59 protein-coding genes and 3 pseudogenes (1 of these 62 cut by a window edge) are annotated in these 55,989 nt (G+C 68.3%); 33 read left to right on the top strand and 29 right to left on the bottom strand.

The genetic code is table 11. The annotated features are described in order from the left end of the window. Positions 1-242: 242 nt before the first annotated feature. The 7 genes from ABGB08_RS11195 to ABGB08_RS11165 form a co-directional block, all read right to left on the bottom strand. The gene (locus ABGB08_RS11195) at positions 243-1,136 is read right to left on the bottom strand and encodes a PHB depolymerase family esterase (protein ID WP_347589113.1); all 894 of its coding nucleotides are present in this window, start codon (positions 1,134-1,136) and stop codon (positions 243-245) included. Positions 1,137-1,401: 265 nt separating this feature from the next. Next, a complete protein-coding gene (locus ABGB08_RS11190) occupies positions 1,402-2,418 on the bottom strand; it encodes an LLM class flavin-dependent oxidoreductase (RefSeq protein ID WP_347589111.1) in 1,017 nt (338 codons plus the stop codon). Further along, entirely contained in the window at positions 2,415-3,782 is a 1,368-nt protein-coding gene (locus tag ABGB08_RS11185) for a hypothetical protein (RefSeq protein WP_347589109.1), read from the bottom strand. Before ABGB08_RS11185 ends, ABGB08_RS11190 begins: the two co-directional genes overlap by 4 nt. A 28-nt stretch (positions 3,783-3,810) precedes the next feature. After that, on the bottom strand, positions 3,811-4,749 hold the full coding sequence (locus ABGB08_RS11180; protein ID WP_347589107.1) for a fumarylacetoacetate hydrolase family protein: 939 nt from the start codon (positions 4,747-4,749) through the stop codon (positions 3,811-3,813). A 7-nt stretch (positions 4,750-4,756) separates the two neighbouring features. Next, positions 4,757-5,773, bottom strand: a complete 1,017-nt coding sequence (locus ABGB08_RS11175) for an amidohydrolase family protein (protein WP_347589105.1) — start codon at positions 5,771-5,773, stop codon at positions 4,757-4,759. After that, complete coding sequence (locus ABGB08_RS11170) at positions 5,770-6,798, bottom strand: fumarylacetoacetate hydrolase family protein (protein ID WP_347589103.1); 1,029 nt, start codon at positions 6,796-6,798, stop codon at positions 5,770-5,772. Before ABGB08_RS11170 ends, ABGB08_RS11175 begins: the two co-directional genes overlap by 4 nt. Beyond that, the gene (locus ABGB08_RS11165) at positions 6,795-7,310 is read right to left on the bottom strand and encodes a MarR family transcriptional regulator (protein WP_347589101.1); all 516 of its coding nucleotides are present in this window, start codon (positions 7,308-7,310) and stop codon (positions 6,795-6,797) included. The genes ABGB08_RS11170 and ABGB08_RS11165 overlap by 4 nt, the downstream gene beginning before the upstream one ends. Before the next feature lie 195 nt (positions 7,311-7,505). Here ABGB08_RS11165 and ABGB08_RS11160 point away from each other — a divergent pair, with 195 nt between their 5' ends. The 10 genes from ABGB08_RS11160 to ABGB08_RS11115 all read left to right on the top strand — a co-directional run bounded on the left by ABGB08_RS11160 (position 7,506) and on the right by ABGB08_RS11115 (position 18,176). Beyond that, positions 7,506-8,534 carry a VOC family protein gene (locus ABGB08_RS11160; protein WP_347589099.1) on the top strand — a complete coding sequence of 343 codons (1,029 nt, stop codon included), beginning with the start codon at positions 7,506-7,508 and terminating at the stop codon, positions 8,532-8,534. 10 nt (positions 8,535-8,544) lie between these two features. Next, positions 8,545-9,474, top strand: coding sequence for an MBL fold metallo-hydrolase (locus ABGB08_RS11155; protein ID WP_347589097.1), 930 nt, complete (start codon positions 8,545-8,547; stop codon positions 9,472-9,474). Further along, positions 9,471-10,607: an FAD-dependent monooxygenase gene (locus ABGB08_RS11150; protein ID WP_347589095.1), complete on the top strand. Its 1,137-nt coding sequence runs from the start codon at positions 9,471-9,473 to the stop codon at positions 10,605-10,607. Before ABGB08_RS11155 ends, ABGB08_RS11150 begins: the two co-directional genes overlap by 4 nt. Before the next feature lie 20 nt (positions 10,608-10,627). Then, on the top strand, positions 10,628-11,608 hold the full coding sequence (locus ABGB08_RS11145) for an ornithine cyclodeaminase family protein (protein ID WP_347589093.1): 981 nt from the start codon (positions 10,628-10,630) through the stop codon (positions 11,606-11,608). A 16-nt stretch (positions 11,609-11,624) separates the two neighbouring features. After that, positions 11,625-13,091: an NAD-dependent succinate-semialdehyde dehydrogenase gene (locus ABGB08_RS11140; protein ID WP_347589091.1), complete on the top strand. Its 1,467-nt coding sequence runs from the start codon at positions 11,625-11,627 to the stop codon at positions 13,089-13,091. A 23-nt stretch (positions 13,092-13,114) separates the two neighbouring features. Continuing rightward, entirely contained in the window at positions 13,115-14,134 is a 1,020-nt protein-coding gene (locus ABGB08_RS11135) for a dihydrodipicolinate synthase family protein (RefSeq protein WP_347589089.1), read from the top strand. 103 nt (positions 14,135-14,237) lie between these two features. Then, the gene (locus ABGB08_RS11130; protein ID WP_347589087.1) at positions 14,238-14,684 is read left to right on the top strand and encodes a nuclear transport factor 2 family protein; all 447 of its coding nucleotides are present in this window, start codon (positions 14,238-14,240) and stop codon (positions 14,682-14,684) included. A 27-nt stretch (positions 14,685-14,711) separates the two neighbouring features. Beyond that, positions 14,712-15,272: a nuclear transport factor 2 family protein gene (locus ABGB08_RS11125; protein WP_347589085.1), complete on the top strand. Its 561-nt coding sequence runs from the start codon at positions 14,712-14,714 to the stop codon at positions 15,270-15,272. 172 nt (positions 15,273-15,444) lie between these two features. Next, positions 15,445-17,025 (top strand): FAD-binding oxidoreductase, encoded by a 1,581-nt coding sequence (locus tag ABGB08_RS11120; protein WP_347589195.1) that lies wholly within the window; start codon positions 15,445-15,447, stop codon positions 17,023-17,025. A 194-nt stretch (positions 17,026-17,219) separates the two neighbouring features. Next, positions 17,220-18,176 (top strand): alpha/beta hydrolase, encoded by a 957-nt coding sequence (locus ABGB08_RS11115; protein ID WP_347589083.1) that lies wholly within the window; start codon positions 17,220-17,222, stop codon positions 18,174-18,176. Positions 18,177-18,181: 5 nt separating this feature from the next. Here ABGB08_RS11115 and ABGB08_RS11110 read toward each other — a convergent pair whose 3' ends face one another. Further along, positions 18,182-19,552 carry an FAD-binding oxidoreductase gene (locus ABGB08_RS11110; protein ID WP_347589081.1) on the bottom strand — a complete coding sequence of 457 codons (1,371 nt, stop codon included), beginning with the start codon at positions 19,550-19,552 and terminating at the stop codon, positions 18,182-18,184. Positions 19,553-19,732: 180 nt separating this feature from the next. Here ABGB08_RS11110 and ABGB08_RS11105 point away from each other — a divergent pair, with 180 nt between their 5' ends. Then, on the top strand, positions 19,733-20,461 hold the full coding sequence (locus tag ABGB08_RS11105; protein WP_347589079.1) for a GntR family transcriptional regulator: 729 nt from the start codon (positions 19,733-19,735) through the stop codon (positions 20,459-20,461). 31 nt (positions 20,462-20,492) lie between these two features. Here the strand turns inward: ABGB08_RS11105 and ABGB08_RS11100 are convergent, their stop codons facing one another. Genes ABGB08_RS11100 through ABGB08_RS11090 form a run of 3 tightly spaced genes read right to left on the bottom strand, consistent with a single transcriptional unit; the run spans position 20,493 to position 22,715 of the window. Then, complete coding sequence (locus ABGB08_RS11100; RefSeq protein ID WP_347589077.1) at positions 20,493-21,407, bottom strand: amidohydrolase family protein; 915 nt, start codon at positions 21,405-21,407, stop codon at positions 20,493-20,495. Further along, positions 21,400-22,200, bottom strand: a complete 801-nt coding sequence (locus tag ABGB08_RS11095; RefSeq protein WP_347589075.1) for an SDR family NAD(P)-dependent oxidoreductase — start codon at positions 22,198-22,200, stop codon at positions 21,400-21,402. Before ABGB08_RS11095 ends, ABGB08_RS11100 begins: the two co-directional genes overlap by 8 nt. Further along, positions 22,197-22,715, bottom strand: a complete 519-nt coding sequence (locus tag ABGB08_RS11090) for a carboxymuconolactone decarboxylase family protein (protein WP_347589073.1) — start codon at positions 22,713-22,715, stop codon at positions 22,197-22,199. Before ABGB08_RS11090 ends, ABGB08_RS11095 begins: the two co-directional genes overlap by 4 nt. Positions 22,716-22,849: 134 nt before the next feature. Here ABGB08_RS11090 and ABGB08_RS11085 point away from each other — a divergent pair, with 134 nt between their 5' ends. Beyond that, the gene (locus ABGB08_RS11085; RefSeq protein ID WP_347589071.1) at positions 22,850-23,623 is read left to right on the top strand and encodes an SDR family oxidoreductase; all 774 of its coding nucleotides are present in this window, start codon (positions 22,850-22,852) and stop codon (positions 23,621-23,623) included. Positions 23,624-23,688: 65 nt separating this feature from the next. On the opposite strand, the gene ABGB08_RS11080 is transcribed toward ABGB08_RS11085, so the two are convergent. Genes ABGB08_RS11080 through ABGB08_RS11060 form a run of 5 tightly spaced genes read right to left on the bottom strand, consistent with a single transcriptional unit; the run spans position 23,689 to position 27,633 of the window. Then, positions 23,689-24,105 (bottom strand): VOC family protein, encoded by a 417-nt coding sequence (locus ABGB08_RS11080; protein WP_347589069.1) that lies wholly within the window; start codon positions 24,103-24,105, stop codon positions 23,689-23,691. A 5-nt stretch (positions 24,106-24,110) separates the two neighbouring features. Further along, the gene (locus tag ABGB08_RS11075) at positions 24,111-24,932 is read right to left on the bottom strand and encodes an ABC transporter ATP-binding protein (protein ID WP_347589067.1); all 822 of its coding nucleotides are present in this window, start codon (positions 24,930-24,932) and stop codon (positions 24,111-24,113) included. Further along, positions 24,929-25,750: an ABC transporter permease gene (locus ABGB08_RS11070; protein ID WP_347589065.1), complete on the bottom strand. Its 822-nt coding sequence runs from the start codon at positions 25,748-25,750 to the stop codon at positions 24,929-24,931. Before ABGB08_RS11070 ends, ABGB08_RS11075 begins: the two co-directional genes overlap by 4 nt. A gap of 10 nt (positions 25,751-25,760) precedes the next feature. Continuing rightward, entirely contained in the window at positions 25,761-26,597 is an 837-nt protein-coding gene (locus tag ABGB08_RS11065; RefSeq protein ID WP_347589063.1) for an ABC transporter permease subunit, read from the bottom strand. A gap of 7 nt (positions 26,598-26,604) precedes the next feature. Beyond that, a complete protein-coding gene (locus tag ABGB08_RS11060; protein WP_347589061.1) occupies positions 26,605-27,633 on the bottom strand; it encodes an ABC transporter substrate-binding protein in 1,029 nt (342 codons plus the stop codon). A 371-nt stretch (positions 27,634-28,004) separates the two neighbouring features. Here ABGB08_RS11060 and ABGB08_RS11055 point away from each other — a divergent pair. Next, positions 28,005-28,232: pseudogene (locus ABGB08_RS11055) on the top strand (3-oxoadipyl-CoA thiolase); the annotation flags it as partial. Between the two features lie 9 nt (positions 28,233-28,241). On the opposite strand, the gene ABGB08_RS11050 reads toward ABGB08_RS11055, so the two are convergent. Next, complete coding sequence (locus tag ABGB08_RS11050; RefSeq protein ID WP_347589059.1) at positions 28,242-30,530, bottom strand: LuxR C-terminal-related transcriptional regulator; 2,289 nt, start codon at positions 30,528-30,530, stop codon at positions 28,242-28,244. Positions 30,531-30,758: 228 nt separating this feature from the next. Between ABGB08_RS11050 and ABGB08_RS11045 the strand changes: the two genes are divergently transcribed. Further along, entirely contained in the window at positions 30,759-31,685 is a 927-nt protein-coding gene (locus ABGB08_RS11045; RefSeq protein WP_347589057.1) for an NAD(P)-dependent alcohol dehydrogenase, read from the top strand. A gap of 24 nt (positions 31,686-31,709) precedes the next feature. On the opposite strand, the gene ABGB08_RS11040 is transcribed toward ABGB08_RS11045, so the two are convergent. The 3 genes from ABGB08_RS11040 to ABGB08_RS11030 form a co-directional block, all read right to left on the bottom strand. After that, positions 31,710-31,892: a hypothetical protein gene (locus ABGB08_RS11040; protein WP_347589055.1), complete on the bottom strand. Its 183-nt coding sequence runs from the start codon at positions 31,890-31,892 to the stop codon at positions 31,710-31,712. A 252-nt stretch (positions 31,893-32,144) separates the two neighbouring features. Further along, on the bottom strand, positions 32,145-32,501 hold the full coding sequence (locus tag ABGB08_RS11035; RefSeq protein WP_347589053.1) for a hypothetical protein: 357 nt from the start codon (positions 32,499-32,501) through the stop codon (positions 32,145-32,147). Between the two features lie 120 nt (positions 32,502-32,621). Continuing rightward, a complete protein-coding gene (locus ABGB08_RS11030; protein ID WP_347589051.1) occupies positions 32,622-33,182 on the bottom strand; it encodes a helix-turn-helix domain-containing protein in 561 nt (186 codons plus the stop codon). Positions 33,183-33,387: 205 nt separating this feature from the next. Between ABGB08_RS11030 and ABGB08_RS11025 the strand changes: the two genes are divergently transcribed. Continuing rightward, entirely contained in the window at positions 33,388-35,316 is a 1,929-nt protein-coding gene (locus ABGB08_RS11025; protein WP_347589049.1) for a Xaa-Pro dipeptidyl-peptidase, read from the top strand. A 213-nt stretch (positions 35,317-35,529) separates the two neighbouring features. On the opposite strand, the gene ABGB08_RS11020 is transcribed toward ABGB08_RS11025, so the two are convergent. Then, positions 35,530-36,129, bottom strand: a complete 600-nt coding sequence (locus ABGB08_RS11020; protein ID WP_347589047.1) for a hypothetical protein — start codon at positions 36,127-36,129, stop codon at positions 35,530-35,532. Between the two features lie 223 nt (positions 36,130-36,352). On the opposite strand from ABGB08_RS11020, the gene ABGB08_RS11015 reads away from it, so the two are divergent. After that, a complete protein-coding gene (locus ABGB08_RS11015) occupies positions 36,353-36,763 on the top strand; it encodes a hypothetical protein (protein WP_347589045.1) in 411 nt (136 codons plus the stop codon). Positions 36,764-36,799: 36 nt separating this feature from the next. On the opposite strand, the gene ABGB08_RS11010 is transcribed toward ABGB08_RS11015, so the two are convergent. Further along, positions 36,800-37,390 (bottom strand): dihydrofolate reductase family protein, encoded by a 591-nt coding sequence (locus ABGB08_RS11010; protein ID WP_347589043.1) that lies wholly within the window; start codon positions 37,388-37,390, stop codon positions 36,800-36,802. A 587-nt stretch (positions 37,391-37,977) separates the two neighbouring features. Between ABGB08_RS11010 and ABGB08_RS11005 the strand changes: the two genes are divergently transcribed. The 8 genes and pseudogenes from ABGB08_RS11005 (at position 37,978) to ABGB08_RS10970 (ending at position 43,858) form a co-directional block, all read left to right on the top strand. Further along, entirely contained in the window at positions 37,978-39,051 is a 1,074-nt protein-coding gene (locus tag ABGB08_RS11005; RefSeq protein WP_347589041.1) for a hypothetical protein, read from the top strand. 166 nt (positions 39,052-39,217) lie between these two features. Further along, on the top strand, positions 39,218-39,550 hold the full coding sequence (locus ABGB08_RS11000; protein WP_347589039.1) for a hypothetical protein: 333 nt from the start codon (positions 39,218-39,220) through the stop codon (positions 39,548-39,550). A gap of 150 nt (positions 39,551-39,700) precedes the next feature. Further along, on the top strand, positions 39,701-40,555 hold the full coding sequence (locus ABGB08_RS10995; RefSeq protein ID WP_347589037.1) for an alpha/beta hydrolase: 855 nt from the start codon (positions 39,701-39,703) through the stop codon (positions 40,553-40,555). 48 nt (positions 40,556-40,603) lie between these two features. Continuing rightward, positions 40,604-41,104 (top strand): annotated as a pseudogene (locus ABGB08_RS10990) (O-acetyl-ADP-ribose deacetylase); the annotation flags it as partial. A 36-nt stretch (positions 41,105-41,140) separates the two neighbouring features. Continuing rightward, positions 41,141-41,542: a DUF6508 domain-containing protein gene (locus tag ABGB08_RS10985; RefSeq protein ID WP_347589193.1), complete on the top strand. Its 402-nt coding sequence runs from the start codon at positions 41,141-41,143 to the stop codon at positions 41,540-41,542. 166 nt (positions 41,543-41,708) lie between these two features. Next, a complete protein-coding gene (locus ABGB08_RS10980) occupies positions 41,709-41,978 on the top strand; it encodes a hypothetical protein (protein WP_347589035.1) in 270 nt (89 codons plus the stop codon). A 308-nt stretch (positions 41,979-42,286) separates the two neighbouring features. Further along, a complete protein-coding gene (locus ABGB08_RS10975) occupies positions 42,287-42,934 on the top strand; it encodes a dihydrofolate reductase family protein (protein ID WP_347589033.1) in 648 nt (215 codons plus the stop codon). A 432-nt stretch (positions 42,935-43,366) separates the two neighbouring features. Continuing rightward, entirely contained in the window at positions 43,367-43,858 is a 492-nt protein-coding gene (locus ABGB08_RS10970) for an Ig-like domain-containing protein (protein WP_347589031.1), read from the top strand. A gap of 109 nt (positions 43,859-43,967) precedes the next feature. On the opposite strand, the gene ABGB08_RS10965 is transcribed toward ABGB08_RS10970, so the two are convergent. Then, positions 43,968-44,714: an SDR family oxidoreductase gene (locus ABGB08_RS10965; protein ID WP_347589029.1), complete on the bottom strand. Its 747-nt coding sequence runs from the start codon at positions 44,712-44,714 to the stop codon at positions 43,968-43,970. 85 nt (positions 44,715-44,799) lie between these two features. On the opposite strand from ABGB08_RS10965, the gene ABGB08_RS10960 reads away from it, so the two are divergent. Further along, complete coding sequence (locus tag ABGB08_RS10960; protein ID WP_347589027.1) at positions 44,800-45,999, top strand: cysteine desulfurase-like protein; 1,200 nt, start codon at positions 44,800-44,802, stop codon at positions 45,997-45,999. Between the two features lie 72 nt (positions 46,000-46,071). Here ABGB08_RS10960 and ABGB08_RS10955 read toward each other — a convergent pair whose 3' ends face one another. Continuing rightward, complete coding sequence (locus ABGB08_RS10955; protein WP_347589025.1) at positions 46,072-46,410, bottom strand: Lsr2 family protein; 339 nt, start codon at positions 46,408-46,410, stop codon at positions 46,072-46,074. A gap of 231 nt (positions 46,411-46,641) precedes the next feature. Here ABGB08_RS10955 and ABGB08_RS10950 point away from each other — a divergent pair, with 231 nt between their 5' ends. After that, positions 46,642-47,649 (top strand): nitronate monooxygenase, encoded by a 1,008-nt coding sequence (locus ABGB08_RS10950; protein WP_347589023.1) that lies wholly within the window; start codon positions 46,642-46,644, stop codon positions 47,647-47,649. A gap of 66 nt (positions 47,650-47,715) precedes the next feature. On the opposite strand, the gene ABGB08_RS10945 is transcribed toward ABGB08_RS10950, so the two are convergent. Continuing rightward, entirely contained in the window at positions 47,716-48,363 is a 648-nt protein-coding gene (locus ABGB08_RS10945; RefSeq protein WP_347589021.1) for a LysE family translocator, read from the bottom strand. Positions 48,364-48,541: 178 nt separating this feature from the next. On the opposite strand from ABGB08_RS10945, the gene ABGB08_RS10940 reads away from it, so the two are divergent. Both ABGB08_RS10940 and ABGB08_RS10935 read left to right on the top strand, forming a co-directional pair. Continuing rightward, positions 48,542-49,483 (top strand): calcium-binding protein, encoded by a 942-nt coding sequence (locus tag ABGB08_RS10940; protein ID WP_347589019.1) that lies wholly within the window; start codon positions 48,542-48,544, stop codon positions 49,481-49,483. 281 nt (positions 49,484-49,764) lie between these two features. Continuing rightward, the gene (locus ABGB08_RS10935) at positions 49,765-50,085 is read left to right on the top strand and encodes a hypothetical protein (RefSeq protein WP_347589017.1); all 321 of its coding nucleotides are present in this window, start codon (positions 49,765-49,767) and stop codon (positions 50,083-50,085) included. A 49-nt stretch (positions 50,086-50,134) separates the two neighbouring features. Here the strand turns inward: ABGB08_RS10935 and ABGB08_RS10930 are convergent, their stop codons facing one another. Further along, on the bottom strand, positions 50,135-50,596 hold the full coding sequence (locus ABGB08_RS10930) for a hypothetical protein (RefSeq protein ID WP_347589015.1): 462 nt from the start codon (positions 50,594-50,596) through the stop codon (positions 50,135-50,137). Between the two features lie 153 nt (positions 50,597-50,749). On the opposite strand from ABGB08_RS10930, the gene ABGB08_RS10925 reads away from it, so the two are divergent. The 3 genes and pseudogenes from ABGB08_RS10925 to ABGB08_RS10915 all read left to right on the top strand — a co-directional run. After that, on the top strand, positions 50,750-51,334 hold the full coding sequence (locus tag ABGB08_RS10925) for a TetR/AcrR family transcriptional regulator (protein ID WP_347589013.1): 585 nt from the start codon (positions 50,750-50,752) through the stop codon (positions 51,332-51,334). A 313-nt stretch (positions 51,335-51,647) separates the two neighbouring features. Then, entirely contained in the window at positions 51,648-52,172 is a 525-nt protein-coding gene (def, locus tag ABGB08_RS10920) for a peptide deformylase (RefSeq protein ID WP_347589011.1), read from the top strand. Between the two features lie 133 nt (positions 52,173-52,305). Then, a pseudogene (locus ABGB08_RS10915) lies at positions 52,306-52,548 on the top strand (5-methyltetrahydropteroyltriglutamate--homocysteine S-methyltransferase); the annotation flags it as partial. A 69-nt stretch (positions 52,549-52,617) separates the two neighbouring features. Here the strand turns inward: ABGB08_RS10915 and ABGB08_RS10910 are convergent. The 3 genes from ABGB08_RS10910 to ABGB08_RS10900 form a co-directional block, all read right to left on the bottom strand. Beyond that, complete coding sequence (locus ABGB08_RS10910; protein ID WP_347589009.1) at positions 52,618-53,160, bottom strand: type 1 glutamine amidotransferase domain-containing protein; 543 nt, start codon at positions 53,158-53,160, stop codon at positions 52,618-52,620. An 82-nt stretch (positions 53,161-53,242) separates the two neighbouring features. Continuing rightward, positions 53,243-53,896 (bottom strand): response regulator transcription factor, encoded by a 654-nt coding sequence (locus ABGB08_RS10905; protein WP_347589007.1) that lies wholly within the window; start codon positions 53,894-53,896, stop codon positions 53,243-53,245. Further along, a complete protein-coding gene (locus ABGB08_RS10900; RefSeq protein WP_347589005.1) occupies positions 53,893-55,047 on the bottom strand; it encodes a sensor histidine kinase in 1,155 nt (384 codons plus the stop codon). Before ABGB08_RS10900 ends, ABGB08_RS10905 begins: the two co-directional genes overlap by 4 nt. Positions 55,048-55,192: 145 nt before the next feature. Here ABGB08_RS10900 and ABGB08_RS10895 point away from each other — a divergent pair, with 145 nt between their 5' ends. Together ABGB08_RS10895 and ABGB08_RS10890 are read left to right on the top strand one after the other, a co-directional pair. Next, complete coding sequence (locus tag ABGB08_RS10895; RefSeq protein WP_347589003.1) at positions 55,193-55,771, top strand: hypothetical protein; 579 nt, start codon at positions 55,193-55,195, stop codon at positions 55,769-55,771. A 72-nt stretch (positions 55,772-55,843) separates the two neighbouring features. Next, positions 55,844-55,989, top strand: partial view of a low temperature requirement protein A gene (locus ABGB08_RS10890; protein ID WP_347589001.1) — the 5' end (the start) only. It continues 1,087 nt past the right edge of the window; only the first 146 of its 1,233 coding nucleotides appear in the window; its start codon is at positions 55,844-55,846; the stop codon falls past the right edge of the window.

The raw sequence follows: 55,989 nt of genomic DNA, 5'->3' as shown, positions 1-55,989 counted from the left end.
AGAGGGGGTGGCGTCGCGGTCCAGGCTGCGGTACACGGCAGGCGTTCGGCTAACGTGTTCAATGCCACCAGGAGCGAGAGCCGGAAGGATGGGCTCTGATCGAGTTGGGTCATTTCGACTTCGATTGGCTGGACGAGCACCCCGCTCTCGGGGAGGCGTGGAGTCTCACCGAATCGCATTCGGATCGTGCTTTCGCGTCGAATGCCATTCGGTCGCGCTGCTTCGATGTCCCCGCCGAAACCTTAGGCGGCTCGGGGATGGCCGGCGAAGAAGGACCAGATGGTCGCGGTGGCGTCGAACGCGTCCGAGGGCTTGTCGAGGAGCACCCGGTCGCCGGCGCCGCCCGGCCATTGGTGGCCTGCTCCGGCCACCGTGATCAGTTCGATGGCGCGGCCGTTCGCGCAGGTGGCGGTGGAGATCGTGCTCGGACCCTCGGTGCGTACGGTGGCCGCGCCGCAGCCTCCGGCCGTACGCCAGCGGGTGATCAGGTCGGGTACGGGCGGACCGTCGATCGCGGACTGACCGATGCCGCGGCTGCCGTCGTACGGGACACGCTGGTCGGCGGTGCCGTGGATGTGGAGCAGCGAGACTGGTCTCGGCCGTGGGCACGGCCCGAGCAGGGTGCCGGCGACCGGGGCGATCGCGGCGAACAGGTCGGTGTCGCAGGCCAGGCGGTAGGCGAGCATGGCGCCGTTGGACATGCCGGCGGCGTACACGCGTGAGGGGTCGACGGGCAGGTCGCGCCGGATCCGGGTGACGACCGCGGCGACGAACGCGACGTCGTCCACGTCCTGGGTGCCGGGCCGGCCGCAGCAGCCCGCGCCGGCGTTCCAGGCGCGGCCGAACCCGTCGGGGTAGGCGACCACGAAACCCCCGGTGTCGGCCATCGTGTCCCAGCCGTAGTCCCGCTCGGCTTGCGCACCGCTGCCGAACCCGCCGTGCAGCATCACCACCAGGGGCACCGCGGCGGGCAGGCTGTCGGGGCGGTACAGGTGGAACGTGCGGGTCAAGCCGCCGACCACGATCGTGTGGTCCGACCGGCCGGCGGGGATGGCCTCTCCGGCCTCGGCGCGTACGCAGGCCGCCGCGCCGGCCAAGAGGACGAGCGCACCCAGCGTCCGCGCTAACCGGGGCATCGCATCGGGTCCCTTCGCCTGCGGTCCGCCGGAGTCACGGCGGACCTGGACACCATGATGCGCCAGGCCAACGATCCTCGCGGCATGCTGCTCCTATCCGATCCTGACGCTCGTCTGAGTCCGGCCGCGTGACATTGGTAATAAACTGTCGACACTATGTTGGGATACGCCCCATCATCAGGTCGGTCTTGCAGTCGAGGCCCGGCATAGCTCGGGCTGCGCGCTGCCATTCGCGGCCCACGTTTCGTCGCCGCTCCGACGCGGCTCATTCGGTGGACGTAACCATGGATGACGCCACGCCGACGATCTGGTCCATATCGTCGAGTACGGCTTCTGGCGGTCCCGACATCCGTGCGATCTGCAGCGCGATCTCGTCGACGCCCGCCGCGGCCAGCCGTTGCGCCAGGCCGGCCAGGCGAGCGGCGGCCTCCTCCGGAGTGCCGGTCACACTCAGGTGATCGACCAGATCCTCGGGAATGAGGCGGCCGGCCGCGGCCCATCCGGAGGCAACGGCGACGGCTTGGACGTCGCCGAGCATCGACTCCCACCTCGAACCGGCGAGCACCGCGGCGAACGACGGCAAGCTGAGATACTGCGCGAGCCTGGTTCGCGCCTCCTGAACCGCCTGTCCACGATGTTCACTGATCGACGTGACGCACCAGGCCACCGTCGCGGGGCGGCTGCCGTCCTGGCGCGTGATGGCCGGCACGACGGCAGAACGGAAGTACGGTTCGTAGACCGCGAGCGGATGCAGGGCGATGCCGTCCGCGACGGGGGCGATGGCCCGCAGCGCGTTCTTCCCGGCACCGGAACCGTAAATCTTCGGCGGCGCCACGGCGGCCGTTCGCGTCGTGAAGGTCGGCAGCTGTGACCGGTAATACGCACCCTCGAACGAGAACCCGGCATCGGCTCGGACCGCGGTCCGTACGTAGTGGATGTATTCGGCCAGGCGGTCGGCCGGGTGGTCGAACGAGGCCCCGACCCCCGACCGGATCGGCGCGGGGCCGGCGCCGATCGCGATCGTGATGCGATCGGCCGAGGCCGCGTTCGCCTCAAGCGCCGCCGATGCCATCGCGATCGGATGCCGCGTGAAGGCGTAGGCGATGCCGGTGCCAACGGCGATCCGGTCGGTGTGCGCCGCGACGTGTACCGCGCGGATGAGCGCGTCTCGTCCCGGGGTCTCGGTCAGCCAGACGCGGTCCAGACCCCCGGTCTCGGCCCGGCGCGCCGCCTCGGCCAGGGGAGCGAATGCCGGGACGGACAGGACCACTCCGATTTTCACGCGTGACCCTCCGCCGGCATGGGAGCAGTGGGCGCGCCTGCCGCCCGGCACAGGTCCTTGACTTGAGCGTCGGTGAGCAGGCTACCCTGCTTTTCGATCTCGCTCTTGATCATGCCGAGCGCGGTCTCGACGGTCTGGTGGGTGGGTGCCAAGCCGAGCCGAATCATCTTGTCCCACAAGGTGAACGGCCCGCTGACCTCGGTGATCGGAATGTCGACGGTGCTGCCCGACCAGCCTGGTGCGATGGCGTTGTGCAACAAGTCGTCGATCCCGAGTTCCTGGGTTATGAAGTCCATGCCGCCCCAGTTGTAGACGCGATCGCCGGTCACCGGGTGGTTGTACGCGGTGCGATACCCCGTCAGCCGCTCTCCGGCCTGGGCCAGGGCCTTCAGCCGCTCGGGCCTGATTCCCGTTTCGACACCGTAGAGCGCCTCGAAGGCCGCGGTCGCCACGGACAGGTCCGCGTTGCCCGGTCCGCCGCAGTAGCCGTTGACCGATACCTCGACCACATCAACTCCGTTGCGGGCGGCGGCGATCGCGGCGGCGACCGCCAGGCCGAAGGTGTTGTGCGGGTGGATCCCGACCCGGACGTCGGGGAAATGCGCCTTGGTCTGGGCGACCAGGTGTCCATACGCCTCAGGTGACATGGCACCGGGTCCGTCGAACAGCCCGATCTCGTTGGCGCCGGCGTGCACGAGTACCGAGCACGTCTCAAGCAATTCCTCGATCGACAGGAACGACACCATGAGCAGGGGGGCGGTGACCTCGAGGCCGAGGTCTCGTGCCCGCGTCACCAGGTCGGCCGCGCGGGCGACGAACCCGGCCCGGTCGGATGGCAGGCCCAGGTCCCGCCAGTCGTCGCCCCGCCATGCCGCGGCGTGCACGCCCGCCTCGTACAGGCGCGACGCCGTGCCCCACGGCGGGACCCAGATCTGGACTGCGTCGTAGCCCGCGCGTGCGGGTGCCGCGAGGTCGCGTGCGGAGAACACCAGCGGGCAGGTGACCCGCCGGTCAGGGTCTATCGACTTGACCATCTCTATGTCGCGCCGCAGCTCGTCGTCACCGCGATCGCGGACGCCGGCGGTCACGATCTCGGGGACGCCTGCCTCGACCAGTTGCCGGAGGTACTCGGACTTGGCCCGCGTGGAAACCACGACTCCGGGCAATGCCTCGATCGCCCGCAGCGTGATGTCGCGAAAGCGCACCGACGTCGGCATCCGTCCGGCGACCTCGGGGTCGCGATTGAGCGGGCTTACCGACCAGCGGCCGGACTCGTACGCTCCGGGCCGCCGCGCTCGATCGATGTCTTCCTTGATTTCCCGCAGCTCAGTCTCGGTGAACACCTGCGGTTTGCGCTCAGTCATGCTCGTCGGGCCTTCTCTCTTTGATGATCTATCGCGCTGGGCGCAACGGGACGACCGGCGGAGCCGGAAGCAATGCGCAGTCGATCGCTCCGAGGCGGTCCGCCTCCAAGCGCACGCGGTCGCCCGGCCGAAGCCACGGATAGCTGTCGAGTCCGTGGCGGGCGGACAGGTCGGCGATGCAACCCGTACCCACGGTGCCGGAGCCGATGATGTCGCCGGGGCGCAACTCGGTGCCGCGGGAGGCGTAGGCGATCATTTCCCCGAACGTCCAGTAGAGCTCGCTGAGGTTGCCCGCGGAATACGGGCGGCCGTTCACACTGGCGCGGAGGGGGAGATCCGGCCGAGCCTGCCCGTCGACCATCGGGAACTCGTCTGCCGTGACGAAGAACGGGCCGAAGCTGGTCGCCCAGTCCTTGCCTTTGGTCGGGCCGAGGCCGATGCCCCGCTCGCGTCGTTGCAGGTCGCGCGCGCTCCAGTCGTTCATGAGGATATAACCGGCGATCAGGTGCTGCGCCGCGTCAACGTCCAGGTCGCTGCCTGGTCGCCCGACAACCGCGGCGACCTCGAGCTCGAAGTCGAGTTCGACGGCCCCGGGTGCCGCGCGAACGTCCTCGAACGGGCCTTTGGCCGCGGCGGGATTGGTGAAGTAGAAGGCGGGAATCTCGTACCAGGCAGGGTCGATCGACGCTCCCCGTGCCGCCAGGATCGGCTTGAGGTGGTCCTCGAAGGCCATGAAGTCGCGGATGCTGGGGGGCAGGGGTATCGGCGCCGTCAGCGTCGCCTCGTCGATCCCCAGTACCTCGAGCGGGTCGGCCAGGATGGCCTCCGCGGCGGCGGCCAGGTCCACTCCATCGCGGAGGAGCGTCACGAGATCGGTGTGGGTTCGGCTGCCGAACAGCCGGCCGTCGTCGGTGGCGACCGCCAGGCGCAACCCTGACTCCGATGCCCGATAGCTTGACCAGCGCATGACTCTCCTAACTGTGTCGGCCGGCGGCGCGGGGGCCTAGCAGGCGAAGGGCGTTGTCCACCGCGATCGCATGTCGCTGTTCGGCGGTGAGGTGGCGCACCGCACCGATGGCGCTCGCGGGATCCGTCTCGCCCATGTCGAAGGGGTAGTCGGTGCCGACCACCACCCGGTCCGGCCCCATCGTTCGCAGGAGATTGGTCAACACCTCGGCGGAGTGCACAAGGGAGTCGACGTAGATACCGCGCAGGTACCACCTGGGCGGGTGGGCCATTGTCCGGCTGTCGGGCCGTACGCCCCAGGCGTGGTCGCCGCGGCCCAGGTAGTGCGGCAGGTAGCCACCGCCGTGCGCCGCGCAGATGCGCAAGCCGGGGTGGCGATCCAGCACGCCGGAGAAGATCAGCAGGGACAGCGCGATCGTGGTCTCCAGCGGCTGCCCGACGACGTTGTTCAAGTAGGACGGGGCGAGCCGGTCGGTGAGCTGCGGGCAGCCGAGCGGGTGGACGAAGACAGCCACGTCCAGCCGTTCGGCCGCCGACCACAAACCGTCGAACGCCGGGTCGGCCAGGTCGCGCCCACCGGCAGATGTCGAGATCTGCACGCCGACGAGGCCGTCGCGCTCGACCGCTCGCTCCAGTTGGGTGGCCGCGAGCTCAGGATGCTGCAACGACACGGTGGCGAGCCCGAGCAGCCGGTTCGGCGGTGCGGACTCGACGATGCGGGCGAGTTGGGCGTTGACGCGGCCGACCAGCTCAGCGGAATCGGCTTCCCCCATCCAGTAGTGATACTGGCCGGGATTGACCGAGACGATCTGAGTGGAGATGCCCGCGTCGTCCATGAACCGGATCCGCTCCTCCGGGTCGGTCAGCCGTCGGTCCCACTCGCTCGCCACGGACGCCATGTGCGCCGCCGTCGCGGGATCGCGGTATCGACGGGCGAGCGCCGCCTGGTTGCCCTCCCATCCGGGGCTGTTCCGAGCGATCTCTTCGGCTTCCGGGATGCCGACGTGCGCGTGGAAGTCGATCATCCGGCCGATGGCTCGTCTACTACGCCGGTGCGTTGGACACCGAGACCACTGATGCGGCCCTCCATGACGTCGCCCGCTCGCAGGAATCGGCCGTGATGCACACCGTTGCCGGCCGGTGAACCGGTAAGCAGGAGATCACCTGGCCGCATCAACGCGTAGCGCGAGGTGTGCTCGATCAGGCGCGGCAGGTCGTAGATCATGTCGGTGCTCGATTCGTCCTGCATGATCTGCCCGTTGAGCCGCAGGGTGATGGTGACATCGCCAGGTGCGACGAATGCGGCGGGCACGAGCAGCGGACCGACGGGAAGATGCGTCGGCGCGGACTTGCTCGCGAGCCAGTCTGCCCCGCGACTGCTGTCTCCGCTCGGATAGATCTGGTCGCGCATGGTGATGTCATTGGCGATGGTGTAGCCGGCGACGTAGTCCAGCGCGTCTTCCTTGCTCACGTAGCGAGCCGGAGCCTTGATCACCGCAGCGAGTTCGAGCTCCCAGTCGCATTGCTCAGTGATGTGCGGGATCACCACGTCGTCGTAGGGACCGCACAGGCTCGAGACCGCCCCGGAGAAGACCGTCGGAACGCCGGAGGCCACCCGCTCGTCCATGAGCTTCACGGCCACCGCGCGCCGGTCCGCCGACCCGAGGTCCCGGTGCTCCGGTCGTGGCGACGCGACCATCAGATCGATGACGTGGCGGCGATAGTTCGCCGCCGCCTGGTAGATATGCCCGGGACAGACAGGAGCGAGCACCTCCACCGCCTCCCGGTCGGAGCCGTCGGCGTCCGGCGACGCCGATGGGAGCCACGACGAGATCGTCCGCACGTGCGTGTCCCAGTCGGGCAGGAGCTGGTTGACGGTCGTCACATCAGACCATCGCGCGCCGAGCGCGAGCGAAACCGGGTACACCCCGCGTGCGGAGACGACTCGCAGCCGGCGTTGTCCGCTGGGCAACCGCACCGCGGCCAAGCCGAACCCGCGGTCGGAAACGTTGTCGGTCAGGTCCGGGCCGGCCGGGAATGCCGACTTCACGAGGTGCTCCGCACGGTAGGGCCGGCGGGTCGGTCGGGGGACCGAACTCGGGCGGCCGATTCCGGGCGGGCCTTGTTCGCGATCGAGGCAAGCTCGCCGGAGTCGGCGGCCAGCTGCTCCCATCCGCTGGCGTAGCGAGCCAGCAGGGACCGCAGCGTCGCGACCTCTCCGGCGGTCATGTCGCTGATAGCGCGGTCCTCGATGAGGTGCATGCGCTCGCGCAGCGTTTCGGCCAGCGCGCGGCCCTCATCGGTGAGTGCGACTGGCCGGGTGTGCGCGTTCGCGTTGACCGGCGGCCGATCCACGAACCCGCGTCGTTGCAGTTCGTTGAGGGGGTCGGTCAGCGCCTGACGCGTGACCAGCGTGCGCCGTGCGATCTCGGCAGCGCTGACCGGCCCGGTTTCGTCGAGCGTCTCCACGATCAGCGCGAGCGTTCCATTCAGGCCCAGATCGGCCAGCATCGTGCTGACCGCTTCGCCGGTGGCGATGCGGATCCGGTGGATGAAGTTCATGGTCCGATCCGAGATCTTGTCGGATCGCCGAGATGAACGGTTGGGCATTGGCCTGCTCCTTTGGGCGCCAGACGACGCGTAACGGACTCTAGGTCCGGCGAGCCTGGGCGTCAACTAGTTGACGTCAAGTGGTTGACATCATGCGCGGGATGGTGGATCGTCCTCAACGCCCGCTTCAAACTTCGGAGTCACGCCATGTCAGGATCCGTCCCCACGTCCATCGACGTTGAGCCACCACCGTTCCAGCCGCGACCGATGCCGCCGCCCGCGCCAGCCGGCCAGATCCGCGCATCCGAACTGGCCGCCCGCTCGCCGATCGCCGGCCTGCGGCACGTCGGTCTCGGAGTTCCGGATCTGCGGCAGGCGTGCGCGTTCTACGAGGGGGTCTGGGGTCTGTACCGAGTCGCCGACGACCGCGATGTCGTCTTCCTCGGCTCTGTCGGCTCACCTGAGCCGTACATCGTCCGGTTGCGTCAGGCGCACGCGAAGCGGGTCGACATCATCGCCTTCGCCGGCCGTAGCCGGGCCGCCGTCGACGCGCTCGCGGCCGACCTGGCCGTATCCGGTGTCCGCCTGGTTCGCGAGCCTGGCGAACAGGACACTCCGGGCGGGGGGTACGGTGTCCGATTCTTCGATCTGGACGGGCGCCTGATCGAGGTATCGGTGGATGTGAGGGCCAAACCGTTCCGCAGCCTGGAGGCGGGCGAATCCGTTCCCCAGAAGCTGAGTCACGTCGTGGTGAACAGCACCGACATCGCCGCGACGATGGCCTTTTACGAGCGGTTTCTCGGATTCCGCCTGTCGGACTGGCTGACCAATCGGATGGCGTTCCTGCGGTGTTCCACAGATCACCACAGCCTGGCCATCGCCCAGCGCACCAGGGTCTCGCTCAACCACGTCTCCTTCGAGATGCGCGGGATCGACGAATACCTGCGGGGAACGGGCCGGCTCATCCGGCACGGCCATGCCCCGGCGTGGGGGCCGGGCCGGCACTCGGCCGGGGACAACACCTTCTCCTACTTCGCCGATCCGCACGGCAACGTCGTCGAATACACCACCGAACTGGAGAAGATCGTCGACGAGGACGCGTGGACCCCTCGCGTCTGGCCGGGCACCCCGGACTACTACGACCAGTGGGGTACCGCGGGTGGGCTCGAGGACCTGTACGCCCTCGATTCCCAGTCCGAAGCCGACAGCGGGTTGTGGACACCCGCACCGATCTGAGGATCTGGCCATGACGCACATCGTCGACATCGCGCCATCGCGGACCGAACAGGTCGCACCGGGCGTCTATGCCCACGTGCAACCCGACGGGGGCTGGTTCCTCAACAACAGCGGGATCATCGTCGGCGCCGACACGGTGACCGTCATCGATTCGGCGGCAACTGCCTCCCGTACCCAAGACCTGCGAGCCGCGGTGGCGGAGACCACGTCGCTGCCGATCGCGACGCTGGTGAACACCCATTGGCACACCGACCACACCAACGGCAACTACCAGTTCCGGGGGGCGACCATTGTCGCGCACGAGCGGACCCGGGCCATGATGCTCGAACACGCTCCGACGATCCCGGATCCGAACGGGCCTTTCCCGGACGTCGACTGGGGGCCACTGGAGCCTGCTCCGCCCTTCCTCACCTATGCGCAAGGGCTCGCGCTGTGGGCCGGCGAAACCCGCTGCGACATCAGCTGGGTGGGTACGCCGGCGCACACCGTCGACGACTCGATCGTGTGGATCGAGGAGCATTCGGTGCTGTTCGCCGGCGACCTCGCGTTCAACGGCAGCGCTCCGCTGATGTCCGCGGGGTCGGTCGCGGGCGCGATCAAGGTCCTGACCGAACTGAGCCAACTCGGCGCGGAGCGGGTTGTGCCCGGGCACGGCGACGTATGCGGCTCGGAGATCTTCCTCCTTGAGATCGACTACCTCAAATTCGTCCAGGATGTGGCCGCAGTCGGCCATCGACTCGGACGCACTCCCCTGGAGACGGCCCGCGACGCCGCCGACAACCCGTTCGCCGGCCTGCTCGACTCGGAGCGGTTGGTCGCCAACCTCCACCGCTCCTTCGCCGAGCTCGATGGCGCCGCTCCCGGCGACCCGATCGATCTCATCGCGACCCGGCGAGACATGATCGCATTCAACGGCGGGCCGCTCCGGTGCATGGCATGACCGGCCGATCCGCGCTCGTGTCCGGCGCTGGAATCGCCGGCCTCGCCGCTGCCATCGCGCTTGGCGAGATCGGCTGGGACGTCACCGTCATCGAGATAAAGACCGAGAACACCACGGTCGGGGTCGGGCTCAACCACCCGGCCAACGCTCTCCGCGCGCTGAAGGCTCTCGGCGTCTACGACCAGGTCGTGGAACGCGGATACGTCTACCGCGGGATAAAGCGGTACACCCAAGCCGGCGACCTGATCGCCACCTTCGAACCGGCCAATCCCGATGACGTGCCCTTCCAGATCTCCATGACCCGGGCTGACCTGCACGAGATCCTGACTGACCGAGCCGTCGAGGTGGGGGCCAGAATCGAGCTGGGGCAGACCTGGGCCGCGATCGAGCAGAACGATGCCGCCGTGACCGTCACCCTCGGCGACGGCAGCACGCGGACCTACGACCTCGTCATCGGCGCTGAGGGCATTCGTTCGCCGCTACGCCGAGTCCTCTTCGGCAACGCGTACGAACCTCGCAGCACCGGGTACGTCTGCTGGCGGATGCCGGTACGACGGCCCGCGGACGTGACGCACAGCCTCTACTACAACGGCGAGCAGGTCAAAGCCACGGTCATCAACCTCAACGCGGAATCCATGTACCTGCTGGTCGTACAGCAGGCGCCGCCGGCGGCCGCGCTCGACCGCACGCGACTGGCCGACGAACTCAGCGGCCTGCTCGCGGGATTCCCGGGAATCATCAGCGACATCCGCGCGAGCATCACGCCACAGACCGACATCCACCGCGGGCCCTTGGAAGTGGTCGAACTTCCCACGACCTGGAACGACGGTCGGATAGTGCTCGTCGGCGACGCGGCGCACGCGGTCATCCCCCACCTCGCGCAAGGCGCTGGGATGGCGATGGAGGACGCCATCGTCCTTGCCGACGAACTGCGCCGCCACGAGGACGACGTGCCCAAAGCGCTCGCCGCGTTCATGCGCCGCCGGCTTCCCCGGGTGCGCTACGTCCAGGAGGAGGCGCACGCCATCCTGCTCAACGAGATGGAAGCCGACGCGGCGAAAAAGGCGATCTTCGCGGCCGGGCTAGGTGCTCGCCAGGAACGCATCACCAGGCGACTGGCCGAGCCGGCGTAGTGATTGGGACACCGACGACCATGACCAGGTTTCTCACCGAAGCCGACATACGGGCTGTCTTCGATTGGCACGGCGCGATCGCAGCCCTGCGCGCGGCATACTCCGCTCCTACCGACGACAGCCGGCTACCACCCCGGTCGATGGCACGGACGCCGGGTGGGTGGCTTCGGACACTCACCGGCGTACTGCCCGGCGGCGAAATCATGGGGGCGAAGTTGATCGCCGCCTCGACCGTGGGGCGGCGCGCCACCTATTTGATCCCGCTCTTCGATCAGCGATCCACCGAACTCCTGGCACTGCTGGACGGAAGTCTCATCACCGGTTTTCGTACCGCGGCGACGTCCGCGCTCGCGATCGACGCCATGAGCCCGGCCGGCGCTTTGCGTGCCGCGGTCATCGGGTCGGGATTCGAGGCGCAACAGCACGTCCGAGCCCTGGCGGCGGCCCGGGAGCTGGCGGCTGTCACGGTATTCAGTCCCAATCCCGCGAGCCGGCTGCGGTTCGTGGAGAGTCTCTCCGATCTCGACGTACCGATCGGTACGGCATCCGGCGCCGAGGCCGCGGTCGCCGGCGCCGATGTCGTCGTCTGCGCCGCCCGATCTCGTGACGAGCGGCCCACCCTGCACGGTGCGTGGCTGGAAGCCGGGATGACCGTGGTCTCGATCGGGTCCACGCTGCCCGAACAGCGCGAGCTCGATGAAGAGGCCATCGGACGCGCCGATCTCATCGTCGCCGACCAACCCGACGAAGTCGCGCACCAAACCGGTGACCTGATCGCCGCCCGGAATGCGGGCGCATCGATCGAGGGCAAGCTGTTCCCACTCCACGACGTGCTCAGCGGCCGCGCTCCCGGCCGGCCGTCGCCGGAGGCGATCGTCCTTTACAAGTCGGTCGGTTCGGCCCTCCAGGATCTCGCGGTCGCCGCCATGTGCCTGCAGCGCGCCCAGGAGCGGGAGCTCGGCACGATACTTCCCGTCCGCCTGAGCACAGTCGTCAAGTGATCCCGGAGAACGTGGCATGAAACGAGAGCTGACCGATCCGGCGCTGCTGCGGAACAGTGCCTACATAGACGGACGCTGGGTCGCCTCCGGTGCCGACGGCACGTTCGACGTGCGCGATCCCGCCACCGGCCGGTTGCTGGCCACGCTGCCGAAGATCAGCCGAAGCGAGACCGCCGAGGCGATCCGGGCCGCCCACCGGGCCTGGCCGCAATGGCGCGCGCTTACCGGCAAACAGCGAAGCGGTGTCCTGCGGCGCTGGTTCGAGCTGGTGCGCGCGGCTACCGATGATCTCGCCCGCCTGATCGTCCACGAAGAGGGCAAACCGTTCGCCGAGGCGGTGGGGGAGGTCCACTACGCCGCGTCCTTCCTGGAGTGGTTCGCCGAGGAAGCCAAACGGGTGACAGGCGACGTCATCGCGGCGCCGGAAGCAGGCCGTCGCATCGTGGTGCTGAAAGAACCGGTGGGCGTCTGCGCCGCCATCACGCCGTGGAACTTCCCGGCCGCGATGATCACCCGCAAGGCCGGTCCGGCCCTCGCGGCCGGCTGCACGATGGTGCTCAAGCCGGCCGAGCAGACTCCGCTCACCGCGCTCGCCCTGGCTGACCTGGCCGATCGGGCGGGGGTGCCGCCCGGCGTGTTCAACGTCGTCGTCGGCGACCCGATCGAGATCGGCGCCGAGCTCACCGGCAACCCCCTGGTGCGCAAGCTGACCTTTACCGGCTCCACCGCGGTCGGCCGGCTACTGCTGGCCCAGTCGGCCACCACAGTCAAGAAGACCTCCATGGAGCTGGGCGGCAACGCCCCGTTTCTCGTCTTCGACGATGCGGACGTCGACGCCGCCGTCGACGGCCTGATCGCCACCAAGTACCGGAACACAGGACAGGCGTGCATCAGCGCGAACCGCGTCTACGTCCAAGACGGCGCCTATGACGCCTTCGCGCGGCGGCTGGCGCGCCGAGTCGCCGATCTCGTAGTCGGTGCCGGTTTCGACGAGGGCGTACAGCAGGGTCCACTCATCGACGCCGATGCCATCGCCAAGGTCGAATCGCATGTGGCCGACGCGGTCGCCAAGGGCGCGACCGTGCTCCAGGGTGGCGCCCGTCATCCGCGTGGCGAACTGTTCTACCAACCCACGGTGCTCACCGGAGTCACCGACGACATGGTGGTGACCAAGGAGGAGACGTTCGGTCCTGTCGCCCCGCTGGTGCGATTCACCGACGAGCGGGAGGCGATCCGCCAGGCCAACGAAACCGAGTTCGGCCTGGCCGCGTACCTCTACACCCGGGATCCGGAGCGCATCTGGCGGGTGAGTGCCGCGCTCGAAACCGGCATGGTCGGCATCAACACCGGCTTGATCTCCAACGAGGTGGCTCCCTTCGGGGGTGTCAAGCAATCCGGCATCGGGCGAGAGGGATCGATCTACGGCATCGATGAGTACCTCGAACTGAAATACCTCGCCTGGCATGGCGCCGGGCCTTCCTGAATCACATCTCGAAAGGTTGCGACATGGCTCGATACAACAGAGACGAGGCCCGCGAATGGGGACGTCAGCACCTGATCGGAGTAGTCAACTGCACCATCCCGTCCTTCACCGCGGACCTGCGGAACATCAACGAAAAGGCGATTCGCCATGACACAAGACTGGCCATCGAGCACGGGTTCGTCGGCACGCTCGGCGTTTCCGAGGTGGCGATCTCTCTAACCGAGTACCACGATTTCCTGCGCGTCATCAAGGATGAGGCAGGCGACCGGCTGATCGTCGTCCACCACGCGAGCTTCGGAAACCTCGAGCAGAACATCGAGGCGTTGAAGGGAGCCGAGGACGCCGGAGCCGAACTCGTGCTGCTGTCGTATCCACCGAATTTCTACCCCGAGACCGAGCAGGAGATCTTCGACTACACCAAAGCGGTGTGCGACGCTACGAACCTCGCGGTGATGCTGTTCCCCATGTATCTGTGGGGCTTCGGCTCTCGCATCCATCCGTCCGACATTCCGGTCGCCCTCATCCGCCGGCTGCTCGATGCCTGCCCGAACATTGCGGCGATCAAGGCTGAGGGTGGCTTTCCGGGTGTGCAGAGCGTCATCGAGTGTCATCGCCACTTCGGCGACGAAGTCGTGGTCTCGATGCCGATCGAAGGCGATCTCCTTCCACTGTCGCAGATCATGCCGATCCAGCTGTCGGCGACGAGCAATCACGAGTTCTACGGCCCGACGATCCCGCACGTGTTCGATCTGCTGCGCGCCGGCGAATACGACGACGCCGCGAAGATCTACTGGCAGCTGCATCCGGCCCGCCAAGTCGCCCGCGCGCTCTCGCCCACGATTCACGGCGGCTACTTCATCAACCGCCAGGCGTGGAAGTTTCAGGGTTGGCTACAGGGCTACAACGGCGGACCCCTTCGCCAGCCCACGCAGCGCATCCACGACCAGCAAATGACCGCGTTCCGCAAGGGACTCATCGATGCCGGTCTGAACCCCAGCATGGAACCGCTGCGCGAGTTCTTCATCGGCCGCAACCCGCTCTGAGCCGGCCGCCGGTTCCGAGCATGGTGGTTCATGGGCGAGCCCACTCGGCTGAGCGGGTTCTCGAAAGTCATCACTCGGCGGCTTCCCAGTACGAAAGGCTCACATGAGCGACGGCTCGGCGCGCAAACTCGACCTGCGGGACCACCTGGAGATCCAAACTTTGATCGCCCAGGTCTGCAAGGCATTGGATTTCAGCCGCACGACGGATTTCGTCGCCGCGTTCACGACGAACGGCACCTACCAGGTGGTTTCCTCGGACGCCGACGGCCGCAAAGAGCAGTACTCACATCACGGCGCTGAGGCACTGCTCGAATTCGCGCAATGGGCCGCATCCAGGCGGCGTGGGTTGGCGCGCCATTGGACGGGAAACCCGATCATCGAGTCCGACGGCCGCGGCGGGGCGACCGCATGGTCGTACACCCTGCTGATCGAGATTGACCCGGAGACCAAGCGAAGGAACATCGTGCTCTCGGGAGTTCACGAGGACGTTTTCGTGCGGACCGAGGCTGGTTGGCGCCTGGCCAGTCGCACCGTCGTGGCCGACATTTGATCTACAGAAGCTGAGGAGACCAAGGAATTGACGACGCAGGACAAGGTCGAGACGTTTCCTCCGCAGGCGTGGGCCCACCGGCAGGGGAAGGTCTCGATGAAGACCCTTCAGCCCGCTGACTGGTCGCCGGAGGCACTTGCCGCTCGCGCCCAGATCGCCGAGGCGTTCTATCGGTTCGGCATCGGTCACGACGAGTGCAGGGCCGACGTCGCGGGGTCGTGTTTCACCGAGGACGTCGTCTACGACGTCGCGCTCGGTTCGGCCAAGCCGTTCGCGACCTACCGCGGCCGCACGATGGTGGAGGACAAGCTTTCGGCCATCTTCGACGAGACGAGGGATCAACGCCGCCACGTCATATCCAACGTGCTGGTCGAAGAACTCGACCTCGGGGCCGGCACCGCGAAGGCCCTGGCGTTCTGCGTGGTCACGGTCGCGAAAGACGGCCTGGTCCTCGGTGCCAGCGTCTTCTACAACGGCGAACTGCGGCGCCAGGCAGATGGCTGTTGGCGCTTCACCTACTTCTTCATCGGCATGGATGACTTCACCGGAAACCGTCCCGCCGCCGGCGAGAACACCGAAGGGGAATGACGCGCGCACGCATCGCGGCGCTCATTCGCAATGACACACCTCACGCCCATGACCGGTTGGACGCGACGAGCGCGGAGCAGCGATCAGGGCAGGATGCTCCGGAAATGCGACCGAGCGGGCCTGTCCGGGCTTTCGTTTTAAGAACCAGAGAGACGGAAGGGAGAGATTCGTGATGGTGTCCCTAATGGCAGGTGGGCCGTCGGAGATGTCGCGTTCGGCGGCGATTGCTCGTTTCGAAGCGATCGTCGGCGCTGAACATGTTCTGACCTCGGGCGAGGCGTTCCGTGAGTTCCGCGACCCTTTCCAGCCGGAAGGCTGGGACGCGCACACCCCGTCGGCGGTCGTGCAGCCGGAGACCGTCGAGCAGATCCAGGACATCATCCTCGTCGCGGGCGAGTACGGCGTGCCGCTGTGGACGAACAGCCAGGGCCGCAACAACGGCTACGGCGGCGCGGGACCGCGGCTGACGGGCTCTGTCACCGTCAACCTGCGTCGGATGAACCGGATCCTGGAGATCGATGACGACCTCGCGTACGCACTGGTCGAACCCGGAGTGAGTTTCCTGCAGCTCTACACCGCACTCAGGGACGGCGGGCATCCGTTGATGCTGTCCGTCCCCGACATCGGCTGGGGCAGCGTCGTGGGTAACTCTCTCGACCACGGTGTCACCTACATGGCCTACGGCCAGGACTTCATGGCTCCGTGTGGCATGGAGATCGTGACGGCCGATGGGAGGCTGTTGCGCACAGGGATGGGCGGCGTGCCGGGGAACCGCAGTTGGAACCTGTACCGGCGCGGGCTGGGGCCCTCGCTGGACCAGCTGTTCATGCAGTCCAACTTCGGGATCGTCACGAAGATGGGCGTATGGCTCCAACCCCTCCCGGAGGTGGTCATGCCCCTCACGATCACGGCGCGCAACGAGGACGATATCGTCCAGCTGGTCGACACCCTCCGAATGTTGCTCCTCGACGGCACCGTCGCGGGTGTGCCGTGCATCATGAACACGCCGACCGCGGCGTCCATGTTGTCGCAACGCTCCGACTGGTACGACGGCGACGGCCCGATGCCAGACGCCGTTCTCGACAAGGTCGGCCGGGAGCTGGGAATCGGCCGGTGGATGATGCGGCTCTCCCTGTGGGGAGACAATGCCATCGTCGACCACAAGTACGAGAAGCTGAGGGCGGCGTTCACCTCCATTCCCGGCGTCGAAGTCCGAGGCGAGAAGACAACGCCGGAGGAAGCCAGGAACCTCGAGCACCCCTCTGATCGGGTCGCCTCCGGCGTGGCCAACCTTGACCTGCTCGGAATGGCCGGATGGAACGGCGGGACCCGAGGCGGGCACATGGACTTCGCCCCCGTCGTGCCGTTGCTCGGCGCCGAGGTGCTGCGGTTCATCAAGAAGTTCCGGCCGATGGTCGAGGCGGCGGGGTTGGACTTCAAGAGTGACATCATGGCGATCAGCGCGCGCAGCGCGATCTATGTCAGCGGCAGCAACTTCACCTTCAACGACGAAGAGCAGGCTCAGCGGGTCTACGACACGCTCCAGAGTCTCGTACGCGAGGCCGGAAAGCTCGGATACGGCGCGTACCGCGCGCATCTCAGCTTCATGGACCTCGCCGCCGAGCAGTTCTCCTTCAACGATCACGCCTACCTGCGGTTCGTCGAGAAGATCAAGGATGCGGTCGATCCGGCGGGAATCCTGTCTCCGGGCAAGCAGGGCATCTGGCCCGCGGCCCTCCGCGACCGGCCCTGACCGGCGATGCCTGAGTGCGGTTCATTCACGAAACCCTGGTGAGCCGCCCGGGTTGCCGCATGCTCCTCGACATCGAGGTCACACCCGACCCACCTACGAGAGAAGTGTCGACAGAATTGCCTGAAGCGGACTATTCTGTTGCCGTTCATGCACGCTAACGGACCAATATTGTCGACAGTATTTGGGAGAAGTTTATGAGTCGGTATTTGTCCATCTCTCGTCGGCACGTCCTGGGAGGCGCCGGGCTCGCCGCGGCGGCCCTCGCTGTGCCCGCGCTGCCCGCTGCGGCGGCCGTCGCCAAGCCGGCATCCGACGACGACCTCCAACCCGTTCCAGTGCCACCGCAGGTCCCGGCGACCGAGGGACGTGTGTCCTTTGGCGGGGGTGACCTGTGGTACTGGGACACCGGTGGGAAGGGCGATCCGGTCGTTCTGGGTCATGCCGCCACCGGTAGCGGCGCATCCTGGGGCTACCAGCAGCCGGTGCTGGCCAGTGCGGGATTCCGGGTCATCGGCTACTCACGCCGTGGCCATCGCAACTCGGATCTCGGGCCCGCGGGTGACACCGGAACGTACGCGGACGACCTGCACGCGCTCGTCGAGCACCTCGGACTCGCGCGCATCCATCTCGTCGGCACCGCGGCAGGCGGGATCGCGGCGGCTGACTACGTTCTCTCCCATCCCGATCGGGTCGCGAGCGCTGCGCTCACCTGCAGTCTGGTGGCCGTCGGGGATCCCGCCTACGCCGCCCGCAGTAACGCGTTGCGCCCACCGCAGTGGGATACCCTCCCGAAGGACTTCCAGGAACTCTCCGGTTCGTACCGCGCGACCAATCCCGGCGGCGTCGCCACGTGGCTGGCCGAGGCCGCGCTCGCTCCGCCGGCCAGCAGACGCCAGCGCACCAAGGCGACGGTGACAGCCGCGGCTCTGGGCGCCGCCGGAGTCCCGATCCTGCTCGCCACCGGCGACGCCGATCTCTATACGCCACCCGCCATGCTTCGCGAGCTCGGCCGTGGCGTCCCACGCGCCAAGCAGGTGATCTTCCCCGAGTGCGGGCACAACGGTTTCTGGGAGCGCCCCGCCCTGTTCAACCGCACCATCCTCGCCTTCCTGCGGCGGAACCGGATCGGAGGTCGAGGAGCAGGGCGCTGATGATCTCACTCGGTCCGCAGCCAGGTGGCGTAGGCCGTAGTGGATTCCCCGGGGCGCATGTAGCCGTTGAATCTGCCGTTCGGGTCGTAGTGGCTGCGGATCTCCTCGACCCGCTCGGCGTTCGTCGCGCTCAGGCCGAGGTCGAACCGGTCGGCGAGGTTGTTGTCGGAGAACTGCAGGCCCTTCGAGCGGTGCTGGATCGCGGCGAGGGTCCCGTGCGCCCACTGCTCGTGCCGCAGGTCCGCGGCCGGGTCGATCCAGCCGGCGTTGGGTGAGAGGTAGAGCTTGGCCTGCGCCGACCAGCAGGCGTTGGCCCGCTCGGGGTACCCACCCCAGAGCATCCACAGCACGAAGTTGAGTCCGGGCGGGATGTCGTCGAGCATCGGTCTGGCGGCGTCGAGCACGTCCCCGCTGTCACCGTCCATCCAGATGCCGTCCAGCGCCCACCGGTAGCCCGCGGGCGTGAGCCGGTCGGCCGCGTCGTACAGCGCGGCGATGGTCGTCTCCTGGTTGACCGTCGCGCGGATCGCCTTGTCCCGCACCGGGATCGCCTCAATGGGCGCCAGGAGGTCCTCGCCCGTGTCGGGCGTGCAGAAGGCCGTGCAGGTCAACGACACCGCGGGCGCGTCGAGCCCGGGAGCGTGGCCGACCTTGGCCGAGATCTCGACGGCCGGCGACAACGTTTCCAGGATGTCGTACGACCAGCCGAGGACCTCATCGCGCAGGGCGATCGGATACGTATGGACGGTCCGCAGGATCCGCGTCGGCGCCGGGTGGACGTCGAGGTGGAACCGCGTGACCACACCGAAGAAGCCGGGCCCGCTGCCTCGGGCAGCCCACAGCAGGTCAGGGTGGCTCGCGTCGTCGGCGTGCACGAGCTCGCCGTCGGCCAGGACCACGTCGATGGCACGGATGCTCAGGCAGGCAGGCCCCCAGAACCGCGAATTCCAGCCGTAGCCACCGCCGAGGATGAAGCCGCCGATGCCGACGGTCGGCGCGTGACCGGTCGGGAAGAACAGGCCGTGCTCGCCGAGGCGCGCGTTCAACGCCGGGCCCTTGACCGCCGGGCCGACGCGAGCGATCCGGGCGCCGACGTCGAGGGCGATGCCGTCCAGCCGGGACAGGTCGAGCAACAGACCGCCGTCGCGGATGCCGTTGCCGACCCAGGAGTGGCCGCCCGACCGGATGCCGATTGTCCAGCCGTTGTCAGCGGCCAGGCGTACGCCCGCCACTACGTCGTCCTCTTGCTCGGCGAGCAGGATCGCGTCCGGGTAGCGCTCGGGCTTGCGCTCGTTCCAGACGGCGGCCCGCCGGGCGAGCTCGTAACCGTCCATGCCGCGTCGCAGCAGTCTGCCGCGAAAGATGTGATTCGCCACGGTTCCGCCTTCCAAGCCATAGTGTCGACACTAATGGGTTATCGAGTCGATAGTATCGGAAGGAACGTGGATAATCTCCGTTGAATGTCGACAAGTGTGGGTCGGGCCTGGACGTGCGCGACGATCGCGAATGCGCGAGACTGTACGGGCGAACGACCACCTCACCCCGCGAGAGGACAGATGAGCACAGCACCGGCAGCGCCCTCAGCGGACCGCTCGATCGAGCTCGTGCGGTTGCTCAAGCTGAACGAGCGCCGCGAGCCGTCCGTGGTGCAGGTCGCCACGTGGGTCGGCCTGGGCATCATCGAGGGCCGGCTCCGGCCAGGCGAGGACCTCAACAGCGTCGAGTTGTCGCACCGGTTCAACAGCAGCCGGACCCCGGTGCGGGAGGCGCTCATGCTGCTCGAGTCCGAGGGCCTGGTGGAGATCCGCGCCCGCAAGCGGCCCCGGGTCGCCGCCTTCACGCTGGAGCGGGTGCGGGAGATCTACTTCGTGCGTCAGCACCTGCTGGCGCTCGTCGGCGGGCTGGTCACCGAGAAGGCCACCGACGACGAGCTGATCGAGCTGCGGGCGCGGCTGGCCCAGATGGAGGCCGACGCCGCCGGCGGCGACGTCGACGGCTACTTCTGGGGTCACGTGGCCCTGCAGGAGCGGATGACCCAGATCGCCGGGAACGAGACGCTCAAAGGGATCCTCGACTCGCTCGCCCTGCGCACGCTGATCCTCCGCCACGCCAGCCTGGCCCAGCCGGGCCGGCTCGCCGCCAGCGTGGCCGACCAGCTGCGCATCTTCGAGGCGATCCAGGACCGCGACGGCGAGCTGGCCGCGATGCTGCTGTCCCGGGCGACGGTCGCCGCGCTGCGCGCGATCGAGGAGAGCGACTGGTCGCAACGCCAGTCGAGCGACTGACACAGCCAGGGCACGCGGCCGGGACGCGCGGTCAGAAGTCGAAGACGGCGGCGGGGTTCGCGACCAGCAACAGGTCGCGCAGCTCCGCGCTCGGCGCGATCTCGGCCAGCAGGTCGACCAGGAGCCCGTCGTCGGGCGGGTTCCCGGCGATGTTCGGGTGCGGGAAGTCGGTGCCCCACAGCACCCGCTCCGGCGCGTGCCGTACGAGCAGCGCGGCCAGTTCGACGGCATCGGCGTAGGGCGGGCCCTGCCGCGACACCCGGTCGATCCCGCTCACCTTGACGTACACGCGGCCGGTGTCGAGCAGCCGCAGCAGGCTCCGGACCGCGGGCTGGCCGAGTCCCCGCCGGATGTCGATCCGGCCCAGGTGGTCGATGACGACCGGCGTCGGCAGCGCGGCGATGAACCGTTCGTGCTCGACGACGCCCTCACCCTCCACGTGGATCTCGGTGTGCCAGCCGAGGCCGGCCACCGAGGCGGCCAGCATGGCGATCTCGGCCTCGCTCGGGGCCCGGCGCAGGTGGGGCAGGAAGTTGCAGCGGAAGCCGCGCACCCCGGCCGCGTGCAGCCGGGCGATCTCCTCCGGCGGCGTCCGCTCGTCGATGAGCCCGACCCCGCGGAGCCGGCCGCCGCCGTGGCCCAGCGCGTCGAGCAGCACGCTGTGGTCGAAGCCGTTGCACGCGGACTGGATGACCACCGCCCGGCCCAGCCCGAGGTGCTCGTGCAGGGCGGCGACCTGCTGCCGCGGCACGTCGACCGGGGTGAAGGTGCGGTCCTTGTCGTACGGGAACAGCGCGCCCGGCCCGAAGACGTGGCAGTGCGAGTCGCAACTGTCCGCCGGCAGTGCCAGGGCGGGCTTGCGGGGCGACGGATGCGGCGGCGGGTTGCCTTCTGACGGCCGATACGGGCCGTGCTCGGCGGCGGTGGAGATCAGGCTGTCAGTCACAGCGCGCCGTCATCCCGCCGTCGACGACGATCTCGGTACCGGTGACGAAGCGGGACTCGTCGCTCGCCAGGAACAGGGCCGCGTAGGCGGTGTCGTGCCCGTCACCCATGAATCCGAGCGGGATGCGCGCCTGCCGCTGGGCCAGCAGCCTCTCCACGTCGCCGCCGGCGCGCTGGCCGGCCAGGCGGGCCTCGACCATCGGCGTGTGCAGCTGGCCGGGCACCACGGTGTTGACCCGGATCCGGTCCGGCGCGTACTGGACGGCGGTGACCCGCGACAGCTGGATGACCCCGGCCTTGGCAGCCGCGTAGCCGACCTGCGCGGCGCCCGTCCACCGCAGGCCGGAGGCCGAGGCGATGTTCACGATGGAGCCGCCGCCCCGGGCGCGCATCACCGGCACGGCGTGCTTACAGGCCATGAAGACGCTGGTGAGGTTGACGTCGAGCTGCCGCTGCCAGTCTTCTGTGGACAGTTGGGCGACCCCGCCCGCCCGTGAGCCGCCGACGTTGTTGACCAGCACGTCGAGCCCGCCGAGCCGGTCGACGCACGCCGACACGAAGGCTTCGACGTCGTCCGGCTGGGTGACGTCGGCCAGGCGGGTCAGCACCGTGCCGCCCTCGGCCCTGATCTGCTTCGCGGTCACCTCGACCGACTCGGCGTCGCGGTCGACGAGCAGCACCCGCGCCCCTTCGCGAGCGAAGATCACCGCGGTGGCCCGGCCGTTGCCCCAGCCGGGACCGACGCTCCCGGCCCCGGTCACCAACGCCACCTTCCCGGCCAGCCGCCCGGTCACCGGTCCACCTCGGTCACCCCGAGCGCGACCACGAACCGCGACACCATGTTGTAGGCGGCGATCGTGCCGGTCAGCTCGACCAGCCGGGCGTCGTCGAAGTGCGCCCGGACGGCGTCGAAGACCGCCGGAGCGACGTCGACCTGAAGTGTCATCGCGTCGGTGTAGGCGAGCACCGCCCGGGTGCGCTCGTCGAACGGCGCCAGGTCACCGGCTCTGAGCGCCGTGAGCTGCGCGTCGCTCAGGCCGGCCCGGCGCGCGACCGGCTCGTGCGCGACCCACTCGTAGGACGCGCGGTTGAGGACCGCGATGCGCAGGATGACGAGCTCGCGGACGAAAGCCGGGAGCGCCAGCCCGCCGCGGATCGCCCCCAGCAGGCCGTTCCAGCCGTCGGCTAGCGGCGGGCTGTGCAGCAGGACCTTGTCGAGCGGGCGCAGGGCACCTCCCCGGCGGTCCAGGACGCGACGCAGCACGTCGCTCCCCGCCGCGTCGAGCGCCGCCACCGGTATCCGCGCCACTGTTTCCTCCCCTAGTCGTTGGCGTCCTTTCTAGCCTAGTGTCGACAGAAAGTAAATCAACTCTAAGTGAATCAGCCTTCTGGCCCGGGTGATAGCTTGATAGTGTCGACATACACTCAATCGAAGGGGTAGGGATGGCAGATCGGCTGGCAGGTAAGGTAGCGCTCGTCACCGGTATCGGGGCCGGCATCGGACAGGGCATCGCGCTGCGATTCGCCGCCGAGGGGGCGACGGTGCTCGGGTGCGACATCAACCCGGCGACCGCCGAGGCGACCGTCGCCCAGGCGGCCGAGCGCGGCACGCCGCTGCGGTCGCTGCATCCGATCGACCTCACCCGGCCCGAGGACGCCCGGCGATACGTCCAGGCCGCGGCCGACGAGTACGGCCGCGTCGACGTCCTGGTCAACGCGGGCGCGATCCCGCCGCACATGGCCGGCATCGGCGAGATGGACTACGAGACGCAGTGGCGTCCCACCATCGCCGGCGAGGTGGACCTCGTCTTCCTCGCCTGCCAGGCGGCCTGGCCCTGGCTCATCCGCAGCGGCAACGCCTCCATCATCAACTTCGCCTCGGTGAACTCCTCTCGCGGGAGCCGCCACCTGGCGATGGTCGCCCACTGCGCGGCCAAGGGCGCGGTGCAGTCGATGACGCGTCAGCTGGCGGTGGAGGGCGGCCCGCACGGCATCCGGGCCAACAGCATCGCCCCCGGGCTGATCCAGACCGCGGCGACCGCGAGCGCGGGCCTCACCACCGGCGACCTCGCGGCGACCGTCACCGCCCGCACGCTGCTCGGCAGGCTCGGCGTACCCGATGACATCGCCTGGTGCGCCGTGTACCTGGCCTCCGACGAGGCGAACTGGGCCACCGGCGCCACGTTCAGCGTCGACGGCGGTGTCACGGCCGCCTGAATGACAGGAAAGCACGCTCCAGTCGCCGGCCGCGTGCGTCTTTGCCGGCCGCCTGGGGTGCGCGCCTAGGCTTCCTTGCGGTCGATGAGCTCGATGAGGTTGCCCCAGGGGTCGGCGACGTACGAGACGGTCGCGCCCGCCCGGGGCGCCGGTGACGGCGTCATCCTGGTCGTGGCGCCGGCCGCGATGAGCCGGTCGTACTCGGCCTGGACGTCCTCGACGCACAGGCACATGTGCCCGTAGCCGAGGGTGCCCACCGCCTCCAGGGCGCTGCCGGCGGCCAGGCCCGGCCCGGCGTTCGGCCGGTGCAGCAGCTCGATGCGGTAGCCGCTCTCCTCGTGCAGCAGCATGATGCCGCGCAGGTCGGTGCCGGCCACGGCGAACGGCGGCGCGGCCGTGAGATCGAGCGCGGCGCAGTACCACGCGGTGGCGGCCTCGAGGTCGGGCACCGAGAGACCAACGTGGTCGAACCGAACCCTCATGCGACTCATGTGCGGCTCACGTCCAGCTGAGCCGGGGGCGCTGGGTCCGGTGCCGCCGCGCCGCCGCGGATGCGGGTCAGCACCCGGGTGCGCAGCTCGGCGAAGCGGGGCAGCGCCCGGGTATGGATCTGGTCGCGGTCCTGGCCGAGGTCGACGGTGAGGTTGTCGATCACCGTCGCCGGCTGTCCGCCGAGGACGATCACCCGGTCGCCCAGGTACACCGCCTCGTCGATGTCGTGCGTGACGACGATGACGGTGATGCCGAGGTCGCGGCGCAGCCGCAGGACGAGGTCCTCCAGGTCGAACCGGGCCTGCGCGTCGACCGAGCCGAAGGGTTCGTCCATGAGCAGCACGGCCGCGTCGTACGCGAGGCCGCGGGCGATCGCGACCCGCTGCTGCATGCCGCCCGAGAGCTGCCAGGGGTACTTGTCGCCGACGTCGGGCAGGCCGACCGCGGCCAGGCATTCGTCGGCCCGGGCCCGGCGTGCCGAACGGCTCACCCCGCGCCCCTCCAGGGGGAAGGCGACATTGTCCCGAACCCGCATCCACGGCAACAGCGAGCCGCGGTAGTCCTGGAACACGACCGCGATCTCCGCCAAGGGCTGGTTCACCGGCCGCTCGCCGTACCGCACCGACCCGGACGTGGGGGCGAGCAGCCCGGACAGGCAGCGCAGCAGCGTCGTCTTGCCGGCGCCGGAGGGCCCGACGATGCAGACGAACGAGCCAGGCTCCACGGACAGGTTGAGGTCGGCGAGCACGGCGTGGGGGCCGTAGCTCTTGTGCAGTCCGGTGACCGAAAGGGGAGCCAGCCGGTCGGAGTCGCTCATCGGGTGGGGACCTCTCGTTCGAGCAGGGCCAGGCCCTGCGTGTTGCGGCGGACGCGGGGCGGCCGCTGGAAGTACCACCCGAGCAGCACGTGTTCCACGGCCAGCAGTACCACGCTCAGCCCGTAGCCGAGCAGTCCGATCAGGATGGTCCCGGCCCAGGTGTCGGTGACCGCGAAGCTGCTGCCGCTCTGCAGGATGAAGTTGCCCAGCCCGACCGGCGACCCGTAGATCTCGCTGACCACCATGAGCACGACGGCCACCGACAGCGCGATCCGCACGCCGGCCACGATCTGCGGCGTCGCGCCCGGCAGGATGACCCGGCGCAGCCGCAGCTGCCAGGGGATCCGGTAGCTGCGCGCGGTCTCCAGGACGGCCGGGTTGATGCCCTCGACGCCGCTGATCGTGTTGAGCAGGATCGGCCACAGCGAGCCCAGGAAGATCAGGAAGATCTTCGGCGTCGCGCCGATGCCCAGGGTGAGGATGATGACCGGCACGAACGCGACGGTCGGGGTGGCCCGGGCGAAGTCGAGGATGGGGCCGAGCGACTCGCGCAGCCGGCGGTGCTCGCCGATGATCAGCCCGGCGAGCACACCGACGACGATGGCGAGCCCGAGCCCGGCGAGGATGTTCTTGAGGCTGAACCACAGGTCCTCAAGGAGGCCGCCCTGTGCGAGGTTGGCCCACATCGCGCCGATCATGTCGCCGAACGGCGGAAAGTAGAAGTTGGTGCTGCGGGCTGTGCCGACCCACAGCAGCACGATGACGAGCACAGGCAACCACAGCTGCTTGAGTGCCGAGACCAGGAACGTGCGGGACACCGGGCTCCCCTCAGGCCGTGTGCGCCGGTGGGCGCCAGCGGAGCAGGATCGATTCGAGCAGCATCGACCCGCGGTTGATGCCGTAGCCGAGCAGGCCGGCGGTGAAGATGTAGCCGAACGCGACGGCCGAGTTGCCGTTCTGCTGCTGCTGGGTGACCTCATGCCCGATCCCCGGCAGTGTGGTGAGGATCTCGACGCCGATGGCGACCAGGATCGAGGTGGTGGCGGCCAGCCGGAGGCCGGTCATGATGGACGGCGTCGCGCTGGGCAGCACCACCTTGGTGTAGCGCAGCAGCCGCGGGATCCGGTACGCCCGCACCGTTTCCGAGATCATCGGGGGCACGCTGCGGGCGCCGTACTGCGCCTGCAGGAAGATCGGGAAGACGCAGGCGATGAAGACCACGGTGGACTTCATCTCGGGTGTCGAGCCGAGCATGAGCAGGAACACCGGCAGCAGCGCGATGACCGGGAACGACCGGAGGAAGTCAACCAGGATGCGCGAGGAGAGCTCGGCGGCCGCGTAGGTGCCGGTGACGAGGCCCAGTGGCACGCCGACGGCCCCCGCGAGCAGGAGCCCGGCGAGCGCGCCGCGCAGCGTGTCCCAGACCGCCTGCCAGAACACCGGGGTGCCGAGCAGGTGCAGCCATTCGGTCGCCACCGAAGCGGGGCTCGGCAAGGACGACGCGGTGAACAGCCCGGACACGGTCGTCGCGCTCCAGAGCAGCAATACGAGGACCACGCACAGCAGCTGGTACGCGTGGACCCTCGCCCGTCGGCCACGGGTCTTGGAGCCCGCCGCGGCGGGCTCCAAGACCTCGGTGGTCGCCGCTTGGACCGGTGTGGTCATGATGCGGTCACTCCGACCTCGTGGTGGTCAGCATCTGGTCCCAGTAGATCGTGCTCTCGTCCGGGGCCACCTTGAGAAGCCCGAACCCCAGCATCTCCTTGATGATCATGGACACGACGCCCTTGTCGACCTCGGCGCTGTAGATCTGGATCTGCCGGTTCTTGATGTACTCAGGCGCCATCGTCGTGTACTTGACGTCGATCGCGCGCACGTCGTCCGGATGCGAGTTGGCGTAGGTGACCGCCTTGGCGACGGCGTCGGTGAACTTCTTGGCCGCGGCGGCGTTGGCCGCGAGCCAGGTCCTGTCGGCGAACAGCACCGACTGCGGCAGGCCCGGTACGATGTTGGTGCCTTCGCCGATGGCGGTCAGGCCTTGGGCCTTGGCCGCGTCGAAGAACGACGCGAACGTGTGTGCCGCGTCGACCTGGCCGTTCTTGACCGCGTCGACCAGGCCGTTCAGCGGCAGCGCCACGAACTTGATCGTCGACGGGTCGACGCCGGCCTGCTTGGCCGCGTATTCGGTGACGAACTGCACGCTGCCACCGAGCGCCGCCACGGCGATCGTCTTGCCGCCGATGTCGGCGAAGGACTTGATCGGGCTGTCCGGCTTGACCATGAGGCCGTCGCTCGGCGGGGTCTTCCTGGTCGCGACCTGCAGCGCGGACACGATCTGGACCGGCAGTTTGGACGCGGCCGCCTTGAGGAAGCCCGGGCTGTCGGTCATGGCGAACTGCGCCTCGCCGTTGACGATCGACGGCGCGTTCTGCGAGGTGTCGGCGGCGCCGGGCTTGATGGTCACGTTCAGGCCGGCCTCCTTGAAGTAGCCCTGCTCCTCGGCGATGTACAGCGGCTCGAACGTCGCGCCCGTCGAGCGGAGGACGGTGATGCTGTTGGTGTTGCCGGTACCGTCCCCGCCCGTGCCGGCCGGGGCGTCGCTACCGCCACAGGCGCTGAGTGTGCCGGCGGCGGCGACGATGATGGCGATAGTGGCGCCAAGGCGGGTCCGGCCCGCCCGGCCCAACGAACCTCGCGACATGTTGCTCCTCTGCGGGACGTTACCGGTAGGTGCGATGGGGGCCTGGTCTACGGCCGGCCGTGCACCCAGTCGTAATGTGTCCGAAACCTACTGTCGACACAAGGCCGGGTCAAGCGTCCGATGCCGAATTGACGCCAAATCTGTCGACATTCTGGCCAGTTCGCACGCCAGCGTCGGTGCGGATGGGTGCGTGGACAGACGCAGAAGCGCTCCGGTTGGCCGCCCTTGACGATAAAAACTGTCGACACTAGCGTGAGCTGTTGTGACTCACGACAGCCCGACCCCGCCACCGCCGAACTGGTGCTGATTCCTCATGGCCGACCGCTTCCGAGACGTCTACATCGTCGACGCCGTACGCACCCCGATCGGGAAGTACGGCGGCGCACGCGCTCGCCTGCCTGGGGGAGTGGCCTGACCTCGACCCGGCGGTGGTCAACCCGCGGGGCGGCGCCATCGCGATCGGCCGCCCGCTCGGCGCCTCTGGCGCCCGCATCGCCGGAGCCGTCGCCCACCAGCTCGCCGTCGCGGGCACCGGCACCGGGCTCGCCGCCCTGTGCGTCGGCGTCGGCCAAGGACTGGCCCTGGTAATCGAACGCTGACGGTGGCGGTTACCGCTTCGGCGACGCCATCCAGGCGGCGATCTGCGTACGCGAGTTGAACCCCAGCTTGTTCAAGATGCTGCGGACGTGGCTGTCGACGGTGTGCTCGGATATGAAGAGACGCGTTCCGATCTGCTTGTTGCTCAGGCCCTCGGCGATCAACCGTGCGACCTCCGCTTCCCGCTTCCCCAGCGGCGGAGCGCCGACGTCGTCTGCAGCGGCGGCGACGGGCGTCGGCTCGCCGAGCGCGAGTCCGATCGCGGCGTCTCGGCTCAGATGTTTCCCGGTAGCAAACTCGGCCTCGAACCTGGGCGCCCCCAGCGCCGCCGTCGCCGAATTCTCGGCTCGGGCCAGCAATGGGCCAAGGAATGACATGACGCTCGCGCCGATGCTCGTTCGCACGGTTTCGGCCGCCCCGAACAGCTGTGCCGCCAACCGCGCTTGGCCGGAACTCGCCGCGTGGCAGCCTGACGCGTAGAGCAAATGGTGCTGTGCCACCCGGTCATCGATCTGTTCCGCGATCCTCAGGGCTTCCGCGAACAGCGGCTCCGACCCGTCGAGATCACCGGCGATCAGCGTGGCCAAGCCCAGGTTCATCAGCATCATGCCGAGGCTGTAGAGGTCGCCCGCTTCCCGGCTGAGCCGTGCGCCCTCCCTCGCCGCGGACCTGACCACGTCGAGATCGCCGGCGAAGAGACCGTTGAGCGCCCGCGCCTGGAGCGACATGAGCGTCGCGGGAAGATCCTTCGCGGGCACCTGGGCCGCATCGGCCAAGCGTTCGGCCAATGCGCGATCATCGGCCATGCTCGCGGCGATCGATGCCAGCGAGAGGGACTGCGACAGCAGGCTGGGCAGGCCCGCTTCCCGAGCCGCCGACACCGCTCGGTCCAGCGCCGGCCTGGCGGCCACAGGATCTGACTGCAACACGGCCAGAAACCCGCGCATGAAGTACGCCTTGGCGTGCGTCCGGGAATCGCCGCCCCCGCGCGCGAGCAATTCGTCGAGCCACCGGACACCTTCACTGGTCGCGCGGGTCATCCAATACCAGCCGAGGGCGTAGGCGAGGGCGATTCCGCGTGCCGAGCCCTCCGGAGTCATGCATCGCCGCAGGACCGATCGGACGTTGTCGATTTCCAGATCCATCCATTCGAGCCACTCCACAAGCCGATATCGAGCTTCGGCCGCGGATCGCCGGCACCTCGACTCGTAGTACTCGGCGCATCGCCGCGCGACGGTTTCTTCCTCACCGGCCTCCCGCAACTTGAGGCGGGCATATTCGCGCATGGTCTCGTGCAGGTGATAGGAGGCGAAGCCCTTGGCGTCCTCTTTCATCACCAGGGACTTGTCGACGAGCGACGACAGGAAGCCGAGCGCATGCGCTGCCGGAACGTCGCCGGATGTGCAAACCGACTCGATGTCTTCGAGGGTGAACCTGCCCGCGAACACGCACAGCCGCCTCAGCAGCGTCTGCTCGCCTGCCGCCAGCAGGTCGTGGCTCCAGTCGATGGTGGTACGCAGCGTTTGCTGACGCGGCAGCGCGACGCGGCCTCCTCCGGTGAGCAGACCGAACCGGTCGGTCAGGCGATCGAGGATCTGCTCGACGGTGAGGACCCGTGTCCTCACCGCCGCCAGTTCGATCGCCAGCGGTAGACCGTCGAGGCGGCGGCACAGATCGACCACGCTCGCCTGGTTCGCGGCCGCCAGCTCGAACCTGCCTGATCCGGCGGCGGCTCGTTCCACGAACAGCATGACCGCCTCGTTCTGCCGCAGCTGGGTGAGAGGCGTGGCCACGTGAGTCGAAGGCAGTTCGAGAGGGGGGATGGGCACCACGTGCTCACCCGGCACAGCGAGCGGCTCCCGGCTGGTGACCATCACGCGCACACCTGGCGCCGCCTTCATGACTTCCGTCACGAGCCGAGCGGTTGCTTCGAGCAGGTGCTCACAGTTGTCCATCACCAGCAACAGTTCCTTGTCCCGTAGGTAGGACAGGAGCAGGGCCAGGGGATCGGTGACTACCTGGTTCCGCAGATCCAGGGCCACGATGACGGCGTCGCCGACCAGTGCGGGATCCCGTACTTCAGCGAGTTCGACGAACCACGCGCCGCCGGGGAAGCCACGTCCGAGGTCGGTCGCGATCCGGATCGCGACGCGTGTCTTGCCGACCCCGCCAGGCCCGACGAGGCTGACCAGGCGGGCCTCGGTGAGTTTCTTCCTGACTTCTGCCAGCTCGCGGCGGCGGCCTATGAAGCTGGTCGTCTCCGCCTGCAGGTTGCCGGAGCGGCGCGGGGGTCTGGCCATGGTTGACATGGACTTTACTACCGCTACGGGCGCCGCCGCCGATCGGTGTTAGCCACCTAATCACGAATTTCAGTGATTTCGACGCTCGCGCGTGCTGCCTAGGCTGGCGGCCGACGCACGCTCGCGTGAAAGGGTTCTGAATCGGTGAATATGAGGCGCACCATGAAGGCAATCCGCTACTACGCTTACGGTTCGCCTGAGGTCGTCCTCCGACTCCAGGACGTCGATGTGCCCGCCGTCAACGACGATGAGGTGTTGATCCGGGTGCGTGCGGCCTCGGTCAATCCGCTGGACTGGCACTTCATGCGGGGTAAGCCGTACATCGCCCGGACCCAGGTCGGCCTCTTCCGCCCCAAGACCAGCGGAATGGGCGGAGACCTGGCGGGACATGTCGAAGCCGTAGGCAAGAACGTCACCAAGTTCCAGCCCGGGGATGAGGTGTTCGGCGGCAGAGGGGTGGGTCTCATTGATCGCGCCGCGTCGTTCGCCGAGTACGCCAGCCTTCCCGAGAACGGAATGCTGGCGAAGAAGCCGGCCAACCTGACCTTCGAGCAGGCGGCGTCCGTACCAGTGGCGGCGTTGAGCGCCTTGCAGGCGCTGCGTGACAAGGGGCGGATCCAGCCCGGGCACAAGGTTCTGGTCAACGGCGCGGCGGGCGGTGTCGGGACTTTCGCGGTGCAGATCGCCAAGACGCTGGGCGCCGAGGTGACCGGCGTGTGCAGCACACCGAACGTTGAGATGGTCCTGTCGATCGGCGCCGATCAGGTCATCGACTACACCAAGGAGGATTTCACCCGTACCGGGCAGCGCTATGACGTGCTTATCGACCTGGTGGGAAACCGGACCCCAGCGGAAAGCAGGCGCGCCCTCGCTCACCGGGGAATACTTGTGGGAGCTGCGCCGACCAAGGGCCAGTGGGCCGGCCCTGTGATCGGCGTGCTCAAGCTGATCGTGCTCTCACGAATCGTGAGCCAGACGATGGTTTCCTTTCTGGCGAGGGAGAGCCAGGACGATCTCACCGTTCTGAGCGGTCTTCTCGAGGCGGGAAAGATCGCACCAGTTATCGATCGGACCTATCAGCTGAACGAAGTCCCCGAGGCCATCGCTTACCTCGAAAAAGGACATGCCAGGGGAAAGGTCATTGTCATCGTATAAGGCATCAGTCTGATGTCGCCGGGACTACGGGGTGAGCAGGCCCCAATAGGCTGCCCAGGGAACGAAGACCGCTCCGCCTGCCATGAGCAGGCCGAGCCGGACGCCGCCGCCCGACTGGCGCCAGCGGACGGCGAGGGCCGCTCCCGCGGCGATCACCCCGACCGCCAGCAGTTGCAGGAGCAGCCAGAGCGGCGGTCGGCCGAGCACGGTGCCGCCCGCCCACGCTGGTGGCGCCGGTCGCGACGATCGAAAACAGATACGTCAGAGTGCCGAGTACGGTCACCAGCCCCCCGAGAGCCGTCAGCCAGGCCAGCCGACGGACCGACGTCGGACTGCGGCGAAGTCTGTTGCGAAAGAGCCCGCTGACGAGGAAACCGGCGAACGCCGTCAGCATCACCGCTAGCAGTGTGAGCTGCAGGCTGATCGACTCGTACCAGGCCAGCGGGCGCACGGGCTCGCTCACCAGCGTCTGGGGAGGTGGCTGGTCGGAGCGCTGGTCGCCCGGGAGTATCCGGCGCGCTTGTCATAGATCAGCACCACGATCCCCGCTCTGGCGAAAGCCTCGGCCTCAGGCCGGTAGGAGTCGCGACCGCGGGCTCCGGCTCCGGCGATCAGCACCAGTCCCGGCCATCGCTTTCCGGTCGGGGCAGGAGCGATCACGGTGCCGTACAGCGTGGTGGTGCCGTTCTGGAAGGTGACGTCGGTGTTCACGAGGTCATCTGCCGCGGCGGGTGCCGGGATGGTCAGCGGGGACAGGGCGGCCGAGACGGCCGCGATCCAGCGGCCTAACCTTCGGTATTTGCTTTTGGGCAGCACGGAGTGCTCTCCTTTGGCTGGAAGTTGGTCACATCAGGGCCTCGCCCATCGGGCGAGGTGTGGCGGCTTCCGCTGCCTGGGCCGTTGAGTTGCCGCTCGACGGCCCAGGATCGACTCAGCTCAGACGTCCTCCTCAGAGTCGGGGAAGGCGATGAACCGGGTGAGCACCGTGCGCGCTCCCCGGGGGGTCTGTTCCGGGTCGCGCTGATATCGCTTGAGCAGGGCGAGGTAGTCCTCGAAGAAGTCCGCGAGCTCATCCAGGTCCACCCGGATCGAACCGCGTGAGTACGGCATGGCGTCCGACCACTCGCCCATCCGCTCACGCTCCGTCTGAAAGCGGGCGAAGGTCTCCAGATCCTCGGTCAGCCACAACGCGTTGAGCTGCTCGATCGCGGCCTGCAACTCAGGACTCTGCTGGCTGAGCATGGGGAAGCGGACGCTACGGCGGGATAGTTTCCACCACCGCTCCCGCCCCTGCCCTCGATCCGGCACCTCTTCGACAAGCCCGTGCCCGGCCAGGATCCGCAGGTTGTAGCTGGTGCCCCCGGTAGTGATCCGGAGCCGGTCGGCCAGCGTCGTGGAGGTGGCTTCACCAAGGATCTCCAGCTCCCGCAAGATGCGCTGGCGCACCGGATTGGCCAGCGCCTTCGCCGTCCCAAGGTCCGCGATGGAATCAGTCACACATCCACGATAAATCATGCACGAATAATCGTGCAAGCGGGTGCGCCTGGTGTCACCTGGTGCTCGCCGTCGTTTACACAGACCTGTTGAATGTGCAATGTCACACAGTAAAACCAAGGTGATGTCGAACCTATAAAGAGATCTTGTAGATATACGGACAATGCCGGAGATTACGGATGTTTCCCCCGAGTCTCTGGAGGCATCTGTGCCACCGTTACGAGCAGCCGTCATCGCCGTGGGTCTGGTCCTGATCGGAGCCACCCCGGTGCAGGCGCTCAGCACCCCCACCATCACCGTCGAACAGGCGCGCACCCAGCCGGTTTTCTCCTACGCCGACGCCATCCGCGAACACGTCTACGTCGAGTCGAGCATCGACAGCGACTCCGACGGGCAGTTGGACCGGGTCCGGGTCGACATCATCAGGCCCAACCAGTCGGGTCCCGGCCTCAAGGTGCCGGCGATCATCGATGAGAGCCCGTACTACGACAACTCCGGCCGAGGCAACGAATCCGAGCGCAAGGTTTACGACTCGGCGGGCAACCTCGCCAAGTTCCCGCTGTTCTACGACAACTACTTCGTGCCTCGCGGGTACGCGGTGCTCAACGTCGACATGATCGGAACCACCAGGTCCGACGGCTGCCCCGACGTCGGCGGGCGGGCGGACGTGCTGGGCGGCAAGGCCGTCATCGACTGGCTGAACGGCCGCGCCGCCGCCTACCGCGCCGACGGCACGCGGGCGTTCGCCGACTGGAGCACCGGCAAGGCCGGGATGATCGGCAAGTCGTACGACGGCACGCTGGCCAACGCGGTCGCGGCGACCGGCGTCGAGGGCCTGGAGACCATCGTCCCGATCTCCGCGATCAGCTCCTGGTACAAGTACCAGCGCTCCAACGGCGTGGTCTACAACTACGATTACATGTCCTTCCTGGCGAGGGCGGTCGACACCGACCCGATCGCCAAGTGCGCCGCCGTACGGGCGGGATTGGACGCCCAGGACGGCGACGACACCGGCAATTACAACCCCTTCTGGGCCGAGCGAGACTACATCGACGGCACGCTGGGCGATGCCCGCAGCGTGCGGGCCAGCGTGTTCGCCGTGCACACGGTCAACGACCTGAACGTCAAGCCCGACCACTTCTCCACCTGGTGGGACGCGCTGGCCAAGCGGGGCGTGCCGCGCAAGATCTGGGTCGGCCAGTACCAGCATGTGGATCCCTTCGACTTCGAGGGACGCCGGGACGTGTGGGTCGACACGCTGCACCGCTGGTTCGACTACTGGCTGATGGGCGTCAATAACGACATCATGCGGGAGCCCCGCGCCGACGTGCAGGTCGGTCCCACCGAGTGGATCACTCAGCGTGACTGGCCCGCGTCGGAGGCGTCGGGCCACGTCTTCCGCCCGGCGGCCGACGGGACGCTCGGCCTCGTTCAGGCCGGCAAGGGGGAGACCGCGACCTTCACCGACATCCGCCAGTCGGAGAACACGATGGTCGCCAACGTCGGCACGATTCAGCCGGGTCGGGTGGCCTTCACCACCGGCGAGCTGCCCGGCGACCTGCGCCTGTCCGGTACGCCCGTGATCAAGCTGAGCGTGGCGCTCGACAAGCCGACCGCCAACCTGACCGCGCTCCTCGTGGACTTCGGGGACGACTCCAGGATCGACTGGAGGCGCGGGCAGGGCATCACCACCCTGACCGAGGAGAGCTGCTACGGCGAGGCCACCGCCACCGACGACGGCTGCTACCGCAAGGTCGTGACGAACATGGTCACCCGGCCGCTGGAGATCGTGGCCCGCGGCTGGATCGACGTGCAGAATCGCGACTCGCTCAGTGAGTCCTCCCCGCTGGCCCCGGGAACGTACGGCGAGGTCGAATGGGAGACCCTGCCGCAGGACTACACCTTCAAGCAGGGGCATCGGCTGGGTCTGGTGATCGCCGGAACCGACTCGACCTACAGCGGCGAGACGGCCACCGGGACCAACGTCACGATCGACCTGCAAAGGAGCAGGGTGCGGATCCCGCTCGTCGTCGGCGCCGGTCCCGTGCTGAACGACAGCGACGTCGCGGCGAGGCGCGGCAGCTGGATCGGCCCCGGCGAGATCGACCTGCCGGTGCCGGACAACCGTCTCTACTGATACCGGGACGATCCCCGGCAGATCTCAGGGCCCGGCGGCATCCCCGCCGGGCCCGCCCGCCGACGCGTTGTGCTCGCATCTAGCCGCATGAGGGGGGCTCGCCGTTGTCCGCGCCCTCTCGCCGGCCTCCGCGTGCACATCCAGCGGCGATGCTCACTTAGGTATGGATCGTTGAGACCGCCGGTGCCTGCTTCGGCGCTGGTGTCGCGTTGGTCAGTCTTTGAACCAGACTCTCAGCGGTCCGATCACTGTGAAGCCGTCAGGCGCTTCGTCTTCGTAGCCGACGAGGTCGCGGCCGGGGTGGAGCCGGGCGGCCATGGCGACGATGCCGGGCCAGGGGTTGTCGCCGGAGACGTTGGAGACGCCGACGACATTGTCGCTGGTGTTGAGCGCCGCGCTGTTGCCTCTAGTGTCGCGCAGCAGGGTGATCGTGTCGTCGGCGTTCAGGTCCGGGCGGAAGACCCCCTCGGGAAGGACCCCCGGATCGGTCACCACCTGCCACTCCTCACCCGGTGTGCCTGCCCGGCGGTGGATCCATCGGGCTTCGAAGAGCACCGTGAACCCGGCGGCCGACAGGTCGAGGGTGGCGAAGCTGTCCTTCACCGAGGCGCCCGAGCTCGTGTCGATGCCGTCGAGCACGTCCTGAGCGGTCGCGTCCGGGGTCAGCGAGATGGCGTCCGGATAGTGCATCGGGGTCCTGGCCGGGTTGGTCCACGCGCGCTCGCCAAACCTGCCGGGCAGCCCGTGTGTCACGCACACCGCTTCACACCAGACGGCGTTGTTGCGTACCGCTTCGAGCAGTCGGGGGTGCATGGTCGGCTCCTGTGCTGGTTGGGTTTGCGTGGTCGCCACGGGATGGGTGGGGCCTTTGGTCAGGGATGTCGATAACGCCGCGCGGCTCGCCGTCGTGAGCATCAGTGGTGTGGCCATTCTCGGCCAGCGGCAGGCGGCTCCCGGCATAGTTGTGCGAGCCGGCACGGGACGCGTCACCACGGCATGATGATCGGCCATGTTGGTGCGCTTGGCCCATCTCGCCGTGAGAAAGTACGCGAGGCCGGACGTGCTCGACCGCGTCCGGGGCGCGCTGGCCGCTTACCCTGACGGCCCGTACCCCTACGACCCGTCTGGTAGTTACGTGGTTCTTACCGTGGTGAATCAGTGGTCGCCCCGGATGTTCTTAGCCCGGTATCGGGCGCACAGTGAAGGCATGTTGACCACATCAGACCTGGCCCAGGTGTTGTTCGCATCCTCGCTGCAGCCCTCAGACGACCTCTCGCCCGACAAGATCAGGACGGCCATCGACGACAGGCTGTGCTCCTGCGACGGCGACGCCGCGGTGTGCGCCGCCTTCGTCGCCCAGGAAGCCGGTGACCATCCCGAGTCTTTCGCCAGCCGCATGCGCTGGGCGCTGAACGCCGTGACCACCGCTTACCGGCAGGCGGTGTGACATCCATGCATCCGTGGTTCGCCGAGCCGATCCTTCCTATCGACGGACGTCGTATCGCAGATGGGTGACCCGGTCGCCTTGGACGATCTCCGGGTTGCCGAGGAGCGCGGGTGGACCGTCGTACGCGCCGAAGAACCGTACGCCCTTGCCGAACACCACCGGGACCAGGTCGACCTGGAGTTCGTCCACCAGGCCAGCGGCCAGGGCCTGGCCCAGCAGGTCACCGCCGGTCAGCGACACGTCTTTGTCACCGGCTGCGGCCTTGGCTTGGGCGATCGCACTAGCCAGGCCAGCGGTGACGAACGTGAACGGCGCCTCCGGGAACGGCCAGTCCGTCGGCGGTTCGTGGGTCACCACGAAGACGGCGTCGCCGGCTGCGGGGCGGCCGTTCCAGCCGTTGGTGATGTCAAACAGGCGACGGCCGATCACCGCCGTTCCGATCCGCGACCAGGTTTTCTCCATATACGCGGCGCTGGCGGCCGAAACGTGGAAGACCCGCTCTGGGTCGCCGCCGTTGAAGGGAACGTCCCCGTTGTTGTACCAGTCGAAGAGCGGACCTACCTGGTCCGACTCGTCGGCGATGAAGCCGTCCAATGAGACCGTCGCGCTCGCGATTACCTTGCCCATGGTGGGTTACTCCCTTCCGAAGACCGGATCTGCCTGGGACGTCGGAGCCGGTGCCCCGGATCGGACAGGGGTGCGAGTGCTGGTAGGTGCCGAAAATCGTGTCACCCACACTATTTTCGGCACGCACAACTTCGCGAATGACTAAATGCGCAACGAGGGGTGGGCATTCTGGGCATATTGGTAATCGTGACGCTAGTGTCATTTACGAGCCGTGGTTGTCTCGGGCGACGCCGCGACCGCTCGCGCAGTCCTCGGCATCTGCCTGGACAACACGTGGACTTGTCAGAGAGGAGAGATCATGCTTCGCCATGACGGTAGCTGGTGGCACAACTTTTGGGCCCACGGGGCCTCTCTCACGTTTTTCGGTCTATCCCATACGACGGGCACTGGCACCCAGAACGATGTCGCGCGGCACGGCGGCTGACCGCGGCCGGCGGCAGCATGGCATCGACGATCACCCGGCGGCCTGCCACGCTCCACAGTGCGCGGACGGCATGGCGATCGATGTCGCGTGACAGGTCCGGATCTCGCCATCTCCTACCCTGCCGCATGCAAACTTTTCCTCTGCAAGGCGCGTCTCACCCTTTGTGGGAATACTGTTTCGCGGCACCGCTGCAGCCGTCGCCTTTTTCGTCGCTGCGGGGCCGGCCGCCGCCCACGCCGTGGCGCCGGCCGGTCAGTGGAGTGTCGTCCATGACGACCGCCGTGACTCCTACGACGCGGTGACGGTGACGCCGGGCGGGGCGGTCTGGGTCGCCGGGACCAGGCGCCCGGATCGCGGATCGAGCGGCACCGAGTCGCTCCTGCTCAAGGGCGGCCGCTCGACCTTCAAGCGTGTCACCGGGCCGGGCTTCCGGGTGAAGCGGCTGACGTCGGCGTCCGACACCAGGGTCTGGGCGTTCGGCGCGTCGCGGTACGCCCGGTGGGATGGCAAGCGCTGGCAGGTCAAGCGATGGCGCTATGGCCGAGTGGATCGGGCGTACGCCATCGGCAGGAACCTGGGGGTCATCGAGGACTCAAATGCGTTCCCCGCGGCCGGTGACGCCGGGTGGAAGGCGCGGTCCACGCTGCGGCGCCTGGCCGGGTCGGTGTGGCGCAAGGTCCACACGCCGATCGTGGTCAAAGGACTCGACGGCCGGTGGGCGGCGGGCTCGGTGCGGGGCACGGCGGCGCTGGCCCGCTGGACCGGCACGGCCTGGCGCGCGGTCGCGCTTCCAGCGATTCCGTCCGCACGCTCGGGCCAGATCTCGGAGCTGACGGATGTCGCGGTCGACGGTGAGACCGGCCGGGTGATGGCCGTCGGCTGGGTCGCCTGGCCGTGCGGCGGTGCGAAGCACTCCTTCTGCGGTGAGACGTTGCTGCTGTCCGGCTATCTGGGCAGCTGGAACTTCGAGGTCCGTGGTGAACCGGGCATCCAGCCGCGCGCCCAGGCGGAGCCCGACGGCAGAGGCGGGGCCTGGGTCGTCTACGACGCCAAGGGCGGAGGCAGCGGGTTTCTGCACATCGGCACCGACAGCGTCGAGCCGGGCGCCTTTCCGGCTCCGCCGAACCAGAACGCGTCCGTCCGTGACCTCGCCATCCAGCCGGAGAGCGGTTCCGCCTGGGCGGTCGGCGCGGCACCTTCTGGCCGCGGCGGTTTGATCTGGGCCTACGGCCGCTGAGTCGGCTGGGCATCGGGGCCACACGGACGGAGGGGCTGACCACCAGAACGCACACGCAGCGGGCGGGAGGACGTGGCCGCTTCATCTCGCCCGAACAGGTGCGCAAGCAAGTCGACCTGGCCCGGGCCAACGTGGATTCATCGCGCTCCTGGCCGGCCACGTCATAGTGATCGTCGCGGCTGCCACGACGCTGGCGGCGGCCGGCTCCGACCCTACGGTCCTGCTCATCACCATCGTCGGCCTGAGCGTCCTGCTCCCGTTGCGGTACCTCGCTGCGGTCTCCTCCACCGATGAGTGGGCCGCATCCGTACGAGCGCTGGTCAATGTCGGCCGCAAACCTCTGGCCGAATCCCTCGGCCTCAAGCTTCCGGCGGACCTGGCGGCGGAACGCACGATGTGGGACCTGGTCACCAAGCTGTCCCGCATCCCGTACCACGAACGGGCCGTGGCGCTGGACCAGTTCCGCGCCGACACCCCGGCCGTTCCTGCTGCGGGATAACTGGCCCTATGGCGGCCCGAATACGACCCCTATGACCGATTGCCAAAATCCTACGTTTTAACCCTGTTTGGGTTAATTGCGTAGGTGTTCGAGGCATGATGGATTGCATGTGTTTGATCATCTGAATCTGCCGTCATCGGAGGGGGAGACATGAAGGTTGCGCGTACCCGACGACGACGGCAGGTCATCGTACCCCTGGCCCTATCGGTGATCGCCACCACGGCGGGGACGGCCAACGCTCAGGTGGTCACCAAGAGCAGTCCGTTTCCCTGTCAATCGTCGGGTGCCGAGAAGCCGGTAATCATCCTGGTTCACGGCGCCTGGGCCGGCACGTCGAGCTGGAACGGCGAGGTGAACGCTCTGCAAGAGGCGGGGTACGTCGCCAGGGCCGTACCGAATCCGCTCCGGAGCCTGACCACCGATGCCGCGGCCGTGGCAGACTATCTGAGGACCATTTCTGGCCCGATCGTGCTCGTCGGGCACTCCTACGGGGGATCGGTCATCACGAACGCCGCCGCGGGCAATCCCAGTGTCAAGGCTCTTGTGTACGTTGACGCGGCCGCGCCTGACGTCGGGGAGACGACCGGTCAGCTCAGCGGCTCCGGATCCGTGCTCAACGAGAATCCCGCTTCCCTGTACTACGACGTGTCCTATCCGGGAGCGCCTAAGGGAGCGAAAGACCTCTACCTCCGGCAGGAGATCTTCGTCCGTTCTTTTGCCTCCGATCAGCCCCGGGACGTCGCGATGCGTCTGTGGGCCTCTCAGCGTCCCGCCTCAACCAATGCGTTCACGACGCCGTCGAAAACGGCGGCGTGGAAGACGATTCCGTCCTGGGCCTTCATCAGCAGCGGCGATCAGATCATCACTCCGGCTTCGAAGCTGGCCATGGCCCACCGGGCACACGCGAAGATCACTGAGTTTCAGGGTGGGTCCCATTTGACGTTGATATCGCATCCGGATGAGGTGACGGCAGTTATCGCATCCGCGGTCTGCTCTGTACGCTAGGCGGCCGATGGCAGGGCGGCGACGTGTCACGCTGGGATACTCGATCGCATGAAGATAACGCTGGTGCGGGGGGATATCACTCGGCAGGACACAGATGTTGTCGTCAATGCCGCGAACTCCTCGCTGTCGGGTGGAGGTGGCGTTGACGGGGCCATCCATCGGCGTGGTGGACCCGAGATTCTGGCGGAGTGTCGGCAGTTGCGGGCGTCGCGGTATGGCAGGGGGTTGCCGACGGGGCAGGCGGTCGCGACCACTGCTGGGGAGCTGCCGGCGCGGTGGGTGATTCACACGGTCGGGCCGGTTCATTCGGTGGGGGAGGACAGGTCAGGGCTGCTGGCCTCCTGCTATCGGGAATCGTTGCGAGTGGCCGATGAACTCGGTGCGCGGAGTGTCGCTTTTCCCGCGATCTCTACGGGGATCTATCGGTGGCCCATGGAGGATGCGGCCCGAATCGCTCTCGGCACGGTGCGGTCAGTGGATACGCGGATCGAAGATGTCAGGTTCGTGTTGTTCGACGTGGTGGCGTACCAGACGTTTGAACGGGTCCTTCAGGGCCTGGGGCCAACGGATGAGGAGATCGAGGCGGTGCTCGCCGAGGAGCCGTCCGAACGTTGGGAAAAGCTGTTCGCGCTGGCCGACGGGCTCACGGATGCCGATCTGGAGGTTACCTGGGAGGGCGGAGCGGTACCGGGCGAAGAGGGCGTCTACGCGATTTACAGCGAGGCTTTGAACGCCGTCTTCAGCATCCTGGTCGGACTGAAGATCATTGTGGTGTTCGATTGGTGGGCGTGGCACCAGGTCACGCCCCTGTTTCCCGACGGGAATGGGCTGGACCAGGCTCCCGTCGCCGACGCGGCGCGACTGGCGACCGCCTTTCTCCGGGGGGAGCGATTCTCTGACGGGACGATACAGGAAGCGATTCGGAACGGCGCCCTCCAGGCCATCGTGCGGCGGCTGCGCCATTGGTACCAGCACGAACGCCGATGACGCTCAGGTTCCGTCTGGCAGGTCGGCGCTCAACGCCCCGAGTGGGGAGTTCGGCTGGCGCGGTTCACGAACGCCGCCTTCGTCGCCGGGATCATGACGAACCCACACCGTCACCCTGGCCCAGCGGCCCACGCGCGTACCCGGAAGCGGATCTTGAGCGACGACGATGCCGTGCATTGACGTGGCAGGCCCGTCATTTCGGCGTCACCTGGCGGCTCACGTCGACGATCAGCGCCTGCGACAGGCCGCGCACCACTTCCTGGCGGCGGACGAGGGCACCCTTATGCGGGACATCGTCGATTTCACCGCCCCGTACGGCTCACTGGGCACCCTCGCGGAACTCCTGGTCCTGCGCCGCTACATGACCAGGCTCATCTTCCCGCGCAACCAGCACATCAAGGAGCTCACCGAAGCGACGGCCCGAGACGCTGGTTGAACCGCAGGCCCTCCATGAACCCTGATGGCGCCTGTCCCGGCTCAGGGACCACCAAGTCCAAGCGATTCCTTTCTCGATTGGTGGTCGTCATAGCAATGGGTGAACTGTTGTCAGCAGGAGGGGACAGGGTGTGGCCGAGGACAGCGTTGTCGTCGCCGCGGTGCGGGCGGGGGACGAGTCGGCGTTCACCGCGTTGACCGAGCGCTACCGGCGAGAGCTTCAGGTGCATTGTTACCGGATGCTGCGGAAGCACCTGCCACGGCAACGGTCGCAATGGGGTCCGGCGACCGATCCCAGCGCGGCCGAGCGTGCGCTGCTGCAGCGTTACATGGACGCCCACCAGCGGCGCGACACCCACGTGCTGGCTGACCTGCTGCGCGAGGACGTGCGCGTTTCGTTTCCGCCGCTGCCGTTCTGGGTCGAGGGAAGCCAGGCGTTCATTACAGGCAGCACGGAGTTCGCGGCCGCCGGGGAATACCGCTACCTGGCTACCCGGTCCAACTTGCAACCGGCAGGAGCTGATCGTCGAGGGCTTGCGGGACATGGACACTTATCTGCTTGGGCGTGTCAACTATCACGAGCAGGCGGCCCACTGGCCGAATTCGACCGACGAGATCGCGCCCCTGATAAACGACATGACAAAGATCGTCTTCTCCGAGACCCTGGACCGGGTCGAGTGGGCCAACGCCCGGCTGGCAACTGCCGACCCCGCCACCGAGATCGCACAGCTCAAGCAGCGACCCGGCAAGAACATCGCCGTGGCCGGCGTTGCCCGCTTCGTCCAGTCGCTGTCCAGGCTCGGACTGATCGACGAGTACAGCCTGATCGTCCACCCGTTGGCCCTCGGGACGGGGCTGCCGTTGTTCCCCGGCCTTCCCGAACCGATCAGCATGCGGCTGATCAGCATCAAGCACTTCGACACCGGCGCGTTCCACGTCCGCTATCGACGCGCCTGACAGTCGGCGCATTCATCCTTTGGGCTGGCAGGTTGTGCGACGGTGATATGTAGACAGCCTATAGATCAGCTGTCCTCAATCTACGGTCCGGACGACCTGGGCTACTTGAGCTCCCAGCCGGGTCGTCTACGCCGTGTATGTGGAACTCGATAGGCCCAGTAACAGCCCGTCAAAACGCAGGAAACTGCCAACGCGTCCGTCTGCAGTAACCGCGAGCACGTGCCTTCTCCCAGTTTGCACTGATTATCGGGCTGCGTATTGGGCTAGTCCCGCTGATCTATCCAATCGGAGAGCCGACGATGACCCTGGTCCCAGGCCTCCCATGCCCGCCACTAGTGGCTGCGTCGGCCACAGCACGGGCCACGTGGCCATCCGCAACACGGGCACACACAGGCCTCCTGCCATAGCAACAGCAAATCGAAGGAGTAGCACGTGAGACGCAGCCTGGTTCTCATCGGGGCTCTGACGTTAGCCGCGGTGGCCTCGGTCGCCGGCGCGGGGGCCGCCATGGGCGACCCGGTGGCCGGTCCCATTGCCACGAACCTGCCACCACGAGTAGACCTGATCAGCCCGACAGACGGCTCCATAGGCGTGTCAGGGTGCCCGATCACGTTCAGCGCCAGCGCCGTGGACGTCGACAACGAGATCATGCAGGTCCGGCCAGCCATCCCGATCTTCGCCCCCGACGGGATCGACCGGGTGGAGTTCTATGTCAACGACCGCCTGCTGGCCACCGACAACATCGCGCCGTACGAGATCACGGTCGACCGCGGACCGTTCATCCCCCAGAGCTTGGGCAAGAACACGGCATTCGCGCGCGCGTATGACACCGACAAACCCCAACTGAACGCCGACTCCCAGATCGTGTCGTTCCTATTGGTCGACCCGCCCCCTGGCCTGCCCGACGAGCCCTATTGCCCGTAAGCAACCCCACCGCTCGCTCCGCCCCCCAAGATCCCACCCGGTACCCGCCTAGGGGAGCCTGGGCATGCGGCGCGGCCTGCCCATCAGGCCGCGCCGCTCGGCCAAAGGGTCAGCTGCGCAGGTAGGAGGCCCCGTTGAGGTCGATGATGGTGCCGCTCGCCCATTCGGCCGCCGGTGAGGCCAAATACAGCACGGCGGCGGCGACCTCCTCGGGCACCGCCACCCGTCCGAACGGGCTCTGCGCCCGAATCGCGTCGCCCCGCGGCGCCTTGAGGTGCTCGTTCGTCATATCGGTCTCGACGAACCCGGGCGCCACGGTTCCCACGGTGATGCCGCGAGGAGCCAGGGCGATGGCGAGCGACTGGCCCAGCGCGTTCATGCCCGCCTTGCTCGCGCCGTACGCGGGACTGTCCGGCTCCCCGCGGAAGGCGCCGCGCGACGAGACGTTGATGATCCTTCCGCCGCGGGCCATGTGCCGTACGGCGCACCACGTCGCGTTGGCCGCCCCGAGGAGGTTGACGCCCAGAGTCAGGTGCCACGCGGCCTGCCACTCCTCGTAGGAGACCTCCGTGATCGGATGGGAGAAGAAGACGCCGGCGTTGTTGACCAGCACGTCGATCCCGCCGAGGGCCTCAGCCGCCGAGTCGACCATCCGCCGCACCTCATCGGGATCGGCGAGGTCGGCCTGCACGACGGCATGGCCCTCTCCCGGCAATTCGGCGCGGAGCCGTTCGGCCAGCTCCGGCGAAGCCCGATGGTGGATCGCGACCCGGTCGCCCTCGGCCGCGAACGCCGTCGCGACAGCCCGTCCGATTCCCCGCGACGCCCCAGTGACCACTACCGCTCGTCCGCTCACCGGCCGGACACTAACAGGTCGACGTGCTCCGGGCGGATGGGGCCCCCTTTGCCTCCGACCGGCCGACCCAGGAGACTGGGGAGGCATGAGCCTCGACACCGCGCGGATCCGCGCGCTCTACCCTGCCCTTTCTGACGGATATGCCTGGTTGGACGCGGCCGCGGGCACCCAGGTGCCGCGACCGGTGATCGATGCCATCGCCGCCGCCTACGCCGAGGGCATCGGCAACGCCCACGGAGCCTTCCCGGCCAGCGCACGGTCCGATGAGATCGTCTCGCGGGCTCGCCAGGCCGTCGCGGATCTCGTCGGCGGGGACGCGGACGGCGTCGTGTTCGGCCCCAACATGACCACCTTGACCTACCGGTTCGCGTACGCGCTGGCGAAGGACTGGGGCCCGGACGACGAGATCGTGGTCTCCCAGCTCGACCACGACGCGAACGTACGGCCATGGGTGCAGGCCGCCACCCGGGCCGGAGCCCGGATCAGATGGGCGGCCGTCGACGTGCCGAGCGGGGAACTGCCCGCCGAGCAGTACGACGAGCTCGTGACCGACCGCACGAGACTCGTCGCCGTCACCGCGGCCAGCAACATCCTGGGCACCATGCCCGACGTCCGGCGGATCACCGCGCGGGCCCATGCCGTGGGAGCGCTGGCCTACGTCGACGGCGTGCACGCGACGCCGCACACCCCGATCGACATGGTCGCCCTCGGCGCGGACTTCTACGCGACCAGCTCCTACAAGTGGTCGGGACCGCACATCGGAGCCGTCATCGCCCGGCCTGACCTGCTCGTACGGCTGTCGCCCGACAAGCTCGCCGCATCGCCGGACGAGGTGCCGGACCGGTTCGAAACGGGCACCCTGCCCTTCGCCGACCTGGCCGGGGTGACCGCCGCGGTCGACCATCTCGCCGGACTGGACCCGGACGCGACCGGCACCCGGCGGGAACGGCTGCTCGTCTCGATGACGGCGGTCGAAGCCCACGAGCAGGCCGAGCTCGCGCACTTGCTCAAGGGCTTGTCGTCCCTGCCCGGCGTCGGCCTGATCGGCTCGCCCCCGCGCCGTACGGCCACCGCGTTCTTCGACGTCGCCGGGCACAAGCCCCGCCAGGTGGCCGAGCACCTGGCGGCCCGCAAGGTCAACGTGTGGGACGGGCACTGCTACGCCTGGGAGCTCACGGGGGCTCTCGGCATCCGCGACACCGGTTCTGCCGTACGGGCCGGGCTGGTGCACTACAACGACAGATCGGACGTGGACCGCCTGCTCAACGCCCTGGAGGACCTGTGATCGGCTGACCCGGTGCGAGCGGCCCAGCCGTCTGAGCCGTCGCGGTAGTCGTCGCGTCGCCGGTGGCCCGGGTCAGTGGGCCGCCTCGTACGCTTCGATGACGGTGGCCGCGATCCGGCCCCGCTCGTTCACCGGATAGTTGTTGGCCTTGGCCCATTCTCTGATCTCGTGGGACTTCTCCCGGCTGAGCTTGGGCTGGCTGACGCCGGCCCGCCGCCCGCGACCGGGCCTGGCCTCGCGAACCAGTCGCCCGTTGGTGATGTAGGGCGCCAGGAATTTCTCCAGCTTGTCCTTGTTGGCTTCGCTCAGATCGATTTCAAAGGTGTCCTTGCCCCAGCCGAACTGGTAGGTGGCGGCACCCGCGGTGCCGTCCAGGTCGTCGGTGACCTGCTCAACGATGTGCTTGGCCATGGTCCGCTCCTCATGCCGCCGCGATATTTGCCATACCTTAACGGCTGAACCGGGCCAGTCGAAAATCGGAAGGACTATTCTTTCCGCAAAGCAATTCCATGCTGCTTTCTCGCCAATCCGTCGTGATCACCCGCGACGCCGGGGGATGGGCCGGCGGTGACCCGAAATCGATGGGGTCACCACGGTGACGGCTCACCTGCCGCTCTGATTCCGGCCGTTAGGGTGGCGGTCGTGGATCTTCAGAGCCTGCGCTACCCGATCATCCAGGCCCCGATGGCGGGCGGTCCGTCCACGCCCGAGCTGGCGGCGGCGGTGTCCGGGGCGGGCGGGCTGGGTTTCCTGGCGGCCGGGTACCGGACCGTCGCGGAGCTGCGCGCCGACATCGCGGCGGTGCGGGCGCGTACGCAGGCTCCATTCGGTGTCAACCTCTTCGTGCCTGCCGCGGACCGCCCCGCCCCAGGTCCGGTGGAGACCTACGCGGAGCTGCTGCGCCCCGACGCGGACCGGTACGGCGTGCGCTTGGGGGACCCTGTGGCCGACGACGACGGCTGGGCGGAGAAGCTCGCTCTGGTGGTCGGGGAACGGGTGCCGGTGGTGTCCTTCGCCTTCGGGTTGCCCGCCCGGGAGATCGTCGAGGAGTTGCGCGGGGCCGGGGCGCTCGTGCTGGTGACGATCACCACCCCGGCTGAGGCGGTCGCCGCGTATGAAGGGGGTGCCGACGCCTTGGTGGCCCAGGGGATCGAGGCGGGCGGGCACCGGGGCGGGTTCACCGACGAGGGCGACCTCGGACTGCTGACCCTGCTGCGGCTGGTGGCACGGCACACCCCGCTTCCCGTGGTGGGCGCGGGAGGCGTCATGGACCACGCGGGGGTGGCCGCGGTCCTGGCCGCGGGCGCGGTCGCCGCCCAGTCGGGCACCGCCTTCCTGCGCTGCCCGGAGGCGGGCACGAGCGAACCCCACCGGGCCGCGCTGACGTCGGCGCCGGCCACCGCGCTGACTCGGGCCTTCACCGGGCGCCTGGCCCGGAGCTTGGTGAACCGGTTCCTGGCCGAGCATTCGGCACACGCGCCCGCCGCCTATCCGCAGGTCCACTGGCTGACCGCCCCGCTGCGCGCCGCCGCCCGCCGGGCGGGTGACGCCGAGATGATCAATCTGTGGGCGGGGCAGGGGTTCGCGCTCGCGCGGGACGTGCCCGCCGCCGGGCTGGTCCAAGAGCTGGGGGCCCAGCACACCCGCTGACCAGCGACGGCACCCGGTCCCGCACATGTGATCGAGACGCGACACCGGGACCTGGGATGGCGACCTTCACGGCGTGGCCACGACAACCCGCGATCGGTCCGTCGCGAGCTTGACGGCGAAGGCGCCAAGCAGCGTGCCGGTGACGTAGCGCTGGAAGCGAAGCCAGGTCGGCCGGTCTTTCAGGAAAGCGGCCAGGCTTCCAGCCGTGAGCACGATCAGCAGGTTCACCGCCATGCTCACCGTGATCTGTACGGTGCCCAGCATGAAGCTCTGCATCATCACATGACCTGCCGCCGGATCGATGAACTGCGGCAGCAGCGACAAATACAGCACGGCCGCCTTCGGGTTGAGCAGATTAGTGACCAACCCCATGGTGAACAGCCTCAGCGTCGAATCAGGCTTCAGTTCACCAGCCTCGAAAACCGAGACGCCGCCCGGCCGCAACGTCTTCCAGGCGAGATAAAGCAGATAACCGGCTCCGGCCAGCTTGATCGCCGTGTACGCGGCAGGGACCAACGCGAACACCGCGGTGAGCCCCAAACAGGTAGCCGTCAGGTAGGCGAGAAACCCGACGACCACGCCGGTGAGCGAGAAGAGCCCGGCCCGCCGCCCCTGAGCGATCGACCGTGAAACCAGATAGACCATGTTCGGCCCAGGCGTGAGCACCATAGCCAGAGCCACCACTGCGATCCCGCCCAAGCCCCCATAGTTCACCGCGTCCCCCTTCGCATCGGCTCCAGAGTAAAGGCGTCCTGGCAAGCCTTTGCACCTGGGGATCCGTACGTCTCGGTAACCGGCGTCCACGTGCTGATGTCTGCAAGCGGCGGGCAACCAGCTCTCAACGGCATGGGCGGACCCTGCGGTCAGGCATTCCCTCCGACGGGAGAAGCACGTGTCAGCATTACGCTCAGCCGCGGTCATCGCGGCGGTTCTCACTTTCTCCACCACGATCGCGGTGGCCCCCGCCTACGCGATCGACGCCAGCGCGTCGGTCCAGGGCGGCGAACTCAACTACACGGCCGCGCCGGGCCAGGTCAACCATGTGGTGTTCACCCTCACCGACCCCAACACCTACCTTGTCGACGACATCGTCGCCATCACCCCGCTCGACGGCTGCGCCCACCCCGACGCCAGGGACCTCACCCTGGTCCAGTGCACGGCCGAGTTCGGCTTCGGCGGCCAGCTCATCGTCGACGTCGGCGACCTCGACGACATCGTCAACCCGACGGGCCCCAACCACGCCCTGATCGGCCTGGGCTCCGGCGACGACATCGCCTACGGCTACCCCGGCAGCATCGGCTCCCTGGTCGACGGCGGCCCGGGCGACGACCTCATCCACTCCGGCCCTGGCAAGCACCTGATCGACGGCGGCACCGGCACCGACACCGTCAGCTACGCCGCCCGCGTCGCCCCGGTCACCGTCGACCTGGCCGCCTGCCCCTGCGGTGAGGCCGGCGAAGCCGACACCCTGAACGACGTCGAGAACGTCATCGGCGGCTCCGCATCCGACACCCTGACCGGCGACACCCTCGCCAACACCCTGACCGGCGGAGGCGGCAACGACGACATCACCGGCAAGTCCGGCAACGACACCCTGAACGGCGGCGTCGGCATCGACACCCTGAACGGCGGCCTGGGCGCCGACACTCTGAACGGCGGCTTAGGCGTCGACACGTTGACCGGCGGCTGGGGCAACGACGTCTTGAACGGCGGCCTGGGCAACGACACCCTGCGGGGCGGCTGGGGCAACGACACCCTGAACGGAGGCCTCGGCTTCGCCGACGACTGCAACGGCGGGCTGGGCGTCGACGTGGAAATCGGCTGCGAGCTGTAACCCACGCTGCCGCGGGCCCACCTCCACGGGCCCGCGGTGGCCCTGGCACGCCGCCCTTGAGGACAGGATGCCGGGGCCGCGAGGGCGTGGCTAATCGGTGATGATGGCGTCCCGCGGGCCTCCATAGACCGGGTTCCTGTCGTAGCGCTTGTCGGTGACGAGCAGGCGGGGTCGGCTCTACGCCCTCACCCTCGATGGGGCGTCATCTGCTCTGACCTGTCAGTCATCGGTAGAGGCGACCCGGGCTACGAGTTCTGGGCTGGTGGTGGCATCGTGGACATGTGGCTGTGGCGCGGAGAGCGGGCTGGGATTGGCTGGCGGTGTCGGCGGTCTTGATCACCGTGATGATGTCCGTCTGGTACGTCACGTTGATCACGCGGGAGGGCGACCGGCCGGTGGCCTGGTTCCTTGGGGGGCTGGCGGGGTGCGCCGTGCTGATGGCGTACGGCGCGGCGCGGGCGGCCCCGAGACGGGGGATCGCGCTGGCGATCGCCGGTGTGGTGCTGGCCGCCCTGGGGTATCTCGCGCTGCTGTCGATCGGTTTCCCCATCCTCGTGGCGGGGGTTCTGGCGCTCATCGCGGCGATCAAAGCCCGCCGATAGACCCGATCACGTACGATTCAGCGCGGCGGTCAGCAGGCTTTCCAATGGATCACGGCCGCAGTTCGCGATCGCCTATCTTCGCCGCGGCGTCGCGGAGCAGCCCGGGTACCAGCAGGCGATGCACGGCGGACAGCGGGGGCCACACGCTATGGCCCAGGCGCCGGTCATAGCGCAGGAAGGTCCCCAGCGACACCCGCCCATCGGTTGCCTGGACGAGAAGGTTGCCGGTCAGGAACCAGGAGGTGGCCTCGAGCCGGATCCAGTCTTCGCCGCGTTCGGCGATGTGCCATCCGGCCACGGTGTCCGGCGATCGCCCTAGGCTGAGCCGGAAACCGAGGAGACCGCGCCAAATCAGCTGCTCCGCGGCGCTGGGGACGTCACCGAACATCGCGCGAGCCCACTGCTCCGGTGTCGCGTCCGCGCCGGTGGAGAGGGTGAAGTGATCGACGTAGTCGATCCGGGACAGCGAGCTGAGAGCGCGGATGGACTCGGGGATGTTGTCCGTCCCCACGACACCTTCCACGGTCCTCGCTCGGCAGACGGCCGCGCCACGCTCCGATGCCCGCCTCAGCTTCATGGCAACAACCGCCTTTCGTGTATACGCCACCGTATAGACTGAGGTTAACCCGTTTATACGGTGGCGTATATGCGCGGGAGAGGTGAGGTGAGACACATCGTGGGCGCGACTCGCACACCGCGTGACAGGTGGATCGAGGAAGGGCTGCGGGCGCTGGCCGCCGGCGGCCCGGATACCGTACGCGTCGAGGCGCTGGCGAAGAAGCTCGGCGTCACGAAAGGCGGGTTCTACGGATCCTTCGCCGACCGCGACGCGTTGCTGAGGGCGATGCTGGACACCTGGGAAAGGGAGAGCATCGACGAGGTGCTCGACCGCGTCGAGCGCGAAGGGGGCGACCCGAGAACCAAGATCCAGCGCGCGGGCGTGCTCACCTTCTCCAGCGACCGCCTGCTGCCCATCGACCTAGCGATCCGGGACTGGGCCCGGCGCGACGAGGCGGTCGCCGAGCGCCTGCGACGGGTGGACAACCGGCGCATGACGCTGCTGCGCGAACTCATCGGCACCTTCTGCTCCGACCCCGACGAGATCGAGGCCCGCAGCCTGCTCGCCTTCTGCCTGGCGATCGGCGAACACTTCCTCGCCGCCGACCACGCCGACCGCACCCGAGCCCAGGTCCTAGCCCACGCCGCCGACCTGCTGCTCAACCGCTCCCACAAAGACGACAGCCACTGACCAGCTTCACGGTATCCGGAGGATGAGCGGGCGGGTCTGGTTGGAGATCGGTGGACTGCCCGGGCGACGCCGCAGGAAGGTGCACGCGGTGGATACCCTGGTCATCGTCGGCGGCATGGCCGCGAACGGGAGGCTCCGCCGCGCATTGCGCGGCCGCGGGCATCACCCTGCGCGTGTCGGCTCCGGCCTTGTGCACCGATAATGGCGCGATGATCGCGGCCGTGGGCGACTGCTGGCGGATGCGGGCGCCGTTCCCGCCTCCCTCGATCTGTCATCCGATCTTTCGGCTCCCTTGACCAAGGCGGTAACACACATGAGTGGCACGGCACGTCCCATCACCATCGTCGGCAACCCGGTGCTGCACACTCCGTGCCGCCCGGTCGAGCGCTTCGACGAGGAACTGGCCGCGCTGGTGGAGGACATGTTCGCCAGCATGTACGAAGCCGAGGGGGTCGGGCTGGCGGCCAACCAGATCGGCGTGGACCTGCGCGTGTTCGTCTACGACTGCCCGGACGGGGACGGCGTCTCGCAGAAGGGCGTGGTCGTCAACCCGACGCTGGTGCCGCCGGGACCGGGGGAGCGCAACCTCGATCCGGACGACGAGGGCTGCCTGTCGATCCCGGGTCCGCGAGCGGTGGTCGGGCGGCCGGACCGGGCGACGGCCCACGGGTTCGACGTGACGGGCGCGCCGGTGACCGTGCATGGCACCGGTGTGCTGGCGCGCTGCCTGCAGCACGAGACCGACCACCTGGACGGCATGCTCTACATCGACCGGCTCTCGAAGGCGGCGCGCAAAGCGGTGCTGAGGGAGTTCGAAGAGAGCCGCAACGCTCTGTAGGACAGGTTCGGTCGGGCTAGACTGCCTGGCGCGGATGGTTCGCCCGGCCCCCGAGGGGCTAGGCGTCGTAAGGCGGCTCGCCGGGGCGGGTGCCCGGCGCGTCCAGCTCGACGAGCCCGCCTTGGCCGGGGGCGAGCAGCTCACCGGCTACGCCGTCACCGACCACGGCTGGGTCCAGTCCTACGGCACCCGCTGCGTTCGCCCGCCCATCCTGCACGGCGACATCTCCCGCCCCCGCCCGATGACCACCGAATGGGCGAGCTACGCGCAGTCACTGACGGCCAAGCCGGTCAAGGGCATGCTCACCGGACCGGTCACCATGCTCGCCTGGTCCTTCGTACGCGACGACCAGCCGTTCTCCCACACCGCCCGCCAGCGTCTCGCCTGGTCTCCGCTCCCCGCTGAGACCAGGCCCGCGGGGCTCTCAACCCGGCGTCATGTACGCCTAGGCGAACGCCTCGATCGCCGCCTCGCCGAACGCCTTCAGGTCATCCGGCATCCGGCTGGTGACCAGTGTGGACGGGGCCGCCGTGCAGACCACGACCTCCCGGTCGTGCCAGGTCGCGCCCGCGTTGCGCAGGTCGGTCTGCAGGCTGGGCCACGAGGTCAGCGTGCGCCCCCGTACGACATCGGCTTCGATGAGCGTCCACGGCGCGTGGCAGATCGCCGCGACGGGCTTACCCAGGTCGAAGAACGCCCGCACGAACCGTACCGCCTCGGGACGGGTGCGCAGGTAGTCGGGGTTGGCCACCCCGCCTGGCAGGACGAGCCCGTCGAACTGGGCGGCCTCGACCTGATCCACGGTGGCGTCCACCCGGAATGCGTCGCCACGGTCGAGGTGGTGGAACGCCTGGATCCGCCCTTCCCGGGTGGAGATCAACCGTGGCACGCCCCCGGCGTTCATGATGGTCTGCCACGGTTCGGTCAACTCGACCTGCTCGGTGCCCTCGGGTGCGGCGAGAAATGCGATGGTCTTGCCTTCGATCATGGCTGTCTCCCCTCTGAGCTGCCTAGACTCTTCCCCTGCCCGTTCTTCATGGCCTTATTCAGGTGGCTGGGGTGAGGCGATCTCAGAGCAAGCCGTGGTCGCGGGCGTAGACCGCCGCCTGGGTTCGGTCGCGTAGCCCGAGGCGGCCGAGAATCCGGGAGATGTGGTTCTTCACCGTGCCTTCGCTCAGGTAGAGCCGCCTGGCGATCTCGCGGTTCGTGGAGCCGGTGGCGACGAGCCGCAGCACCTCGACCTCCCGGCTGGTGAGCGCGTGCCCGGCCGGGTCGACGGGTGGTACGGCGGCGGTGCGGGTGAGCGCCGCGGCAAGGCGTGCCGCCGCGGCCGGGTCGAACTGGACGACACCCGCGTGGGCCAGCCGGACGGCGTCGGCCAGTTCCCGGGACGGCCGGTCCTTGAGCAGGTATCCGCTCGCGCCCGCGCGCAGCGCCGCCACGACGTACTCCTCGTCGTCGAACGTGGTCAGCATGACCACACGGCACGCCGGGGCCCGGCCGCGCAGGACGGCGACCGCCTCGATGCCGTCCATCGTGGGCATCCGTACGTCCATGAGGACGACATCCGGGGAGAGCGCGAGCACCAGCTCGACGGCGGCGCGGCCGTCGCCGGCCATGCCGACGACGGCGATGCCGGGCTGGATGTCGAGCAGGGACGCGATGCTCTCCCTGATGAGCTGCTGGTCGTCCACGACGAGGACCCGGACCTGCTCGCCGGTCACGACGCGGTCCGGCGAGGAATGGTGACGGTGAGCCTGGTGCCGGTCCCGGGTCCGGTGTCCACCTCGACGGAACCGCCGGCGAGCTCGACCCGCTCCCGCATCCCGAGCAGGCCGAAGCCTTCCCGCTCCGGCGCGAAGCCCCGCCCGTCATCGGCCACGATCAGCCGCGCCCGCGACGGATCGCAATGGACGTTCACCGCCACGGTGGTGGCGTGGGCGTGCCGGCGGGCGTTGGTGAGTCCCTCCTGCGCGGCCCGGTAGATCGCCAGGAGCGCGGCGGAGTCGTGCCCGGTCTCGTCGCCGGTGCAGTCGAGGGTGACGTTCAGCCGCCCGTCGCCGGCTTCGCGGGTGAGGTCGGCGAGTGCCGACGACAGCCGGAAACGTTCGGTTTCCGCGCGCAGCGTGCGGACCGACTGGCGGACGTCCTCCAGCGCCCGCCGCGCCGACTGCTGCGCGTCGTCAAGGGCCCGCCGGGCGACCCCGGGATCCCGTTCGCCGAAGGCGGCGGCCTTCTCCAGCAGTACGGCGATCGCCGTGAGATGGTGACCGAGCCCGTCGTGGATATCGCGGGCCAGCCGGTTGCGTTCGGCGGTGGCGGACAGCTCCGAGACCCGGGCCGCGTACTCGCGCAGCTTGGCGTGGGACTCCTCCAGCCGTACCCGGCCGCGCTGCTCCTGGACCGCCACCGCCGCCATGGCGATGGTCAGAATCAGGCCGACGATGAACATCAGCAGGTCAGACACCTGCTCGACCTCGCGAGGCCAGTCCGGGACCGTCAGTTCGAAGGTGACCACCACGAAACCGACACAGACCACCCCGATCGCGATGGCGGCCGCGCGGCCGAACGCGAAGTACGCGGTGAACGGCAGCAGGAGGAACAGCACCCGGGACATTCCCGACCCATCCGCCGCGGCCACCAGCGCGTACAGGGCGAGCCGGGCGGCCAGCAGCGCGACCGCCGAGCCGGGCGGTGTCCTGACCGGGTAACGGCGGCGCTCGACCTGGTCGAGCACGGCCAGCACGGCCAGGCCACCCGCGAACGGGACCAGGTGGGTGCCGCCGAGGCCGATGATGCTCGCGTAGCCGCCCGCGACCAGCACCACGCCGTAGAGCAGGGACGACAGCCACGGCACCGGGCGCAAAGAGGGCACGCTCGCAGGTTACGGCAGGCGGCGGTGATCGATCGATAGCCCGATCGGCACGTGCCGGTCGGCACCCCGGCACCGGGTAACAATGGCCGTAGGTACCCCTGGTCGGCACTTATCCGGCCTGTTCCGCGCTCCTACCGTCGCCACCATGACTTTCCTGCTTCGTTTCGGCGCCGTCTGCGGTTTGCTCTCCGGCCTGTTCATCGCCCTCCCCGGGGCGGTCGAGGCGTTCACGGGCGAGACCGCGGTCACCAGCTTCGTCCTCGGCGTGTCACCGGCGCTCGCGGTGCCGCTGCTCACCGCGCTGCACATAGGCCAGATGCACGCCACCGGCACATTCGGCTCGATCGGGTACGCCGTCAACCTCATCGGGCTCGGCCTGTTCGGCGGTGCCGCGTACGCCTTGAACCTCGTCCTCTTCTATCTCGGCGAAACCGTGGCGAACGACCTCGCCGCCCCCACGAGGGCCGCGCTGCTCGGCAGCGCCCTGGTGTTCATGGTCGGTACGGTGCTCTTCACGATCGCCATGGTCCGTGCCCGCGTCTATCCCCGCATCCCGGTGTGGATATACGGCATCGCCCTGCCCGTGTTCGCCATCGCGGCCCGGCTCCCCGACACCCCGCTGACCAGCGCCCTGCACGTGGTCGTCGGAGCCACGCTGGCGTGGCTGGCCACGGCCATATGGCGCCGTGCTCAGGCCGCCTATGGCACCCCAAGGACGGCCTGACGCAGACGGGCCGTCGTCCGTTCCGCACCTGGGCCCTATGCTCCGAGTGGTCCATGGAGGAGGGAGTTGGCCGTGGTTGAGCAGCGTCAGGCCCAGCGGCGCGTCAGGGTGCCGAAGGGCGTTCGCCCCACCGGCGAGGATCATCGGGCGACTCCCTTCGAGCTGTTCTTCGACCTGGTCTACGTCTTCGCGGTCACGCAGGTCACCGGCTACATGGC

The organism is Acrocarpospora sp. B8E8, assembly GCF_039871605.1.
GTDB lineage: Bacteria > Actinomycetota > Actinomycetes > Streptosporangiales > Streptosporangiaceae > Acrocarpospora > Acrocarpospora macrocephala.
This window is presented reverse-complemented; position numbering and strand designations above follow the sequence as displayed.

Coding starts and splice junctions, on each gene's coding strand:
- ABGB08_RS11175 (WP_347589105.1), bottom strand. CDS start 5,773: ATGATCGACTTCCACGCGCACGTCGGCATCCCGGAAGCCGAAGAGATC.
- ABGB08_RS11010 (WP_347589043.1), bottom strand. CDS start 37,390: ATGGGCAAGGTAATCGCGAGCGCGACGGTCTCATTGGACGGCTTCATC.
- ABGB08_RS10910 (WP_347589009.1), bottom strand. CDS start 53,160: ATGATCGAAGGCAAGACCATCGCATTTCTCGCCGCACCCGAGGGCACC.
- ABGB08_RS11155 (WP_347589097.1), top strand. CDS start 8,545: ATGACGCACATCGTCGACATCGCGCCATCGCGGACCGAACAGGTCGCA.
- ABGB08_RS11180 (WP_347589107.1), bottom strand. CDS start 4,749: ATGCGCTGGTCAAGCTATCGGGCATCGGAGTCAGGGTTGCGCCTGGCG.
- ABGB08_RS10895 (WP_347589003.1), top strand. CDS start 55,193: ATGACTTTCCTGCTTCGTTTCGGCGCCGTCTGCGGTTTGCTCTCCGGC.
- ABGB08_RS11185 (WP_347589109.1), bottom strand. CDS start 3,782: ATGACTGAGCGCAAACCGCAGGTGTTCACCGAGACTGAGCTGCGGGAA.
- ABGB08_RS11150 (WP_347589095.1), top strand. CDS start 9,471: ATGACCGGCCGATCCGCGCTCGTGTCCGGCGCTGGAATCGCCGGCCTC.
- ABGB08_RS10960 (WP_347589027.1), top strand. CDS start 44,800: ATGAGCCTCGACACCGCGCGGATCCGCGCGCTCTACCCTGCCCTTTCT.
- ABGB08_RS11160 (WP_347589099.1), top strand. CDS start 7,506: ATGTCAGGATCCGTCCCCACGTCCATCGACGTTGAGCCACCACCGTTC.
- ABGB08_RS11140 (WP_347589091.1), top strand. CDS start 11,625: ATGAAACGAGAGCTGACCGATCCGGCGCTGCTGCGGAACAGTGCCTAC.
- ABGB08_RS11195 (WP_347589113.1), bottom strand. CDS start 1,136: ATGCCCCGGTTAGCGCGGACGCTGGGTGCGCTCGTCCTCTTGGCCGGC.
- def (WP_347589011.1), top strand. CDS start 51,648: ATGAGTGGCACGGCACGTCCCATCACCATCGTCGGCAACCCGGTGCTG.
- ABGB08_RS11085 (WP_347589071.1), top strand. CDS start 22,850: ATGGCAGATCGGCTGGCAGGTAAGGTAGCGCTCGTCACCGGTATCGGG.
- ABGB08_RS11130 (WP_347589087.1), top strand. CDS start 14,238: ATGAGCGACGGCTCGGCGCGCAAACTCGACCTGCGGGACCACCTGGAG.
- ABGB08_RS11105 (WP_347589079.1), top strand. CDS start 19,733: ATGAGCACAGCACCGGCAGCGCCCTCAGCGGACCGCTCGATCGAGCTC.
- ABGB08_RS11145 (WP_347589093.1), top strand. CDS start 10,628: ATGACCAGGTTTCTCACCGAAGCCGACATACGGGCTGTCTTCGATTGG.
- ABGB08_RS11115 (WP_347589083.1), top strand. CDS start 17,220: ATGAGTCGGTATTTGTCCATCTCTCGTCGGCACGTCCTGGGAGGCGCC.
- ABGB08_RS11080 (WP_347589069.1), bottom strand. CDS start 24,105: ATGAGGGTTCGGTTCGACCACGTTGGTCTCTCGGTGCCCGACCTCGAG.
- ABGB08_RS10980 (WP_347589035.1), top strand. CDS start 41,709: ATGCCGTGCATTGACGTGGCAGGCCCGTCATTTCGGCGTCACCTGGCG.
- ABGB08_RS11120 (WP_347589195.1), top strand. CDS start 15,445: ATGGTGTCCCTAATGGCAGGTGGGCCGTCGGAGATGTCGCGTTCGGCG.
- ABGB08_RS11165 (WP_347589101.1), bottom strand. CDS start 7,310: ATGAACTTCATCCACCGGATCCGCATCGCCACCGGCGAAGCGGTCAGC.
- ABGB08_RS10995 (WP_347589037.1), top strand. CDS start 39,701: ATGAAGGTTGCGCGTACCCGACGACGACGGCAGGTCATCGTACCCCTG.
- ABGB08_RS11060 (WP_347589061.1), bottom strand. CDS start 27,633: ATGTCGCGAGGTTCGTTGGGCCGGGCGGGCCGGACCCGCCTTGGCGCC.
- ABGB08_RS10955 (WP_347589025.1), bottom strand. CDS start 46,410: ATGGCCAAGCACATCGTTGAGCAGGTCACCGACGACCTGGACGGCACC.
- ABGB08_RS11020 (WP_347589047.1), bottom strand. CDS start 36,129: ATGCACCCCCGACTGCTCGAAGCGGTACGCAACAACGCCGTCTGGTGT.
- ABGB08_RS11065 (WP_347589063.1), bottom strand. CDS start 26,597: ATGACCACACCGGTCCAAGCGGCGACCACCGAGGTCTTGGAGCCCGCC.
- ABGB08_RS11050 (WP_347589059.1), bottom strand. CDS start 30,530: ATGGCCAGACCCCCGCGCCGCTCCGGCAACCTGCAGGCGGAGACGACC.
- ABGB08_RS11135 (WP_347589089.1), top strand. CDS start 13,115: ATGGCTCGATACAACAGAGACGAGGCCCGCGAATGGGGACGTCAGCAC.
- ABGB08_RS11075 (WP_347589067.1), bottom strand. CDS start 24,932: ATGAGCGACTCCGACCGGCTGGCTCCCCTTTCGGTCACCGGACTGCAC.